At 74.9% G+C, this 51,095-nt stretch carries 45 protein-coding genes and 1 pseudogene (1 of these 46 cut by a window edge); 24 read left to right on the forward strand and 22 right to left on the reverse strand.

Going from position 1 to position 51,095, the window contains the following annotated elements:
• The 3 genes in view from hydA to ACYVPE_RS00825 are tightly spaced (at most 52 nt apart) and all read left to right on the forward strand, a layout consistent with a single transcriptional unit that may run on beyond the window.
• Positions 1–140, forward strand: the 3' portion of a protein-coding gene (gene hydA, locus ACYVPE_RS00815) for a dihydropyrimidinase (RefSeq protein WP_461031347.1). 1,264 nt of this gene lie to the left of the window's left edge; the window shows 140 of its 1,404 coding nt (coding positions 1,265–1,404); the start codon falls outside the window, past its left edge; its stop codon occupies positions 138–140.
• Positions 141–181: 41 nt separating this feature from the next.
• Complete coding sequence (locus ACYVPE_RS00820; protein ID WP_461031348.1) at positions 182–1,201, forward strand: TIGR03842 family LLM class F420-dependent oxidoreductase; 1,020 nt, start codon at positions 182–184, stop codon at positions 1,199–1,201.
• 52 nt (positions 1,202–1,253) lie between these two features.
• Positions 1,254–2,309, forward strand: coding sequence for a hypothetical protein (locus tag ACYVPE_RS00825; protein WP_461031349.1), 1,056 nt, complete (start codon positions 1,254–1,256; stop codon positions 2,307–2,309).
• Here the strand turns inward: ACYVPE_RS00825 and ACYVPE_RS00830 are convergent.
• The 3 genes from ACYVPE_RS00830 to ACYVPE_RS00840 are packed head-to-tail and all read right to left on the reverse strand — an operon-like array spanning position 2,293 to position 5,616.
• Positions 2,293–2,994, reverse strand: coding sequence for a hypothetical protein (locus ACYVPE_RS00830; RefSeq protein WP_461031350.1), 702 nt, complete (start codon positions 2,992–2,994; stop codon positions 2,293–2,295). The two genes, ACYVPE_RS00825 and ACYVPE_RS00830, sit on opposite strands and share 17 nt — an antisense overlap.
• A complete protein-coding gene (locus ACYVPE_RS00835) occupies positions 2,994–3,770 on the reverse strand; it encodes a hypothetical protein (RefSeq protein WP_461031351.1) in 777 nt (258 codons plus the stop codon). Before ACYVPE_RS00835 ends, ACYVPE_RS00830 begins: the two co-directional genes overlap by 1 nt.
• Positions 3,771–3,801: 31 nt before the next feature.
• Positions 3,802–5,616 carry a vWA domain-containing protein gene (locus ACYVPE_RS00840; protein WP_461031352.1) on the reverse strand — a complete coding sequence of 605 codons (1,815 nt, stop codon included), beginning with the start codon at positions 5,614–5,616 and terminating at the stop codon, positions 3,802–3,804.
• A 180-nt stretch (positions 5,617–5,796) separates the two neighbouring features.
• On the opposite strand from ACYVPE_RS00840, the gene ACYVPE_RS00845 reads away from it, so the two are divergent.
• Together ACYVPE_RS00845 and ACYVPE_RS00850 are read left to right on the forward strand one after the other, a co-directional pair.
• Positions 5,797–6,072 carry a heavy-metal-associated domain-containing protein gene (locus ACYVPE_RS00845; RefSeq protein ID WP_461031353.1) on the forward strand — a complete coding sequence of 92 codons (276 nt, stop codon included), beginning with the start codon at positions 5,797–5,799 and terminating at the stop codon, positions 6,070–6,072.
• A 74-nt stretch (positions 6,073–6,146) separates the two neighbouring features.
• Positions 6,147–7,115, forward strand: coding sequence for a hypothetical protein (locus tag ACYVPE_RS00850; protein WP_461031354.1), 969 nt, complete (start codon positions 6,147–6,149; stop codon positions 7,113–7,115).
• A gap of 294 nt (positions 7,116–7,409) precedes the next feature.
• On the opposite strand, the gene ACYVPE_RS00855 is transcribed toward ACYVPE_RS00850, so the two are convergent.
• A complete protein-coding gene (locus ACYVPE_RS00855) occupies positions 7,410–8,225 on the reverse strand; it encodes an MHYT domain-containing protein (RefSeq protein ID WP_461031355.1) in 816 nt (271 codons plus the stop codon).
• 172 nt (positions 8,226–8,397) lie between these two features.
• Here ACYVPE_RS00855 and ACYVPE_RS00860 point away from each other — a divergent pair, with 172 nt between their 5' ends.
• On the forward strand, positions 8,398–8,955 hold the full coding sequence (locus ACYVPE_RS00860; protein ID WP_461031356.1) for a TetR/AcrR family transcriptional regulator: 558 nt from the start codon (positions 8,398–8,400) through the stop codon (positions 8,953–8,955).
• An 86-nt stretch (positions 8,956–9,041) separates the two neighbouring features.
• Positions 9,042–10,760, forward strand: a complete 1,719-nt coding sequence (locus ACYVPE_RS00865; protein ID WP_461031357.1) for an alpha/beta fold hydrolase — start codon at positions 9,042–9,044, stop codon at positions 10,758–10,760.
• A gap of 3 nt (positions 10,761–10,763) precedes the next feature.
• On the opposite strand, the gene ACYVPE_RS00870 is transcribed toward ACYVPE_RS00865, so the two are convergent.
• A complete protein-coding gene (locus ACYVPE_RS00870) occupies positions 10,764–11,516 on the reverse strand; it encodes an SIR2 family NAD-dependent protein deacylase (protein WP_461031358.1) in 753 nt (250 codons plus the stop codon).
• Positions 11,517–11,539: 23 nt separating this feature from the next.
• Here ACYVPE_RS00870 and ACYVPE_RS00875 point away from each other — a divergent pair, with 23 nt between their 5' ends.
• From ACYVPE_RS00875 to ACYVPE_RS00900, 6 genes are all read left to right on the forward strand, one after another.
• Positions 11,540–13,339 carry a gamma-glutamyltransferase family protein gene (locus tag ACYVPE_RS00875; RefSeq protein WP_461031359.1) on the forward strand — a complete coding sequence of 600 codons (1,800 nt, stop codon included), beginning with the start codon at positions 11,540–11,542 and terminating at the stop codon, positions 13,337–13,339.
• Between the two features lie 142 nt (positions 13,340–13,481).
• Positions 13,482–14,861, forward strand: a complete 1,380-nt coding sequence (locus tag ACYVPE_RS00880) for a hypothetical protein (RefSeq protein WP_461031360.1) — start codon at positions 13,482–13,484, stop codon at positions 14,859–14,861.
• A 76-nt stretch (positions 14,862–14,937) separates the two neighbouring features.
• A complete protein-coding gene (locus ACYVPE_RS00885; protein WP_461031361.1) occupies positions 14,938–15,771 on the forward strand; it encodes an inositol monophosphatase family protein in 834 nt (277 codons plus the stop codon).
• An 89-nt stretch (positions 15,772–15,860) separates the two neighbouring features.
• The gene (locus ACYVPE_RS00890) at positions 15,861–16,424 is read left to right on the forward strand and encodes a GNAT family N-acetyltransferase (RefSeq protein ID WP_461031362.1); all 564 of its coding nucleotides are present in this window, start codon (positions 15,861–15,863) and stop codon (positions 16,422–16,424) included.
• 174 nt (positions 16,425–16,598) lie between these two features.
• Positions 16,599–18,017 (forward strand): phytoene desaturase family protein, encoded by a 1,419-nt coding sequence (locus tag ACYVPE_RS00895; protein WP_461031396.1) that lies wholly within the window; start codon positions 16,599–16,601, stop codon positions 18,015–18,017.
• Between the two features lie 153 nt (positions 18,018–18,170).
• A complete protein-coding gene (locus tag ACYVPE_RS00900) occupies positions 18,171–19,325 on the forward strand; it encodes a glycerate kinase (RefSeq protein ID WP_461031363.1) in 1,155 nt (384 codons plus the stop codon).
• A gap of 125 nt (positions 19,326–19,450) precedes the next feature.
• On the opposite strand, the gene ACYVPE_RS00905 is transcribed toward ACYVPE_RS00900, so the two are convergent.
• The 6 genes from ACYVPE_RS00905 to ACYVPE_RS00930 all read right to left on the reverse strand — a co-directional run bounded on the left by ACYVPE_RS00905 (position 19,451) and on the right by ACYVPE_RS00930 (position 28,839).
• Positions 19,451–20,635 (reverse strand): MalY/PatB family protein, encoded by a 1,185-nt coding sequence (locus ACYVPE_RS00905; protein ID WP_461031364.1) that lies wholly within the window; start codon positions 20,633–20,635, stop codon positions 19,451–19,453.
• Between the two features lie 44 nt (positions 20,636–20,679).
• A complete protein-coding gene (locus tag ACYVPE_RS00910) occupies positions 20,680–21,099 on the reverse strand; it encodes a DUF7919 family protein (RefSeq protein WP_461031365.1) in 420 nt (139 codons plus the stop codon).
• 21 nt (positions 21,100–21,120) lie between these two features.
• Positions 21,121–25,665, reverse strand: coding sequence for a putative adhesin (locus ACYVPE_RS00915; RefSeq protein WP_461031366.1), 4,545 nt, complete (start codon positions 25,663–25,665; stop codon positions 21,121–21,123).
• Positions 25,666–26,110: 445 nt separating this feature from the next.
• Positions 26,111–26,740, reverse strand: a complete 630-nt coding sequence (locus ACYVPE_RS00920) for a hypothetical protein (protein ID WP_461031367.1) — start codon at positions 26,738–26,740, stop codon at positions 26,111–26,113.
• Positions 26,737–27,894, reverse strand: coding sequence for an ROK family glucokinase (locus ACYVPE_RS00925; protein ID WP_461031368.1), 1,158 nt, complete (start codon positions 27,892–27,894; stop codon positions 26,737–26,739). The genes ACYVPE_RS00920 and ACYVPE_RS00925 overlap by 4 nt, the downstream gene beginning before the upstream one ends.
• 15 nt (positions 27,895–27,909) lie before the next feature.
• Positions 27,910–28,839 (reverse strand): ABC transporter ATP-binding protein, encoded by a 930-nt coding sequence (locus ACYVPE_RS00930; RefSeq protein ID WP_461031369.1) that lies wholly within the window; start codon positions 28,837–28,839, stop codon positions 27,910–27,912.
• Between the two features lie 299 nt (positions 28,840–29,138).
• Here ACYVPE_RS00930 and ACYVPE_RS00935 point away from each other — a divergent pair, with 299 nt between their 5' ends.
• The 5 genes from ACYVPE_RS00935 to ACYVPE_RS00955 all read left to right on the forward strand — a co-directional run bounded on the left by ACYVPE_RS00935 (position 29,139) and on the right by ACYVPE_RS00955 (position 33,991).
• Positions 29,139–30,179: a LacI family DNA-binding transcriptional regulator gene (locus ACYVPE_RS00935; RefSeq protein ID WP_461031370.1), complete on the forward strand. Its 1,041-nt coding sequence runs from the start codon at positions 29,139–29,141 to the stop codon at positions 30,177–30,179.
• 29 nt (positions 30,180–30,208) lie between these two features.
• On the forward strand, positions 30,209–31,384 hold the full coding sequence (locus tag ACYVPE_RS00940) for an amidase (RefSeq protein ID WP_461031371.1): 1,176 nt from the start codon (positions 30,209–30,211) through the stop codon (positions 31,382–31,384).
• Positions 31,385–31,465: 81 nt separating this feature from the next.
• Complete coding sequence (locus tag ACYVPE_RS00945) at positions 31,466–31,618, forward strand: hypothetical protein (RefSeq protein ID WP_461031372.1); 153 nt, start codon at positions 31,466–31,468, stop codon at positions 31,616–31,618.
• Positions 31,619–32,734, forward strand: coding sequence for a methyltransferase domain-containing protein (locus ACYVPE_RS00950; RefSeq protein WP_461031373.1), 1,116 nt, complete (start codon positions 31,619–31,621; stop codon positions 32,732–32,734). It abuts the gene before it with no gap.
• A gap of 87 nt (positions 32,735–32,821) precedes the next feature.
• Positions 32,822–33,991, forward strand: a complete 1,170-nt coding sequence (locus tag ACYVPE_RS00955) for a serine hydrolase domain-containing protein (RefSeq protein ID WP_461031374.1) — start codon at positions 32,822–32,824, stop codon at positions 33,989–33,991.
• Here ACYVPE_RS00955 and ACYVPE_RS00960 read toward each other — a convergent pair.
• From ACYVPE_RS00960 to allB, 4 genes are all read right to left on the reverse strand, one after another.
• The gene (locus tag ACYVPE_RS00960) at positions 33,954–35,138 is read right to left on the reverse strand and encodes a cytochrome P450 family protein (protein WP_461031375.1); all 1,185 of its coding nucleotides are present in this window, start codon (positions 35,136–35,138) and stop codon (positions 33,954–33,956) included. The two genes, ACYVPE_RS00955 and ACYVPE_RS00960, sit on opposite strands and share 38 nt — an antisense overlap.
• Before the next feature lie 171 nt (positions 35,139–35,309).
• A complete protein-coding gene (locus ACYVPE_RS00965) occupies positions 35,310–35,738 on the reverse strand; it encodes a ribonuclease domain-containing protein (RefSeq protein WP_461031397.1) in 429 nt (142 codons plus the stop codon).
• A 137-nt stretch (positions 35,739–35,875) separates the two neighbouring features.
• Positions 35,876–36,994 carry an allantoicase gene (alc, locus tag ACYVPE_RS00970; RefSeq protein WP_461031376.1) on the reverse strand — a complete coding sequence of 373 codons (1,119 nt, stop codon included), beginning with the start codon at positions 36,992–36,994 and terminating at the stop codon, positions 35,876–35,878.
• On the reverse strand, positions 36,991–38,337 hold the full coding sequence (gene allB, locus ACYVPE_RS00975) for an allantoinase AllB (protein ID WP_461031377.1): 1,347 nt from the start codon (positions 38,335–38,337) through the stop codon (positions 36,991–36,993). Before allB ends, alc begins: the two co-directional genes overlap by 4 nt.
• 132 nt (positions 38,338–38,469) lie before the next feature.
• Between allB and ACYVPE_RS00980 the strand changes: the two genes are divergently transcribed.
• Genes ACYVPE_RS00980 through aceB form a run of 3 tightly spaced genes read left to right on the forward strand, consistent with a single transcriptional unit; the run spans position 38,470 to position 41,509 of the window.
• Positions 38,470–39,267 (forward strand): IclR family transcriptional regulator, encoded by a 798-nt coding sequence (locus ACYVPE_RS00980; RefSeq protein ID WP_461031378.1) that lies wholly within the window; start codon positions 38,470–38,472, stop codon positions 39,265–39,267.
• A gap of 4 nt (positions 39,268–39,271) precedes the next feature.
• Positions 39,272–39,871 carry a nucleotidyltransferase family protein gene (locus ACYVPE_RS00985; RefSeq protein ID WP_461031379.1) on the forward strand — a complete coding sequence of 200 codons (600 nt, stop codon included), beginning with the start codon at positions 39,272–39,274 and terminating at the stop codon, positions 39,869–39,871.
• A 45-nt stretch (positions 39,872–39,916) separates the two neighbouring features.
• Positions 39,917–41,509 carry a malate synthase A gene (gene aceB, locus ACYVPE_RS00990; protein ID WP_461031380.1) on the forward strand — a complete coding sequence of 531 codons (1,593 nt, stop codon included), beginning with the start codon at positions 39,917–39,919 and terminating at the stop codon, positions 41,507–41,509.
• On the opposite strand, the gene ACYVPE_RS00995 is transcribed toward aceB, so the two are convergent.
• From ACYVPE_RS00995 to ACYVPE_RS01025, 7 genes are all read right to left on the reverse strand, one after another.
• Positions 41,506–42,777, reverse strand: a complete 1,272-nt coding sequence (locus ACYVPE_RS00995; protein WP_461031381.1) for a sulfite oxidase — start codon at positions 42,775–42,777, stop codon at positions 41,506–41,508. The genes aceB and ACYVPE_RS00995 overlap by 4 nt on opposite strands.
• Before the next feature lie 68 nt (positions 42,778–42,845).
• Complete coding sequence (locus tag ACYVPE_RS01000; protein ID WP_461031382.1) at positions 42,846–44,231, reverse strand: 8-oxoguanine deaminase; 1,386 nt, start codon at positions 44,229–44,231, stop codon at positions 42,846–42,848.
• Positions 44,228–45,163, reverse strand: a complete 936-nt coding sequence (gene pucL, locus ACYVPE_RS01005; protein ID WP_461031383.1) for a factor-independent urate hydroxylase — start codon at positions 45,161–45,163, stop codon at positions 44,228–44,230. The genes ACYVPE_RS01000 and pucL overlap by 4 nt, the downstream gene beginning before the upstream one ends.
• Before the next feature lie 14 nt (positions 45,164–45,177).
• On the reverse strand, positions 45,178–46,032 hold the full coding sequence (uraD, locus tag ACYVPE_RS01010) for a 2-oxo-4-hydroxy-4-carboxy-5-ureidoimidazoline decarboxylase (RefSeq protein ID WP_461031384.1): 855 nt from the start codon (positions 46,030–46,032) through the stop codon (positions 45,178–45,180).
• A gap of 32 nt (positions 46,033–46,064) precedes the next feature.
• On the reverse strand, positions 46,065–46,454 hold the full coding sequence (locus ACYVPE_RS01015) for a helix-turn-helix domain-containing protein (protein ID WP_461031385.1): 390 nt from the start codon (positions 46,452–46,454) through the stop codon (positions 46,065–46,067).
• Positions 46,451–46,729 (reverse strand): hypothetical protein, encoded by a 279-nt coding sequence (locus ACYVPE_RS01020; protein WP_461031386.1) that lies wholly within the window; start codon positions 46,727–46,729, stop codon positions 46,451–46,453. The genes ACYVPE_RS01015 and ACYVPE_RS01020 overlap by 4 nt, the downstream gene beginning before the upstream one ends.
• 60 nt (positions 46,730–46,789) lie before the next feature.
• Positions 46,790–47,233 (reverse strand): DUF5955 family protein, encoded by a 444-nt coding sequence (locus tag ACYVPE_RS01025; protein WP_461031387.1) that lies wholly within the window; start codon positions 47,231–47,233, stop codon positions 46,790–46,792.
• 271 nt (positions 47,234–47,504) lie between these two features.
• On the opposite strand from ACYVPE_RS01025, the gene ACYVPE_RS01030 reads away from it, so the two are divergent.
• The 3 genes and pseudogenes from ACYVPE_RS01030 to ACYVPE_RS01040 form a co-directional block, all read left to right on the forward strand.
• A complete protein-coding gene (locus ACYVPE_RS01030; protein WP_461031388.1) occupies positions 47,505–48,206 on the forward strand; it encodes a hypothetical protein in 702 nt (233 codons plus the stop codon).
• Between the two features lie 149 nt (positions 48,207–48,355).
• Positions 48,356–49,666, forward strand: coding sequence for a hypothetical protein (locus ACYVPE_RS01035; RefSeq protein ID WP_461031389.1), 1,311 nt, complete (start codon positions 48,356–48,358; stop codon positions 49,664–49,666).
• A gap of 140 nt (positions 49,667–49,806) precedes the next feature.
• A pseudogene (locus ACYVPE_RS01040) lies at positions 49,807–51,095 on the forward strand (hypothetical protein); the annotation flags it as partial.

The raw sequence follows: 51,095 nt of genomic DNA on the forward strand, positions 1-51,095 counted from the left end.
CCTACGAGGGGCGGCGGGTCACCGGCCGGGTGGAGACGGTGCTGTCGCGGGGGCGCGTGGTGCTCGACGGGCGCAGGTACGTCGGCCGCCCCGGGCACGGCAGGTTCCTGCCGCGGGCCACCTGCCAGTACGTCAGCTGAGCCGGCGAGGCATCGGGAGAGGGAGAGAGAGGAGCGACGCGATGGAGTTCGGGCTCGTCCTGCAGACCGACCCGCCGGCCGCCGGGGTGGTGGCGCTGATGCGCCGCGCCGAGCGGGTCGGCTTCAGCCACGGCTGGACGTTCGACTCGGTGGTGCTGTGGCAGGAGCCGTTCGTGATCCACAGCCGGATCCTGGCCGCCACCGAGCGGTTGGTCGTCGGCCCGATGGTCACCAACCCCGGCACCCGCGCCTGGGAGGTGACGGCCTCGACCTTCGCCACGCTCAACGAGATGTACGGCAACCGCACGATCTGCGGGATCGGCCGCGGCGACTCGGCGCAGCGGGTGGCCGGCCGGCGTCCGCACCGCCTGGCCAGCCTGGAGCGGGCGATCGACGCCATCCGCGACCTGGCCGAAGGCCGGGAGGCCGTGGTGGACGGCGCCCCGCTCCGCCTCGCCTGGGTGCGGGACGGCCGGCTGCCCGTGTGGATGGCGGCCTACGGCCCGAAGGCGCTGGCGCTCGCCGGGCGGTCGGCGGACGGCTTCATCCTGCAACTCGCGGACGTCGACGTGACGGAGTGGATGGTGCGCGCCGTACGGGCGGCGGCGGCCGACGCCGGCCGGGATCCGGCCGGGATCACCGTGTGCGTGGCCGCGCCCGGCTATGTGACGGCGGACGACTCCCCCGCCGCGCTGGCGCACGCCAGGGAGCAGTGCCGCTGGTTCGGCGGCATGGTGGGCAACCACGTGGCGGACCTGGTGGCCCGCTACGGCACGGATCCGGCGCTGGTGCCCGCGGAGTTGACGGCCTATCTCGCGGGCCGGCCCGGCTACGACTACGCGCACCACGGCCGGGCGGGCAATCCGGGGGCGGAGTTCGTGCCGGACGAGATCGTGGACCGGTTCTGCCTGATCGGCCCGCCGGCGGCACACGTGGCGAAGCTGCGGCGACTGCGGGCGGCCGGCGTCGACCAGTTCGCGCTCTACGCCATGCACGACGCGCGGGAGTCGGTCGTGGAGGCGTACGGGGCGCACGTGATCCCGGCGTTCGCCCGCCCGTGACGTTCGAGAACCGTTCACATCCCGGTCGATTTCGCCGTTTACCGTGCGCCGCATGATCGATGGTGGAATCTCACGCCGCGCCCTGCTGGGCGGGCTGCTGGGCACGACGGCGGGGATCGCCATCGCGGGACCGGCGGCCGCCGCCCCGGCCCGGCACCGCGCGCCGCGGGTGCTCGTCGCGACCAACGAGCCCTGGGGCACCTACCACGTCAAGCCGTTGCTCGCCGAGGCGGAGCGGCGCGGCTGGCGCCTCACCCAACTCGTCCCCGACTACGCCGGGATCACCCCGGGCGACCCCGTTCCGGTGGCGACCCCGGCGGACGCGCCGCGCGCCGACCTGCTGGTGGTCACCGGCGCCGGCGACTGGCCGGCCGACTGCGCGGCCCGGTTCCGGCACCTGCCGCTGGCCGCCTCGGCGTTGGCGTACCAGCGGCCGGTCGAGGCGCCGCGGGCCCGCGAGCTGCGGACGCGGATCAGGCTGCTCACGGCCTCGTCGGCCGCCGAGGGCCGGGCGTTCGGGCAGTACCTCGGCACCCACAAGCGGGTGCGGGTGGTCGGCTCCCCGCAGACCGACGCGCTGCCGGTGCGCCGCCCCGAGCCAGGCCTGGTGCTGGTCCTGACCAGCGTCACCCACCCGGACGCCACGGGCGAGGCGGCGCCGGGCACCGAGCTGCTGCTGGCGAGCGCCGAGCGGCTGGCCGCCGCGGGCCGGCGGATCCTGGTGGGCCTGCACCCGCGCGAGGACCGCTCGCTGTGGGACCGGTACGAGATCAGCGCCGACGCCTCCGTGATCGCGTCGGCCCGCGCCGAGGCCGCGATCGGCATCCCCGGCACGGTCTTCCCGCTGGTCGCGGCGGTCGGCACCCCGCTGGTCGGCTGCACCGACCCCGAACTGACCGTCCCCGACTACCTGTTGTCGGTCTGTTCGAGCACGATCGACTCGGCGGACGACGCCGTGGCGGCGGTCGGCTCGGCCCGCCTCCCGGACCGCACCACGCTCACCGACGCGGTCGGCCCGGTCGGCGGCTCGGCCGCCCGGCTGCTCTCCGCGTGGTCCACGGTGGCCCACCCGGCGAACCGGCGGGATCCGGTCACCGTCGGGAGCTGAGCCGCCCGCGGCTCCAGCGCGCCGCGTCGCGGGTGGCCGCCGCGACGGCGGCCACGGTGGCCAGGGCGACGGCGCCGAAGCCGCCGGCCAGGATCCCCTTCGGGACCGTGGTCCAACCGAGCCGGTCGACGGCGACGGGGTCGAGCCTGCCGCGCGGGTCGAGGGAGACCTCGATCCGCTCCCCGGCGTCGGCCCGCTCCCTCGGGCCGCGTTCCAGCCATCCGAGGTCCTCCTCGGTGTGGTGGTCCACGATCCGGTAGCGCGTGCCGGTGCGATTGCGGTCGTCGTTGAGGATCGGCTGGGCCTCCGTGATGATCGCGTCCACACGTTCCCCGTAGCGCTCGTGGTACAGCTGGTGGCCGACGATGGCGGAGGTCAACCCGGCCACCACCATGGCGGCGAGGGTGACGCCGCCGAGTACCGCCCCGGCCACCCGCGCGGGGCGGGAGGGCACCACCCGGAGCCACCAGTCGTCCAGGACCTGCGCGAGGAGCCACATCGCGGTGAGGCCGACCAGCATGAACAGGGCCAGGTACAGCAGGACGGCCAGGAAGGTCCACCAGCCACCTGCCGGCAGCAGGACCAGGGCGAACGGCGCCACCACCACGGTCCAACCGGCGAGCAGGGCGACCGCGCCGAGGCAGAGCAGGCCGAAGAACAGGCAGAACCGGCCAAGCGCCCGCATCACGCGCCGCCCTGTTCGATGGCCAACCGCCGGCTGATCTCGCCGAGTTCGTCCAGGCCCTCGGTGACCGCCGCCAACTCCTCGGTGAGCGGGGCCAGATCCACCTCGACGCCGGCGCTGGCGTCGGTGGCGACCTCCAGGGAGGCGAGGACGGCGGCCCGTTCGGCGGCGGCCTCCAGGCCGAGGACGGTGGACTCCAGGGTGGCCATGAGGAGTTCGCGCACCTCCTCGAGGCGTTGGCGGGAGGCGGCACGTTCGGCCGCCGCGCGGGCCGACGCCTCCTTGGCCCGGCGCAGCGGTCCTGGTGCGAGCGCGGCGGCCTCGCGCCGCAGGCGCCCGGCGTCGGCGAGCAGTCGCCGGGCGTCGGGGCCCGTGGTGACGGCGTCGATCCGGCTGATCGTCCCGGCGCGCTGGCGCAGTTGCTCGGCCGCGTCGCCGACCACGTCCGCCGCGTCGTCGAGTGTCCTGGCCAGCGGGGACTCGTCGTCGCTTGCCCGCCGGTGCGCGGCGAGCAGTTCGGCGGCGGCCGTGGCGCGGCGCAGCCAGCCTCCGGTGTCGGCGGGCGTGGCGGGGGCGAAAGCCGGCCGCGCCTCGCGGTGGGGCGCGGGGGCCGCCGCGCCGGGTCCGGCGGCGCGGGCGTACGCGACGTAGGCCAGGACGGCGGTGCCGGCGCCCGTCGCCGCGGCGAACGGCGGCGCCGCGCCGGCCAGGGCGGTCACCGTGGTCCCGGCCGCGCCCAGCAGGGCGGCGACGACGATGCCCACCGGGTGTGCCATCTTCCGTTCCTCTCCCCCGCGTCGACGCGGCTCAGAAGTTGCTGAACACGGAGCGCATGACCTCGTCGATGGTGTCCGGTTCACGCGCGTCGTAGGCGGCGCCCCGGGAGGCGGCGGCGATCTCGTCGAGGGTGTCGAGGTCGGCGTCCTCGCCGAAGGCGATGCCGAAGACGCGGACCACGCGTTCGAGCCGCGAGGCGTCCAGGTCTCGCAGCAGGGCGTCCAGGTCGTTGTCGGCCGGGTACTCGTTCCGGCCGTCGCTGAGCACCACGATGGCGTTGATCCTGGCGGGGTCGTAGTCGGCGAGCATCGCCTGTTGCGCCGCCCTGGTCGTGGTGTAGAGGGCGGTGCCGCCCTCGGCGTGCAGGCCGTTGATGGCGTCGGTCAGCCGCTGGGTGCCGCCGTCGCCGATCCGGGTGGCTGGCAGGACCTCGCGGTAGGGGGTGTCGGGGTAGTCGGCGGTCTCGGTGGAGAACGCCCACAGCGCGACCTCGTCGTCCGGGTGGTAGAGCTCCAGCGCCGCCAGGGCCGCGTCCTGGGCGGCCCGCAGCCGACTGCGGCCGTCGCCCGCCGGCTGGTTCATGGATCCGGAGACGTCCATCACGAGGGTGACGCGGGCGTTTCTGCGCACCTCGTCCCAGGCGTCGAGGATCGCGGTGAGCACCTGGGGCGCCGGCGGGGAGATCAGGGAGAGCTCACGGCCGGTGTCGCCCTCGGCGTTGACCGACTCGGCCAACTCGGGGCTGAGGCTGCCCTCGTGGTCGCGGAAGCCGATCTCGGCGAAGCGCCGTTGTTGGTCCGGTTCGAGCAGGAAGGCCAACAGGTCGTCGGCGGCGGCGCGTTGGGCCTCGTTCGCGGAGGGCAGCGTGACGAGCGGGTGGTCGAGCATCAGGGTGCCGTCATCGGGATAGATCGCCACCAGCGGCACCTCGGGGCGCCGTCCCTCGCCGATCCGTTCCGGATCCCCGTCCGGGGCGCCCTGGTTGTAGAGGTGGATGAGCTGCTCCTGGACGAGCACGGCGCTGGTGTAGGTCATGGCCTGCCCCGAGGCATCGGCCTCGGCGAGGTTCTCCATGTAGGTGACCGCGTCGTCCGCGTAGTGCAGCACGCCGTCCTCGACGCCGGCGACGAAGTCCCTGGCGGCCGGGTCGGCGACCTGTTCCCTGGTCAGGTCGCTGGAGACGCCGGTGGCGGCGTAGAACGCGGCGACGGTGGCGGCGAGTCCCGAGGTCGAGGTGTTGGGATTGTCCTTGCCGAGGGAGAACGAGCCCCACTCGGGATGCCCGAACGCGCCCCACCCTTCCGGGTTCCGGGTGAGGGAGAGCACGTCGGCCCAGCCCAGCTCGGCGTCGGGCCAGCCGAGCGCCTCGGCCATCGGGCGGGGCATGGCGATGGTGAGGGGGCTCTGGGCGAGGCTGGGGTTCTCGTCCGGCACCTCGACCGAGCGGTCGCCGGCGGCGGCCCGCTCGGCGAGCAGGTCGAGCCAGAGGCCGGAGCTCGGCGTCCACACCTGGGGTTCCGGGGCCTCCTCGGTCGCCTGGTCCCAGCCGCGGGCCAGCGCCTCCATGGCCAGGCCCGAGGTCAGCTGGGAGACGGCCACCTCGGCGCAGGTGTCCTCGCCGGCGACCCGGAACTCGCGGCCGGCGTCGTTGTACTCCTCGGCGAGTGCGGCGAGCAGCCCGCCCTTCTCGGTGGAGGAGCTCACCTCGAGCGGTACGCAGTCGCCGCGCCCGTCGTCCCTGGTGAGCACCACGGCGCCGAGGCCGACCAGGATGGCGCAGAACCCGACCACGACGGCGCTCAGCAGCGGCCGCCGCCCGCCCCCGGCCCTTGAGTGCCCGTCCATGTCCCCGATTCCCCTCCCCCAACTGACATGTCCGCATTCAGCGTAGGGAAGACGCCGGCCGGGCGGCGAGGGTTCCCGTCGGGACATCCTCGACGGCCGGAGCGGCCCCCACTTGACTTGATACCCCCCTGGGGTATTCACTGTCCTTGTCGAGATGGCCAGGACACAGGAGGCACCGCCATGACCGCACCCACCGCGCAGACCGTTTCCCGCTACACCGTCAGCGGCATGACCTGCGGGCACTGCGTCGGCTCGGTCAGCGCCGAGGTCGGCAGCATCCCGGGGGTGACCGGCGTGGAGGTCGCGCTGGAGACCGGCCAGGTGACCGTCACCAGCGAGGGTGCGGTCGACAGCGCGGCCGTCACCGCCGCCGTGGCGGAGGCCGGCTACGAGGTCGTCGCCGGGCCCGAGGGCGAGGCCCCCGCCGCCAGCTGCTGCGGCGGCGGCTGCCACTGATCGCGACCGCAGGTGCCCGGTCGCCACGCGGCGACCGGGCACCGCCACTCCGGAACTCCAGGACGGGCAACACGATGAAGACCATCACCAGGGTCGGCGCCTTCGGGGCCGGCCTCGCGCTGACCTTCGGCGTGGCCTTCGGCATAGGCAACGCCGTGGGCCCGGTCGACACGGAACCGACGGCCGCACACGACGACGAGCACGGGGAACCGCCGGCCGACGGCGGCGACGACACGACGGCCGCGCCGGCGGCAGAGCGCCCCGGCGGGCTGCAGATCTCCGAGCGCGGCTACACCCTCGTGCCGCCCGCCGAGCCGCCGCGCGCCGGCGAGCCCACCGACCTCAGGTTCCGGATCCTCGGCCCTGACGGGGAGCCGCTGACCGAGTACGAGACCAGCCACGAGAAGGACCTGCACCTGATCGTGGTCAGCCGCGACCTCTCCGGCTTCCAGCACGTGCACCCGGAGCTCGGCGCCGACGGCGTCTGGAGCGTGCCGCTGACCTTCGAGGCCGCGGGCGACCACCGGATCTTCGCCGACTTCGCACCCGCCGGCGACCCGGACGGCGGGCTGACGCTGGGCGCCGACCTCGCCGTCACCGGCGAGTTCACCCCCCGCGAGCTGCCCGAGCCGGCGCGGACCGCGACCGTCGACGGCTACACGGTCACGTTGGAGGGCGACCTCGCCGCCGGCGCCGAGAGCGACCTCACGCTCTCCGTCAGCCGGGACGGCGAGCCGGTCACCGACCTGGATCCCTACCTCGGCGCCTACGGCCACCTGGTCGCCCTGCGCGCGGGTGACCTGGCCTATCTCCACGTCCACCCGCAGGGCACCCCGGGCGACGGCGAGACGGAACCCGGCCCGGAGATCGCGTTCGGCACCACCGCGCCGAGCGCCGGCGACTACCGGCTCTACCTGGACTTCCAGCACGAGGGCGAGGTCCACACCGCCGAGTTCACGGTGCCCGCGGGCGCGGGCGACGCCACGGCGCCCGAAACGGGCGACGGCAGCGACGACGGCGCCGCCGACCACGGCGGCCACTGAGGCGGCCGGCCGGGCCTGTCTTTTGGATCTTCGTGGATCAGGCCTTGGCTCCCCCAGGCCTGGCGGCCTGGGTGGGGGTGCCCCCTGCACGGAGTGCTTGGGGGAGTACCCCCACTCGCTTCGCTCAGGCGCCCCACGCGGCGGAGCCGCACATCGACCGCAGCGCAGCTCATACCTGTCCGTATTCGCGCGCGGCGCCTGACATGCCGCTCCGCGGCGTGGGGTAACGCAGCGAGGTGCCGTAGCTGGCGTCGCGGCCCCACGAAGATCCGGAAGACAGGCCCGACCCCTCGCTCAGCGCCGCCCCGCGGCGACGGGCGAGGGGTCGCCGTCGTTCCTCCCGCCATCCCCTTTCTCGTTGTCGTTCCACTCGCCGTCGCCCAGCACGAGCAGCGGGTCGAGGGTGACCACCACGGCCGCGAGGACCAGGAAGACCGCCGGCCCCACCAGCATGGGCAGCAGCAGCGACACCGGCGAGTCGCCCCTGTTCGACAGGTGGCCGGCGCCGTGGAGTTCGGCGCTGACGGCCGCCATGCCGGTGTAGTGCATGCCCGTGACGGCCACGCCCATGACCAGGCTGGCGGCGATGGAGTACGGCACACCCCGCACCGAGACGGCCGCCCAGAGGGCGGCGGTGGCGGCGACGACGGCGATGAGCACCGAGAGGACGACCGTGAACGCGTCGTAGCGGATCTCGCCGTTGAAGCGGATCGCCGCCATGCCGAGGTAGTGCATCGCCGCCACGCCGAGGCCCGTGAAGGTGCCGGCCACCGCCAGGACGGGGCCGCTCGCGCCGCGGTAGCCGACGACGAACACGCCGACGCCGACCACCAGGATCGCCACCACCAGGCTCCACACCGTGAGCGTGACGTCGTACCCGACGCGCGCCCCCTGGATCCCGAAGCCGACCATGGCGATGAAGTGCATCGACCAGATCCCGCAGCCCATGGCCGCCGCCCCCATGGCCAACCAGCCCGGCTTCCACCCCTCGTCGTGGTGGACGGACCTGGCCACGCACCGCAGGCCCAACGCGCCGCCGAGGCAGGCCATGAAAAAGGCGACCACCGGAGTGATCGCGCCGTAACCGAAGTCGCTGACGTCGCCGTGCATCTGTCCCCTGCCCTCGCCCCCACGCACTCGGGGGCCCACCGCCCCCTGGGTGGAGACTAGACCGCCAGAACATCACGTACAGCCCACTAGCCTCACAAATCCATCACAACACCATCGCGCGCCGACGAGCGGGCGGTTGCGGGAATATGTAGACCGGTCTAGTCTCGCGGCCATGGGACGGAAGGGCGCCGACACGCGCAACCGACTGCTGGACACGGCACGGGAGTTGGTCGAGGCCAAGGGGTACTCGGGGACCGGACTCAACGAGGTCATCGCGGTCAGCGGCGCGCCGCGCGGCTCGCTCTACTTCCACTTCCCCGGCGGCAAGGACCACCTGGTAGGCGAGTCCGTCCGCCGGGCCGGCCAGGCGATCGGCGCCGACCTGGCGGAGCTGGCCGAAGCCGCCCCGTCGGCGGCGGAGTTCGCGGTGAGCGTGCTGCACCACCTGGGCGACCGGCTCGAACGCTCCGGGTGGCGCAGCGGCTGCCCGGTGGCGACCGTGGCGCTGGAGACGGCCGCCACCAACGACCCGCTACAGGAGGCGTGTTCCGAGGTCTACACGTCGTGGGAGGCGGCCCTCGGCGCGATGCTCGGCGGCCGCCGGGACGCCGACGACCTCGCCGTCACGATCCTCGCGCTCGTCGAGGGCGCGCTCCTGCTGGCCAGGGCGCACCGCAGCCGGGAGCCGCTGAACCGGGTCGCCCGGCAGATCACCGTCCTGCTGGGCTGACGCCGGCCCGCCGCGGCCCGACCACGGCGGGCCCCTTCTTCGTCCGAAAAATATGTAGACCGTTCTATTAAATTTAGGAGGCTCCCTTGGACGCCATCGTCTTCGGCGCGACCGGTTTCATCGGCCGTTCCCTCGTCGCGGAGCTGCTCCGCCGGGGGCAACGGGTGGCGGCGGCCGTGCGGAACGACACCCTCACCCCGTGGCTGACCGACCAGGGCGTCGGCACCGACCGGTTGGACGTCGTCACCGCCGACATCACCGGCCCGCTCGCGGGCCTGCCAGAGGCGCGCGTCGTCTACAACGCCGCCGCGCGGTACGCCTTCGGGCTCGGCCCGGCGGAGGCGCGGGCGGCCAACGTGACCGGCGCGCTCAACGTCCTCGCCTGGGCCGCCACCCTGCCAGAGCCGCGGCGTCTCGTACACCTCGGCGGATACCGGGTCGGCGCGACCGACGACGCCCCGGCCGCCCCCGACCACGCCAGGCTGGGAGCGTACGAGGCGTCGAAGCGGGAGGCCGACGTGGCGGTTCGCGCCAGGGCCCGCGAGCTGGGGGTTCCGCTGAACATCGTCAACCCCAGCACGGTGATCGGCCCCGGCCAGTACGTCGGCCTTGCCACCCTCGTCGAGCGGTTGTGGCACGGGCGGCTGCCCGCGCTGCCCGGCGGTCCCGACACCTTTCTCCCCGTCGTCACGGTCGACCACCTGGCGCGCTTCCTGGCGGAGCTCCCCCGCGCGCCCGCCGGCGAGCACCACTGGGTGCTGGACGACGCCACTCCCCCGCTCCCCGAGCTGATCCGCACGATCGCCGACCACGTCGGCGTGCGGGCACCGCGCCGAACCGTCCCGGTGGGCCTGCTGCGACGCCTGCCGCGCGCGCTGACCGGGGCCCACCCCGAGACGCTGCCCTTCCTCTCCACCGACCGCTATCCGACGGCCTCGGCCGACGCCGTCGCCGCGGGCGTCGGCGTCGGTCTCCGGCAGCCTCCGGTCGTGGACGCGCTGCGCGCCTGGGCCGACGACCTGGTGGCCGCCCGCTTCGGCGCCGGCTCGCCCTGGTCGGCCCCGAACGGCTTCCACGCCGTGGCCGGCAGCCGCACCTGGCTGACGGGCGACCGGCACCGCCCCGAGCACGTGCTGCTGCACGGCCTGCCGATGAACGCCGACCTCTGGGCGCCGCTGGCCGCGCGCCTCACGGGACCGGTCCTCGCCCCCGACCTGCCGGGGTTCGGGCGCTCCTCCCCCACCGGCCGGCCGACGCACGCGTGGCTGGCCGAGCTGCTGGGCGAGGTGCGGACCCGGCCCAGGCTGGTCGCGCACTCGCTGGCCTGCGGCCCGGCGCTGCGCCTCGCCGTCGAGCAGCCGGGGCTGGTCGGTGAACTCGTGCTGGTGGCACCGGCGTTCCTCCAGGCCCCGAGCCCGCGGCCGCTGCGCTCGTGGCCGGCCGCGGTGCCACTGCGCCGGATCTCGGCCGGTCGGCTGGCCGGCGCGCTCGGCCTGCCGGCCGGCCCCGCGGTGGCGAGCGCCGCGGCCGACCTGCGCCGCCCGGGCGTGGCCCGCCGGGTGGTCGCGGCGCTGCGCGCCGCGCACGGCCGGCGCGCGGAGTTCCGGGCCCTGCTCGACCGGGTCACCGTCCCGGTCCGGATCGTGGTGGGGACGGCCGACCCGCTCGTCGTCCCCGTTCGGCACGAGGTGCTCGAGGTCGCCGGGGCCGGGCACTACCCGCAGCTCACCCACCCGGCCGAGGCGGCCGGGCTCGTGGCCGGCGCGCCCGCGGAATCGCGCCAGCGGGGCCGGGCCGCGTCCTGACCGTCAACGGGGCGGTGGGGCCAGGGCGTCGAGCAGCGGTGGCAGCGCGTCGCCGATCGGTTCGCGGACCACCTCGGCGGCGAGGTCGTCGTAGGGGGTCGGCTCGGCGTTGACGATGATCAGGCGGGCGCCGTGCTCGGCCGCCAGGCCGGCGAGCGAGGCGGCGGGCCGCACCTGGAGGCTGCTGCCCACCGCGACGAAGACGTCGCTCGCACGGGCGACGGCCATCGCCTGGGCCAGCACCTCGGGATCGAGGCTCTGGCCGAACATCACGGTCGCGGTCTTGAGGATCCCGCCGCACTCCCGGCACGCCGGATCGGGCTCCCCGGCCGCCACCCTCGCCAGGGCCTCCTCGGTGGTGGAGCGGGCGTCGCACCGGGTGCAGAGCACCGACCGCGCCGAGCCGTGGAGTTCGAGCACCTTGCGGTCCGGCAGCCCGGCCGCCTGGTGCAGGCCGTCGACGTTCTGGGTGAGCACCCTGACCGGCGCCCCCGACCTTTCGAGGCGCACCACCGCCTCGTGGGCCCGGTTGGGCCGGGCGGTGAGGGCGGAGCTGTCCCGCCGCATCAGCCACGAACGCCGGCGGATCTCCGGGTCGTTCATGTAGAAGTCGTAGGTCACCAGCTTCTCGGCGTCGGGGTCGCGTCGCCACAGGCCGGCGGGGCCGCGGTAGTCCGGGATCCCGGAGTCGGTGGAGATCCCGGCGCCGCTCAGGATCGCGATCAGGGGGCGCTTGACGCCCTCGTCACTGCTCATGCGAAAAGCGTATGCTCCGCCGCATGTTCACCACGCGCCCCACGTTGCAGGGCACCTTCGGGATGGTCTCCAGCACCCACTGGCTCGCCTCGCAGTCGGCGATGGCGGTGCTGGAGAACGGCGGCAACGCCTTCGACGCGGCGGTGACGGCGGGCTTCGTGCTGCACGTGGTGGAGCCGCACCTCAACGGCCCGGCGGGGGACGTGCCGATCATCCTGGCGCCGGCCGGCGGCGAGGTGCGGGTGCTGTGCGGGCAGGGCCCGGCGCCGGCCGGGGCGACCATCGGCCACTACACCGGGCTCGGCCTCGAACTCGTACCGGGCACGGGGCCGTTGGCCGCCGTGGTGCCTGGCGCGTTCGACGCCTGGCTGACGCTGCTGCGCGACCACGGCACGTTCGAGCTCTCCGAGGTGCTGGCGTACGCCATCGGCTACGCGGAGCGCGGTCACCCGGCGGTGGAGCGGATCGGGGCCACCGTGGAGAGCGTGCGGGAGCTCTTCGAGACCGAGTGGACGTCCTCGGCCGAGGTCTATCTGCCCGGGGGGCGCTCGCCGGCCCCCGGCGCGCTGTTGCGCAATCCGGCGCTCGCGGCCACCTGGCGCCGGGTGTTGAAGGAGGCGGGCGCGGCGACCGGCGACCGGGAGGCCAGGATCGACGCGGCCCGGCGGGTCTGGCGCGAGGGCTTCATCGGCGAGGCGATCGCCGAGCACGCGGCCACCCCGGCCATGGACTCCTCCGGCGAGCGGCACGCCGGCGTGCTCACCGGCGACGACCTGGCGGGCTGGTCGGCCGGTTACGAGGAGCCGGTGCGCCACGAGTGGCGCGGCTGGACGGTCTGCAAGGCCGGGCCGTGGAGCCAGGGACCGGTGCTGCCGCAGCAACTCGCCCTGCTGGACGACGGGATCGACGCCGACTCCTACGGGACGCCCGAGTATCTGCACACCCTGATCGAGGGCAGCAAGCTCGCCATGGCGGACCGGGAGGCGTGGTACGGCGACGCCGCCCCGGTGCCGCTGGCCGAGCTGCTTTCGCCCGAGTACAACGCGGAGCGCCGGGCGTTGATCGGCGCGACCGCCTCCCACGAGCTGCGGCCAGGCAGCCCTGGCGGACGCGCGCCCCGGATCAGCGCCCGCGCCGGGCGGGAAGCGGGCGAGCGGCCGGCGGCGCCCGGCCTCGTCTCCGGGATCGGCGAGCCGACGGTGGCGCGGACCGGGGAGACCAGGGGCGACACCTGCCACCTGGACGTCGTGGACCGCTGGGGCAACATGGTCAGCGCGACGCCGAGCGGCGGCTGGCTCCAGTCGAGCCCGGTGGTCCCCGGGCTCGGTTTCCCGCTCGGCACCCGGCTGCAGATGACCTGGCTGGAGGAGGGGCTGCCGTCCTCGCTCACCCCGGGGCGGCGGCCGCGCACCACGCTCAGCCCTTCGATGGCGCTGCGCGACGGGGAGCCGGTGCTGGCCTTCGGCACCCCGGGCGGCGACCAACAGGACCAGTGGCAGCTGCACTTCTTCCTGGCGGCCGCGCTGCGCCCCGGGGTGCGCGGCGGTCTCGACCTGCAGGGCGCGATCGACGCCCCCGGCTGGCACCAGGACAGCTTCCCCAGCTCCTTCTACCCGCGCGGCACCCAGCCGGGGAGCGTGACCGTGGAGCCCGGGTTCGACGCGGCGACCGTCGAGGAACTGCGCCGCCGCGGGCACCGGGTGACGGTGGCCGAGCCGTGGTCGGTCGGGCGGCTCTGCGCGGTGGCCAGGGACCCGGAGACCGTGGTGCTGGCGGCGGCGGCCAACCCGAGGGGCATGCAGGGGTACGCCGTCGGGCGGTGATCCCGGAGGTCTGCCGCTGGTTCGAAGCCGAATCGACGGCGGGTAAAGGCCGAAAAGAGAAGGTTGAAAACTCCCCGTAGCCGTATGGAAACAGAAGTCGTAACATGGCTTGGCTTCAGTTACCGGCATGGCAGGTGTCCCCATGGCTCAGCGGGAACTGACCGCTCGGCTTGCCGAGTTCACGGCGGCACTGCGGACGGTCACGGACGCTCTCGATCCGGAGTCCGGTTGGTATGCCGCGTTCGCGCGGCGCAGCGGGCCCGAGTTGACGGAGTGGTTGGCGGGGCGCGAGCTGCCGCCGTGGGACGCGGTGGCGGACCTGCTCCAGGATCTCGCCACCCGCCACGGCGCGGAGGCGGCGGAGAGCGCGGCCCGCCGGCTGCGCGGCTCCTACGAGGCGGCGGCGCGCGCGCAGGACTCGCTGTCCGGTGCCCGCGAGTCGTTGACGGGGCGGCTGGCGGAGCTGGATCGGTCGGAGCGTCATCTCAGGTCGAGCCAGCGGAAGTTGGTCGTCTCGGAGGACGACGCCCGGCGGGCCGGGCAGGTCCAGGAGGCGGACCGGATCGGCGCACTGCGGATGTGGGCGCAGGACGACGAGGAACGGGTGGTGGCGCGGCGGTCCGAGCTGCGGGCCAGGCTCGCGGCGCTGATGGACCGGGCGGCCGCCGCGGCCCCTCCGCCGGCCCCCGCCCCTTCGCCGGTCTCGGATGGGCAGGCGCGGCACGCGGAGCGCAGGGCGGATCGCAAGCCGGCGCGCAGGGCGCGGAGCGCGCGGTTCGCCGGCGTGGAGGAGCAGGCCCTGGCGCCCCCGCGGCCGCAGACGCCGCCGTCGGCCGGGCCGGCGGCCCAGCCGGGGGGCGCCCCTGGCCCCGCGCCGGCCGCCGCACCGCTGCCCAGCGGCTCGCGCTTCGCCGGCGCCATGCGCGAGAGCAGGCGCGAGGCCCGTCAGGAGGCCAGGCAGGAGACCGAGCAGGAGCGCCGGGAGCGGATGACCGCAGAGGAGCACCGGGCCGCGCTCGACGCCGTCGAGCGGGTGCGGAAGCTGCGGGCCGACGGGCAGAGCGGCGCCGCGCACGTGCTGCTCTCCGAGGCGGCCGGCGGGCCGGCGACCCGGCTGCCGTTACTGGTGGCGGAGCTGGAGCGGACCGGGATGTCGTCCGACGTGGCGACGCTGCTGTGGGAGGCGGCCTCGCTGCCGCCCGGGCCGCTCGCGGCCGTGGCCGACGCGCTGGCTGGCGCGGGCCGGCAGCGCGACTGCGACCAGCTGTTGCGGCAGGGCGCGGCCCGACCGGCGCCGGAGCCCGGCGGCATCGCGGCCGAGCTGTGGCGGGCCGGCAGGGGCGCGGAGGCGGTGACGCTGCTGACCGCGCTGGTGCGGGCCAGGACCGCGGAGGAGGCGGCGCGGGCGGCCACCCACGACCCGCGCGTGGTGGCGCCGCTGCTGCTGGACGCCGCCCGCCAGGTCTCCCCCAGCCACCACTACGCGGTCACCAGCGAGCTGCGCCGCGCGGGCGTCGCCTGACCCCCGGCGCGCGGGCGTCGCCTGCGCGCCGGCGCCCGGCCGCCCGGCGTTCCCGCCAGCGTGTTTAGCTGGGGACATGATGGACGAGCAGCTGGTGGCGAGGGTGGAGAAGGCCGTTCGGGCGGCCGCCGACGACGAGGTCATGCCGCGGTGGCGGCGGCTCGCCGAGCACGAGGTGTCGGTGAAGACCGGGCCGCACGACCTGGTGACCGTCGCCGACCGGGCCGCCGAGCGCCGCCTCACCGAGGAGCTGGCCCGGCTGCTGCCCGGCTCCGTGGTGGTGGGCGAGGAGGCGGTGCACGAGGACCCCTCGATCTACGCGGCGCTGCGCGGCGACGTCCCGGTCTGGATCGTCGACCCGATCGACGGCACCCGGCAGTTCGTGCGCGGCGAGCCCGGCTTCTGCACGCTGGTGGCCCTGATGCACCGCGGCGAGCCGGTGGCCTCCTGGACCTACGCGCCGGCGCGCGAGCAGCTGGCGCACGCCCGCCGGGGCGCCGGCGCCACGCTCAACGGTCAGCGGCTGCGCTCCGGGGCGCCCGCCCCCGGCAAGGTCCTCGAGGTGGCGGCCTCGCACCCGGACTACACCACGGACGACCAGAAGCGCGCCCTGTCGGGACTCTGGTCCGACGGGGTGGCGCCGCGCGCCTGCGGCTCCGCTGGCCTGGAGTACCTGGCGATCGCCCGCGGCCTGCTGGACGCGGTGGCCTTCTCCTGGGAGGCCGCCTGGGACCACGCCGCCGGGCTGCTGCTGGTCACCGAGGCGGGCGGCACCCATCGCACGCTGGCCGGCGAGCCGTTCGCCGTCGCCGGCGGCAACGCGCTGCCCTTCACCGCCGCCCGCGACGAGGCCACGGCCCGCCGGGTCCTCGCGCTGCTCACCGGGCAGGAGTCGAACACGGCGGCCTGAGGCGCGCCCGGCCCCCAGCCCCCAGCGCCCGGCGCCCGGCCCGAGGAACGGGTTCGCACCGGGCGCCCCCGGGCCTGTTGAATCGGTCCGTGACCATCGAGGACACCGGCACGCCGGCACCCGGGACGACGCACCTCCGGCGGTTCCAGGAGGGCGACTCCGTCGAGGAGTTGACGCGCCTGCTGCACCGGGCGTACGCGGACCACGCCGCGGCCGGCCGGGTCTTCTTCGCCTCCTACCAGTCCCCCGACGACACCCGCCACCGGCTGGGCAAGGGCGAGTGCTGGGTGGCGCGGGACGCGGACGACCGACTGGTCGGGACGGTCACCGTCGCCGCGCCCTTCGCCGCGCCCGACGGCTATCCGCTCGCCGGGGCGGCGGGCTCGTTCTGGCAGTTGGCGGTGGATCCGGCGTGGCGGGGCGCCGGGCTCGGCCGGCGGCTGCTGACGCTGGCGGAGACCAGGATCGCCGCCCTCGGCCTCGCGCGGGTGGTGATCGACACCTCGGTCGAGGCCGAGGAGTTGGTGGCCTGGTACCGAAGGCGCGACTACGCGCCGGCCGGCAGCTGGCGGTGGACGGTCACCAACTACGACAGCGTCGTGCTGGCCAAACGGCTGCCGACCGGTCCGGCCGACGCCCCGGCCGGGCGCTGAGGCCGCGCCGCCGCGCCACCGCACCGCCGCGCCGCCGCGCCGAACTCGATGGCCGGCGAAGGCGCGGCGTGACCGGCCGCGTATCCTCGGTCCCCCGGACGCCGGCCCGGCCAGGCGGCCGGCCCATCGGGCAAGTGTGCAGGCTCAACGGTGAGGGGAGCCGTAGTGGCGTCGTTGCGTGACGTGGTCGTGGTGGGGGCCGGGCCCAACGGGTTGACCGCGGCGGTGGAGTTGGCCCGTCGTGGCATGTCGGTCGCGGTCTTCGAGGCGAAGGGGACGGTGGGCGGCGGGGCGCGCACCGAGGAGTTGACCCTTCCCGGTTTCCGGCACGACCCGTGCTCCGCCGCACACCCGATGGGCGTCGGCTCGCCGGCGTTCTCGGCCATGCCGCTCGCCAGGTACGGCCTCGAATGGCTGCACGCGGAGCTGGCGCTCGCCCACCCGTTCCCCGACGGCACGGCAGCGGTGCTGGCACGATCCGTCGGCGAGACCGCGGCCTCGTTCGGGGAGCGGGACGCGGGAACCTACCGGCGCCTGATCGCGCCCTACCTCGGCCGCTGGGACTCGCTGGTCGGCGACTTCCTCAAGGTGCCGTGGGACGGGCTGCCGCGCGATCCGCTGACGCTGGGGCGGTTCGGCCTCACCGGGCTCCAGCCGATCTCCTGGGTGACCAAGCGGTTCAGGGACGACCGGGCGCGGGCGCTGCTCACCGGCCTGGCCGCGCACGTGATCTCCCCGACCACCACCCCGGCCACCGCGGCCATCGCGCTGGTCTTCGCGCTGGCGGCGCACGAGCGCGGCTGGCCGGTGGCCAAGGGCGGCTCGCAGTCCATCTCGGACGCGCTCGCCGCCTACCTGCGCGACCTCGGCGGCGAGATCCACACCGACGTGGAGGTGCGGCGGCTCGACGAGCTGCCGCCGGCCCGTGCCTACGTGTTCGACACCTCGCCCTCGGCGCTGGCCAGGATCGCCGGCCTGGGGCGGGCGTTCCAGGGCTTCAGGTACGGCGCGGCCGCGTTCAAGATCGACTACGCGCTCGACGGCCCCATGCCGTGGACGGCGTCCGAGGCGTGGCGGGCCGGCACGGTGCACATCGGCCCGTCGAGCCGCGAGATCGCCACCGCGCTGCGGTCGGCCTCGGTACGCGACCAGGCACCGGATCGACCGTTCCTGATCACCTCGCAGCCGACGCTGATCGATCCGAGCCGGGCGCCGGAGGGCAAGCACGTGCTGTGGGCCTACGGCCACGTGCCGGCCGGCTGGGACGGCGACCTGACCGAGGCGATCGAGCGGCAACTCGACCGGTTCGCGCCGGGGTTCCGCGATCTGGTACTGGCCCGGGCGGTGGCCGGGCCGAGGGAGTTGGCGCGGCGGAACGCCAACTACGTCGGCGGCGACATCAACTGCGGCGCGTTCCGCGGCCTCCAGACGATGTTCAGGCCCCGCCCGGCCTGGTCCCCCTACACCACCCCGCACCCGGCGGTCTTCCTCTGCTCCCAGGCCACCTGGCCGGGCCCCGGCGTGCACGGCATGTCGGGCCACAACGCGGCCAGGGCGGTGTGGCGTCACCTCGGCATGAACACCCCGGTCTGAGGCGGAAAGAGCGCGTTGAGCGTGGCATATGCGGAGGCAGGGTGGCGTTCCTCGCACCCGATGACCATGGATCAGGGCGGCGTGGCCGGATAGGGTCGGCCCCACTTGGGCTGTTCCTTCGCAACGCAATCGCAACGACCACAGGGGCCGGAGATGACGGACACGGGGACCGGGCGCGTGCTGATCGCCGCTGACAAGTTCAAGGGGTCGCTGACGGCGGCCGAGGTGGCCGAGCACGTGGCGGCGGGTATCCGCGAGGCGCGGCCGGGGGTGGTGGTCGAGGCGCTGCCGGTGGCCGACGGCGGCGACGGCACGGTCGACGCGGCGGTGGCCGGCGGTTTCACGCCACACGAGGTGACGGTGACGGGGCCGCTCGGGCTGCCGGTCACCGCGTCGTTCGCGCTGCGGGACGGCACCGCCGTCATCGAGATGGCGCAGGCGTCCGGGCTGCGGCTGTTGCCGCCGTTCACCTTCGCACCGCTCACCGCCACCACGTACGGCACCGGCGAGCTGATCGCCGCCGCGCTCGACGCGGGCGCCCGCACCATCGTGCTCGGCGTGGGCGGCTCGGCGACCACCGACGGCGGCTCAGGCATGCTGGCCGCGCTCGGCGCCCGGCTGCTCGACGTCGACGGCGACCCGCTGCCGGGCGGCGGCGGGCCGCTGCGGGAGCTGACCTCCGCCGATCTGACCCGGCTCGACCCGCGGCTCAAGGACACGGAGTTCGTGCTGGCCAGCGACGTCGACAACCCGCTGACCGGCCCGCAGGGCGCCGCCGCGGTCTACGGCCCGCAGAAGGGCGCCGACCCGATGGACGTGGAGGCGCTGGACGCGGCGCTCGGCCACTTCGTGCGGGTGCTCGGCGAGACGGAGGGCGCGCGGGCCGCCGAGTGCGCGGCCGCGCCCGGCGCCGGCGCGGCGGGTGGCGTCGGCGGCGGCGCGCTGATCGGCCTCGGCGCCGCGTTCCGGCCCGGCATCGAGGTGCTGCTCGACGAGCTGGGCTTCGAGAAGGCGCTGGCGCAGGCCGAGTTGGTGATCACCGGCGAGGGCTCGCTCGACGAGCAGACGCTGCGCGGCAAGGCGCCGGCCGGCGTCGCGGCGGCCGCCAGGGCCGCCGGCCGGCGGGTGGTGGCGGTCTGCGGCCGACTGGCCATCGACGAGGCGTCGCTGCGCGCCGCCGGCATCGACGCCGCCTACCCCCTGACCGACCTGGAGCCCGACCCGTACCGCTGCATGGCGGAGGCCGGGCCGCTCCTGGAGCGGGTCGCGCGGCGCCTCGCGGAGGAACGGCTCGGCCCAGCGGCGTAGCCGGTGCGATGCGCGGCGCGTTCTGCGGCGAAGCCGCCACCGGGACAGTGCCCCCGCCGAGGGCCCCGGCCCTTCCCGCGCCGCGCGCGGGTGTGAGCGGTGCGGGCGGCTGCCGGCGCCGGGGCCTACTCCACGGCCTTGGCCATGCGGTCCACGGCCTCGGTGAGGATCTCGGGGGAGGTGGCCAGGTTGAGGCGGGCGTGGCCCGTGCCGACGGTGCCGAAGGGGAGGCCGGGGGTGAGGGCCACCCGGCCGCGGGCCAGGAAGGCGGCGGCCGGGTCGTCGCCGAGGCCGAGGGCCCGGCAGTCGAGCCAGGCCAGGTAGGTGGCCCGCGACGGCCGGTAGCGAACCGCCGGCAGCCGGTCGGCCAGCAGCCTGGCGAGCAGCCGGCGGTTCTCGTCGAGCCCGGCGAGCAGCGCGTCGAGCCAGTCGACGCCCTCCCGCAGGGCGGTGGTGTGGGCGATCACGCACAGGTGGCTCGGGCCGTCCACGACCTCCCCCGGCAGCCGGGCCAGGTCGGCGGCGGCCGCCGGGCCCGCGATGACGAGCGCGGCTCTGAGGCCGGCGAGGTTCCAGCCCTTGGAGGCGGACATCAGCGAGAAGCCGTTCTCGCCGCCCGGCACGCTCAGGTACGGCACGAACGTCGCGTCCGGCGCTACGAGCGGGGCGTGGATCTCGTCAGCCACCACCCGCACCCCGTAGCGGTCGGCCAGCGCGGCCACGGCCGCCAGCTCATCCGCCGTGTGCACGGTGCCGGTCGGGTTCTGCGGGTTGCAGAGCAGCAGCACGGCCCGCCGCCCGCCCGCCGTCTCCCGCCGGAACGCGTCCTCTGTCGCGTGGAGGTCGAGCCGCCCCTCGGGGCCGAGCGGGGCCTCAACCACCCGGCGGCCGACGCCGCGGACGAACTGGTGGAACGGCGGATACACCGGGGAGTTGACCACCACCGCCTCTCCCGGCTCGGTGAGCAGCCGCACCGACTCCACGACGCCGGTCATCACGTCGGGCACGACCTTGGTACGCGCCACGGCGAGACCGTCCCAGCCCCAGCGCCGGTGCGCGAATCCGGCCAGCGCCTCGGCGTATCCGGTGCCGAACGGATAGCCGGTGTCGCCCAGCGCCAGCGCGTCCGTGAGCGCCCGGACGACGGGCTCCGCGAGCGGCACGTCCATCTCCGCCACCCACAGCGGCAACACGTCCTCCGGGTACTGACGCCACTTGATGCTCGTACGACGCCGTAGCTGGTCGAGGGTGAGCTGGCGGAGCGGGTCGGGGTGCGTTGGTCTGCCTATGCCGTCCTGGGAGCCGTTCATGCGGGCAGCATAGGCACAGCCATCCGAACCTTCGAGCGATTGCCTCACACCTCGCCGGCTGCCCGTCCCGCCAGCACGGCCTCGACGAACTCCGGGGGTGGCAGATAGCGGTGCCGGGTGACGTAGTGGTGTACCAGGGTCGGCGCGATCAGCCAATCGCCGGTCGCGGCGACCACCCGCACCTCCGCCGTGCCCAGCAGCACCTGCCGGCCGCCGACCTCGATCCGGACGGGCCTGCGGGGTTCCCCCGGGCGGTGCGGCAGGCCGCAGGCGTGCGTGCCGCGCGTGCCGGCGCTGGTCCGGTTCCGGCAGAGCTCCGCCAGCGCCTCGGCGAACCCGGCCGGCGCCTCCCCTCTGGGATGGCGGCGCAGGCCGGAGAGCCAACCGACGGCGCGTGCCCGCACGCCGGGTGGCACGGTCTCCGGCAGGTAGGCGTAGGGCGAGAGGTCCCGGTAGTAGGTCATGCGCCGCTCCGTCGGTCGCGATCAGATGATCCGGTTGCGGCACGCCGCCCAGTGGACCTGCCCGAGGTTGGGCTGGAGCAGGTCCCCGAGCCGCGTCGGCGAGGAGACGGTATGGGGGTCGCCCCTGACTCTGAGCTCCTCGGGTGGGTAGAGCGTGTAGTTCGGAATCCGGTCTCCTGGGCCGAACACCTCGACCGGGGCGGCGTTCTCCACCCCGACGACGTTACCCGCTGGGTCCCGGAGCTCTATCGGTCGGCCGCGCTCGACCGAGAAGGCCCTGGCGTTCGTGAGCGGCCGGCCGTGCGGGCTGTAGAAGGCGATGCTGGTGCCCTCGGGCACCACGACGCGGCGCCGGAAGAGGGTGAGGATCTGGAAGCCGCCGTGGCCGCTGAACACCAGCTGCCCGTCCGGACGCCCCGTGGGCAGGCGGGGGCGGTAGGGCGTGACGTTGTACGGCGCGAGACCCGTGGGGTCGCTCATGGTCAGCGGGTTGGGCACGTACGCCACGGGGTTGCGGGCTGGCGTCAGGCCGAGCGGGTCGGGCGAGGTGTAGCGGGCGGTGGCCGGGTCGTAGTGGCGGTGGAGGTTGTAGTGCCAGCCGGTCTCCTGGTCCGCGTACTGGCCGGGAAAGCGCAGCGGCGTGTCCGTCGTCGCTTCGGGGTCGGCGCCGTGGGCGCCCCAGAGGGTCGCTCTGGCGCGCCACACGGTGGCCCCGGTCTCGTCGACGAGTTCCGCTGGCGCCCCGCCCAGGCCGGTGACGATGGCGTGGAACCGGGCGTCGATCTCGCCCTGGGGGGCGGTGACACGCTCGGTCTGCGCCAACGGGCGCAGGTCGGGGTGGTAGTCCCAGGTGCGGGTCCTGCGCCGGGGGTTACCGCGTTCCGTGGTGGTCTCCTCGGCGACCAGCGAGCCGGACCAGGCGTAGTCCGTGCGCTCGACGACCGTGCCTTCGCCGTCGAGGCGTTCCTTCGAGACGCGTCGGCCGAAGGGGTCGTGACGGTATCGCCATGGGGTGCCGTCCGGGGTGACGACGCCGGTCAGGCGGTCTTCCGCGTCCCAGACGTAGTGCCAGGTGTCGGTCCGGCCGTCGCGGAGCCCGAGGCTGCGCGACACGACCCGGCCCGCGGCGTCGTAGGCATAGCGCATGCGGCCGGCGCGGGTGAGCCGGGTCCCGGTGTACTGGCGGTCGCCGGCCGCCGAGTCGTCGTGAACGGCCGCCGGCCACCTGGCCTCGATCTGGTTGCCGGCCGCGTCGTAGCGGTAGGTCTCGGGCCCGTGTGGCGCGTCGACGGCGGTGACGCGTCCCTCGGCGTCGAGGGTGAAGGTGGTGTCCCCGTCCCGCGAGTCGCTGACGCCGTGCGGCAGGCGGTTGGGGTGGAAACGGTGCGAGCGGCGCCGCTCGGGGCCGGTGCCGGAGGCGATGGCCTGACGGTTCGGCAGTCCTGCGGTGTTCCACTCCTTGCTGAGGGTGATCTCGGGGCCGAGTTCGTGGTGGATCTCCCGGCCGACCGCGTCCCGTCGGAAGTGGATGGTCGACCCCGCGGCGTCCACCTCGCTGAGGCCGCCTGCCGCGTCGTAGGTGTAGCGGGTGCGGTGGCCCGAGGGCATGACGCGGCCGGTGGGCCGGCCGAGCGAGTCGTGGGCGTGGTGGACGGTGGCGCCGTTGACGGTCTCGCTGAGCACCCGGCCGAGGGCGTCGCGCCGGTAGCCGACCTCGACGTCAGGTCCCACGGCGCCGGTCACCCGCCCGAGCGGGTCGAAGGTGAAGGTGGTGCGCTCACCGTCGACGCTCTTCTCCGCCAGCAGCCCGCTCGCGTCGTAGCCGAAGGTCACGACCTGGCCGGCGGCGTTGGTGCGGGACACCAGCCGTCCGGCCGCGTCGTGGGCGTAGCGGGTGGTGCGGCCGTCGAAGTCGGTCTCCGCTGTCGGTCGTCCCACCGGGTCGTGCGTGTAGTCCCACGTCAGCCCGTCGGGATCGGTGACCCGGACGACACGGAGCTCGGTGTCGTGGGTGAACGTGTAACAGGCGCCTGTGGGGCCGACCTCGGTGGCGGGAAGGTCGAACGCGCCGTAGGTGTAGCTGGTGGTGTGCCCGTTCTCGTCGGTGCGGGTGAGGCAGTTCCCCTCTGCGTCCCAGGTCCAGTGGCGGGTGCCGCCCAGGGGGTCGGACGAACGGAGCGGCGAGCCCTCGATCGTCCAGGCCATCCGGTGGGTGGCGCCGGTGGGATCGGTGACCTCGACCGGCCGGCCGAAGGCGTCGCGCCGGTAGGTGAGGGACCCGCCGAGCGGGTCGATCTCCGTGACGGGCAACCCGGCCGCGTCGGGCTCGAACCGGGTGGTGGCGCCAAGCGGGTCGGTCTCCGAGCGCAGCCGTCCGCGCGCGTCGTACGTGTAGCAGGTGGCCGCGCCCGACGGATCCATGACACGTGTCAGGTTCCCGCGCTCGTCGAACTCCTGCCGCCACCGCGAGCCGTCTGCCTCCACGACCTCGGTCTGCTGGCCGAACTCGTTGTGGGTGACCCGGATCTCCCGCCCGTCGGGCCTGACGACGAGCGTCAGGTCGCCGTGTTCGTCGTACCCGAAGGTGGTGGTGTGGCCGAGGGGGTCGGTGACGGTGAGCGGACGGTCGTAGCGGTCGAAGGTGCGGTGGATGAGATGGCCGAGCGGGTCGGTCTCGGTGACGGGCTGGAAGGCGTCGTTGAACTCGTAGACGGTGGTGTGGCCGAGCGAGTCGGTGAAGAGGGTGCGGCGAGTTCCGGTGTCGTAGCCGATGGTGCTGGCGAGCAGTCCGGCGGTGCCCTCGGTGCCGACGCAGCGGCCGAGGTCGTCGTAGGCGTAGCGGTACCAGGTGCCGTTGCGGTCGGTCCAGCCGGTGACGTGGCGCCGGTCGTCGTAGTCGAACCGCTGGGGCAGCCCGGATGAGTTGTAGATCTCGGTGAGGTTGCCGCCGTCGTAGCCGAACCGACGCAACACGGGCCGGTCGGGGTCGTTGAGCAGTCTCAGCTCGGTGACGCGGCCCTCGTGGGTGGTGACGCCGACGTGGTAGCCGCCTTCGTGCAGGACGTCGGTCGGGGCACCGCTCGCGTCGTACTCGACGCGGATCCGGTTCCCGTTGCGGTCCGCTATCGCGACCAGGGGCAACTCGCCGCCGCGCCGGCCGGGAACGTGCCGGAACGCCAGGGTGCGGCCGGTCTCCCGCTGGTGGACGGTGAGCGTGCCGCCGGGTTCGGCCTCCCAGGCCAGGGCCCAACGGGGGCCCTCGACGGGCAGCACGGGCGCGTCCATGAGCGGCCTGGGGTAGTGGAGGAGCATCCCGTCCTCGGCGCAGAGCCGGACGCCGTCGGGATCGAGGACGAGTCGCTGATCGAGCGTCGAGGACCAGGACGGGCCGAACCAGGTGCCGGACCGCACCGATGAGCGGTGGTGGCGTTGCAGCACGAGTGGAAGCACCCCCGGCAGGTCCACGTCGGTCGCCGACATGACGACCTCGCCTGTGGCCATGTCGATCGGGTCGGCGCGGGTGAAGAGACCGTGGAGGGAGCGGCCGCCGCTGCGCACGCCCTGCCCGAGCCCCCGCGCGCCGAGGGCCATGCCGCGCAGCCCTGTCGATCCGAGCGACCGTATGCCGTGGGCAAGGCCGCCGAGGGTGGTGAGGCCCTTCATGCCGGGGACGCAGTCAAGGGCCGCGAACCCGACGTCCCACAACGACGCCCGGCCGTTGGCGTATTCGGCCAGGGTGTCGGCCAACACCATGAGGGCGGCGGCGAGGACGACCCAGGCCAGCGGCCCACCGGTGATCATAACGACGATACCAAGGACGGCGACGACGACCTTGCAGACGGCGACAACGGTGTCCCAGTTCTCGGACACCCAGTGGACCGCGTCCTCCCACCAACGGCGGTTCCGGATGCCGGCGTCGGACGCCTCGTCGAGGTCGTCCGCACAGACGCGGGCCGCGTCTTCCCGCATCTCCTTCGCCTGTCTCGCCAGTTCCTGAGCGGCGGACAGCGCATCCTGGGCGGCGTCGACCCGGCCCTGGGCCGAACTCGCGGCCTGGTCGGCGGCGTTACGGTCGCGCGTCGCGGCGCGGACCTCGGCCTCGGAGGGGGGTGCTATGTTCTCGCGTTCGTTCGAATCCTCCAAGCGTTCCGCTTCGCGACCCGCCCGGGAGACCCAGTCCTGGGCGTCGCCCAACGCCGCCTGGGCGGTGGACAGATCGGCCTGCGCCGCGATCGCCCGGTCCAACGCCCGATCAGCCATACCCTGCGCGGTCTCCAGCTTCGGCCAGTAGGCCGCCAGCGCGCGTGCCGCCAGGTCGTACGAGGTCTGGAGCTTCTCCAGGTTGCCCGGCACACCGTCGAACTCGCCACGGAACGCCTCGGCGGATAGCCCTGCCCAGTCCATCACCGCCCGGTCCTCGGACATCCCCCCCACCCGGCCCAACGCCTCGCCGACATCGTCCGCGAAGGTCTGCAACTCGTCTGCCAGCGACCGGACTTCGTCCGGTTCCCCCGGAGTCGGATCCGAGTCCAGGCTGACAGGACTCCAGTCGGCAGGCCGATCCATCCGGGTTACCCACTTTGCACATACGAACACATGACCACTTGGCGGCTCGCAGTATAAACAACAACCTCACCGGCCCGACGTGTTCACCTGCTGGGCGCCTGATACACAACTCCCGTTAGCATGCTCAAACATTGCACCCACGTCACACGCACATCTACGGTTCCGGAGAAGATCACGCACGTTCGTTCAGGAATCTGTAAGGAGTGTGCACGTGAAGCGAGTTACCGCCCGACTGACCAAGGTGGCGGCGATGATCGCCGTCGTCATCGGCCTCATGCTTCCGCCCCGCGTGGGGCGAAGAGGTCAGACTCCGGGTCTGCAAGCTGCTGCCTGACGGCACCTGGAAGGACCACGGGGACGCCACACGACCAACCGGTGACGCCGTAGCGCGTCACTCACCGGCATGCGGCCGGGAGGCGAACCGCCTCCCGGCCGTATGCCGTGTCTACGGCTCCGTCGTCGAGACCACGAAGAGCCGCGGGCGTTCCTCGCGGGTGAGGTCGACGGTGACGGAGACCTCCGGCTCGGCGCGCGACTGGCGGACGACGGTGCCGGCGTACTCGCGGGACGGGTCGTCGAAGTTCCAGCCCACCGTGTCGGCGTTCGCCCGGTCGATGGTGGTGCCCGGTTCGAGGTCGCCGTACTCGGCACCCAACTCCTCGAGGAAGCCGCTCAGTTGTCGGGGCGAGCAGCGGAACTCCACATACATGGTGCTCCGGTCCCAGGAGTTGGTCTCGTAGTAGCCCACATAGGCCGCGCCGTCCGGGATCGGGATGTCGTAGATGCGGCGCTGCACCTTGCTCGGCCACTCGTAGATCAGTGCCCTGGCCGAGGCCAACCGCGCCTTGTCCTCGCCGCTGTCCCGGCTCTGGTAGGCGGAGAGCCCCAGATAGCCGGCCGGGATGGCGATCAGCAGGAAGACGGTGACGAACGCCAGCCAACGGTGCCGAGGCCGGTGCGGGGGCCGCTGGGGGGCGGCGGTCCCTGGCGTCTCGGGCTTGGCCGCGGCTCCCGAGGAGGAAGAGGAAGAAGAGGCGGTGGAAGAGGACGAGGGTGGGGGTGAGGTGGAGGTCATGGCCTGGCGGTCCGTCCCCTCGGGGCGAGCAGGTCGAAGGCCGTGCGGTGCTGCACCCGCTCCGCGCGCGCCGCGCGACGGCGGTTGGCGCGCCGGAAGCGGCGGGCCACCAGGCGCGCCAGGTCGGCGGCGCCGACCATGCCGGCCTCGGCGCCCAGCTCGGCCCGGACGATGGTGGCCTCCGGGCGGTAGCCGCGGCCGGTCAGCTGGCGCCTGAACGCCTCGCGCGCCGGGCGGATCAGCAGGTCGTCGGCGTCGCTCACGCCGCCGCCGATCACGAAGCAGGCCGGGTCGAGGGCGGCGGCCAGGTTGGCGATGCCGATGCCGAGCCAGCGGCCGACGTCCTCCAGCAACTCGACGCACATCGCGTCGCCCTCGCGGGCGAGATCGCTGATCAGCGGCCCGGTGATGTCGCCGATCTCGCCGGAGACCCGCTCCAGGGTGCGCTGGGCGACCGGCGAGTCGGCCGCGGCCAGCTCGCGGGCCTCGCGCACCAGCGCGTTGCCCGAGCTGTACTGCTCCCAGCAGCCGCGGTTGCCGCACGGGCAGCGGTGGCCGCCGGGCACCACCTGCATGTGGCCGAACTCGCCGGCCACCCCGTACGCGCCGCGCTTGACCCGGCCGCCCTCCAGTATCGCGCCGCCGATCCCGGTACCCAGGGTGATCATGACCAGGTGGTCGGCGCCCCGGCCGGCGCCGAAGCGCCACTCGCCCCAGGCGGCGGCGTTGGCGTCGTTGTCCACCAGGATCGGCACCGCGAGCCGGGCCGCCAGCGCGTCGCGCAGCGGCTCGTTGCGCCAGGCGAGGTGCGGGGCGAAGAGCACCCGGGAGCGGTCCGCGTCCACCCAGCCGGCGGCCCCGATCCCGACGGCGTGCACGTCGTGCCGGTCGGAGAGGTCGAGCACCAGCTCGGCGATGGTGTCCTCCACCACCTTGGGGCTCTTGGACTTGTCCGGGGTCTCGGTGCGCAGCCGTTCGAGCACCGTGCCCTCGGCGTCCACCACCCCCGCCATCACCTTGGTGCCGCCGATGTCGATGCCGACGGTCGGCACCCGGGGGGCCGACTGGGGCGAGCGGCGCTCACGCGTGGCGATGGCGCGCTGCACGGTCGTCCGCGCCGTCCGGCGGTTCACTCGCTCACGGTAGGTACTCATCGGCTCGATTGTGCCTCACGCCGAGGTCGGGCCGCCCTCCGGCGCCGGTGACGGGGTCCGGGCCAGGTCAGGGGCGCCCGCGGGGGTCCGCGGCGGCTGGTCGGGGCCGCCGCGCGGGTCGGGAAGGGAGCGTGGCAGCCCCCTCGTACCGGGGTGGGCGGCACTGCCGGCGACGGGGGCGGCCGGGGCCCGTTCGACGACGCGGCCCGCCTCCAGCACGGCGAGCCGGTCGCAGAGCCTGAGCAGCGGCGGAAGGTCGTGGGTGACGAGGACGAGGCTGAGGTCGAACCGGTCGCGGAGTCGGACGACCTCGTCCAGGATCTCGCGCCGCGCGACGACGTCGAGGGCGGAGGTCGGCTCGTCCACGATGAGGACCTCGGGGTCGGGGGCGAGGGCCATGGCGATGACGACGCGCTGCCGCACGCCGCCGGAGAGATCGTGCGGGTGGGCGCGGGCCAGGTCGGGCGCGACGCCGACGCCGCTCAGCAACTCCCGGGTGCGGTCGCGGCGTTCGGCGGCGCCCAGCCGGGGGCGGTGGGCGCGGAAGACGTCGTCGAACTGGCGGCCCACGGTGGTGACCGGGTTGAGGGCGTTCATGGCGCTCTGGAAGACCGTGGAGAGCCGGCTCCGGTGGAAGGCGCGCGGCTCGTCGCCGGCCGGGGCGGTGAGGTCGGTCTCGGCGGCGTCGTCCCGGCCGAGGAAGGTGACCCGGCCCCCGGTGAGCCTGGCCGGCGGGCGCAGCCGCTGGCCGAGGGCGTGGGCGAGGGTGGACTTGCCGCAGCCCGACGCGCCGGCGATACCGAGGACCTCGCCGCGCCGCAGTTCGAGGCTGACGTCGCGGACGGCGTGCCGCGGGCGCCGCCCCTCGTAGACGACGTCGAGGTGCTCGGCGCGCAGCACCACGTCGCGGCGGGTTTCGGGGCGGGGCGCGGTCGGCTGGCTCATCGGGCACGCTCCTCACTGCGGTTCGTACGGCCGGCCCCGTGGTTCCCCGCCCGGTGGATCGGGGGAGCGGTGGATCTGGTGTGATGGCACCGGATCTGACGACCGATCAGCTGACGGGATCTGTTGACCGGATCTGTTGACGGCGCGGCGATCACCCGGAACGGTCCACTCCTGTCGAGGCGTTGTCGCAGGAAAATTAGGGCCGTGAATTATCGGGTGTCAATGCCGCGTCGTCGCCCTCGCGGGGTTGTCCCCGCCCGATGCTGAACCGGATTAGCCAGGGGTAGGGGTTCGAGATCGTGAAACGTCCCACGATGCAGGACATCGCGCGGCGGGCCGGCGTCACCAAGGCCGCCGTGTCCTTCGCGCTCAACGGGAGACCCGGCGTGTCGGAGCCGACCAGGCGGCGGATCCTGGCCATCGCCGACGAGCTCGGCTGGCAGCCGAGCAGCGCCGCCCGGGCGCTGTCCGACGGCCGGGCCGGCAGCTTCGGCCTGGTGATCGACCGGCCGGCGCGCACGCTCGGGCTCGAACCGTTCTTCATGCAGCTGGTCTCCGGCATACAGGCCGAACTCGCCCGCGACACCACGCCGTTGCTGCTCGCCATGGCCGAGGACCAGGCGGCCGAGACGGCGCTCTACCGTGGCTGGTGGGCGCGGCGCCTGGTGGACGGTGTCTTCGTCGTGGACCTCCAGGTGACGGACGCCAGGGTGCCGGTGCTCGAGGACCTCGGCATGCCGGCCGTGGTGCTCGGCGCCCCGCTCGGCACCGGCTCGCTGCCCGCGGTCTGGAGCGACGACGCGGCGGCCGTCGCCACCGTGGTGCGCCATCTGGTCGACCTCGGCCACCGCCGGATCGCCCGGGTGGCCGGCCCGGGACATCTGCGGCACAGCCTGATCCGCGGCACGGCGTTCGAGCGGATCACCGGCGGCCGCGGGCTCGCCGGCCGCACCCTGGAGGCCGACTACAGCGGCGAGCGCGGCGCGGCGGCCACCGTCGAGCTGCTGTCGGTGGAACCGGCCGACCGCCCCACCGCGATCCTCTACGACAACGACGTGATGGCGCTCTCCGGGCTCACCGCGGCCCGGGGTCTGGGGCTCGCGGTGCCGGCCGACCTGTCGATCGTGGCCTGGGACGACTCGGCGCTCTGCGAGCTGGTCGCCCCTTCGATCACGGCGTTGAGCCGGGACATCTGCGGCTACGGCGCCCGGGCGGCGCGCCGGCTGCGGGAGGCGGCCGGCGGGGCGGCGGTGTCCGACCTGGAGGACCCCCCCTACTCGCTTACGCTGCGCGGCTCGACCGGGCCGGCGCCCGGCGCCGGCGGGCGGACATTCCGGTAAACCGGTTTAGACCCAGGGTGGGAGACCCCGTGGACGACCTCGACTTTCTCCGGCTCGGCGCGGTCGACATCGCGGCCGCGGTGCTGGCCGGCCAGCTCTCGGCGACCGAGGTGACGGCCGCCGCGCTGCGGCGGATCGACGAACTCGACGACGAGGTGCGGGCGTTCGCCGAGGTCTGGCGGGACGCCGCGCAGGCGGAGGCGCGGCGGGTCGACGCCGCGGTCCGGCGCGGCGAACGGCCGCCGCTGGCCGGGGTGCCGATCGGGGTGAAGGCGACGGAGGGCAGGTCTTCCGAGCAGAGCCGGCGACTGTTGGCCGCCGGCTGTGTGCCGGTGGGCGCCACCGCGACGCCCGGCCCCGGCACGCCCTGGCGCACCTGGGGGCTGACCGACCGCGGCCCGACCCGCAACCCGTGGCTGCCGGACCGGGCACCCGGCGGCTCGTCGGCCGGCTCGGCCGTGGCGGTGGCCACCGGCATGGTCCCGCTGGCCACCGGCAACGACGGCGCCGGCTCGGTGCGGATCCCGGCCGCCTGGTGCGGCGTCATCGGGCTCAAGCCGACCAACGGCCGGCTGCCGGCCAGGGACCGCGCGGGGCTCAACGTCGGCGGGCCGCTGGTGCGGCACGCCGCCGACGCGGCCGCCTGGCTGGCCGCCGTCGCAGGACCGCCCGGGCCGGAGACGGCCCCGCCGGGGACGCGGATCACCTGGTCGGCGACGCTCGGCTTCGCCACGCCAGAACCCGCGGTGGCCGCCGTCGCCAAGGCGGCGGCGCGGGCCGTCGCGGAGCGTCTCGGGCTGGCGCCGGTCGACCAGCCGGTGCGGCTCCGGGACCCGGCCCCCGCCTGGACCGCCCTCCGCTCCCCCGCCACCGGGGCCCGCCCGCCGGGCCCACCGCGGACCGTCAACGACCCGGCGCTCGCCGAACTGTTCGCCACCACGGACCTGTTGGCCACCCCCACCACCCCGAACCCGCCGCACGGCCACGCGGGTCCAGGCGAGACCGTCTCGGCCGCGCTCACCTGGGCCTTCAACCTCAGCGGCCACCCGGCCCTCACCCTGCCCGCCGGCCACACGCCGGATGGTGCGCCGGTGGGCCTCCAACTGGTCGCGAGGCACGGCGAGGAGTCCCTGCTGCTCGCGGTGGCACGAGCGGCCGGAACCCGCCCCGTTCCGCCTCCACACGCCCTGCCGCGCGCCCCCTGACAGTCGTTACGTTGTCGTCGTTCTACGCGTGTTCGCGCGGGGCACGCACGACGCGGGGCACGCACGACCGGGGAGGGAGATATGCGAGGCAAGCACGACGACGGCAAGGGCGGCATCGGCGACGACCACCTGCCGGGGCAGCCGTGGAGCCCGACCAGCGAGCCGACCACGGACAGCAGCGCGCCGTCCGGGGGCGGTCAGCACCGGGACGACGAGGACGAGGACGGGAAGTAGATGTCGGGCGGCGACCCGGCCGGCGTCGCGGTGCCGGCGGAGTGGCGGGCGGCCTTCGCCGCGCTGCCACGCGCCGGCTTCCTCCCGGATCTGGCGTGGCCGCACGATCTGGCCGCCGACACCTTCTCGGTCGTCGACCGGGCCGCCGATCCGGCCGCCTGGCAGCGGGCGGCCGCCGCCGACACGCCGATCGTCACCCAGTGGGACGACGGCCGGCACACCGGGCCGGAGCCCGGTCTCGACGCGACGAGTTCGGTGTCCAGGCCGGCGCTCGTGGCGTCCATGCTGGGCTCGCTCGGCGCCGAGCCCGGCATGCGGGTGCTGGAGATCGGCACCGGCACCGGGTGGAACGCGGCGCTGCTCGCCCACCGGCTGGGCGACGAGAACGTGACGACGGTCGAGGTCGATCCGGCCGTCGCCGCGGCCGCCGAGCGGGCCCTGGCGCGGGCCGGCAGGTCGCCGCGCGTGGTCACGGGCGACGGCGCCCTCGGCGTGCCGGACGGCGCGCCGTTCGACCGGATCATCGCCACCTGCGGGCTGCGGCGGATCCCGCCGGCCTGGCTGGCGCAGGTGCGCCCCGGCGGGGTGATCCTCGCCCCCTGGGGCACGGACTTCAGCACCCGCGACGCGCTGGCCAGGCTGACGGTCCGGTCGGACGGCACGGCGTCGGGCCCGTTCCTGGAGCTGGTCGCCTTCATGAAGCTCCGCGCCCAGCGGCGGGCCATACCGTCCTATCCCGGCGGCCTCGGCCACGCCGACAGCACCACGGACGCCTGGCCGCCGCACGCCCCCTGGCACCCCTTCCCGTTCCTCGCCGGCCTGCGGATCGGCGGGGCCGCCCACGCCGTCCAGCCCCACCGGGACGGCCACACCCAGTGGCTCTACAGCCTGCGCGACGACAGCTGGACGGCCGCCGTGCGCCGCGCCGCCGCCGGCCCCCGCACCCTGGTCAGGCAGGCCGGCCCGCGCCGCCTGTGGGACGAGCTGGCGGCGGCCCACGCCTGGTGGACCGAGCTCGGCGAACCCCCCATCGACCACTTCGGCCTCACGGTCGCCCCCGACGGCACCGCGCACACCTGGCTCGCGGGAGCCCCACCCGAATCCGGCGCCGGCTGACGGCACCTCCGCCCCGACCGATGAGTTCGGGGGGCCGCCCCGGTCTCTGCTCCCGACCGGTAGGGCGAGGAAGGGTGGAGGCGCGCGATGGCGAGTCTGCGGGAGGTGCTGGCACGGCGGGTGGCGGACGGGTCGGTGCCGGGGGCGGTGGGGCTGGTGGCCGCCGGGGGCCGGATCGAGGTCGCCGCGGTGGGCTCGGTGGACGTGGCGGGGTCGGCGCCGATGGACCGGGGCACGATCTTCCGGATCGCCTCGCTCACCAAGCCCGTCACCGCGGCGGCCGTCTCGCTGCTGCTGGACGAGGGGCGGATCGGCCTCGACGAGCCGGTCGGGCGGTGGCTGCCCGAGCTGGCGGAGCCGGTGGTGGTGCGGGATCCGGCCGGGCCGGCCGAGGACGTGGTGCCGGCCGAACGGCCCATCACCGTGGCGGATCTGCTCAGCTCGCGGGCGGGCCACGGCTTCCCCGACGACTTCTCGCTGCCCGCGGTCCGGCCGCTGTTCGAGACGGTGCAGAGCCATCCGCTGGAACCGCAGCCGCGCGCCGCGCCCGACGAGTGGCTGGCGGCGCTGGCCCGCGTCCCGCTGCTGCACCAGCCCGGCGAGCGCTGGCTGTACAACACCAGCTCGGACGTCCAGGGCGTGCTGGTCTCGCGGGTCACCGGCCGTCCGCTGCCCGAGTTCCTGGCCGAGCGGATCTTCGAGCCGCTGGGGATGGCGGACACCGGCTTCGCGGTGCCGGCCGCCGGTCTCGGGCGGTTCACCAGCCTGTACCGGCCGACCGCGGCGGGCGGGCTCGAACTGCTCGACGAGCCGGCCGGGCAGTGGAGCCGGCCGCCGGCGTTCCCTTCAGGGGCCGGCGGGTTGGTGTCGACCGTGGACGACCTGCTGGCGTTCGCCAGGATGCTGCTGGCCGACGGCGGCGACCTGCTGTCGGCCGAGTCGGTGCGGCGGATGACGACGGACCAGCTGACCCCGGCGCAGCGCGAGGCCGGGCGGCTGTTCCTCGAAGGGCAGGGCTGGGGCTACGGCGGCTCGGTGGACGTGGCGGCCGTCGACCCGTGGAACGTGCCGGGGCGTTACGGCTGGGTCGGCGGCAGCGGCACGGCGGCGCATCTGGTGCCGGCCACCGGCGCGGTGGCGGTCCTGCTCACCCAGGTGGCGATGACGGGGCCGACGCCGCCCGAGCCGATGCGGGAGTTCTGGCGGTACGCGGCCGGCGTCACCAGCGGATCGGGAGGTGCAGCGGGCCGCGAATGAGCACCCCTGGGTGCCACGAGAGGGCGGCCGGGTGGGCGTCGAGGGCCAGTTCGGGGGCGCGTTCCAGCAGGGCGCGCAGCGCGACGCGGCCTTCGAGGCGGGCCAGCGGGGCGCCGAGGCAGTAGTGGATGCCGTGGCCGAACGCGAGGTGGCCGCGGGTCTCGCGGCGGATGTCGAAGCGGGTGGGCTCGGGGAAGCGGGCCGGGTCGCGGTCGGCGTCGCCGAGCACGGGCAGCACCATGTCCCGGCGCGGGATGACGGTGCCGCCGATCTCGACGGGCTCGGCGGCGAAGCGGACGGTGGGCGCCGGCACCGGGCCGTCGTAGCGCAGGATCTCCTCGACGGCGTTGTCGAGCAGCGACCAGTCGGCGCGCAGCGCCGCCAGCTGCTCGGGGTGGCGCAGCAGGGCGAGCACCCCGTTGCTGATCAGGCCGACGGTGGTCTCGTGGCCGGCGATCAGCAACAGCCAGCACATGGCGAGGAGTTCGTCCTGGGAGAGCCGGTCGCCCGCGGTGTCCGCGGTGTGCAGCAGGGCGCTCAGCAGGTCGTCGCCAGGACGCTCCCGCTTGGCGGCGAGCAGCCCGGTGAGGTACTCCGTCATCGCGACCAGGGTGGCGGTCGCGGTGTCGGCGTCCGGGGCGCCGGTGACCACCTGGGACCATGCGCGGAACCGGTCGCGGTCCAGGTAGGGCACGCCGAGGAGTTCGCAGATCACGGTGATCGGGAGTGGGAAGGAGAAGGCCGAGACCAGGTCGCCGTGCCGCTCGGGGGCGGCGAGCAGCTCGTCGAGCAGCGTGTCGGTGATCTGCTGGACGCGGGGGGCGAGTGCCTCGATCCGGCCGGGGGTGAACTCGCGGGACACCAGCCGGCGGAGCCGGGTGTGGTCGGGCGGGTCGGTGATCAGCAGGTGCGGCCCGGGCGCGAACCGGTCGGGTTCCTCCTCGCCCGGATCGGTCGGGAACGCCTTGACCAGCCGGGGGTCGCCGAGCGCGGCGCGCGCCTCGGCGTAGCCGACGACCAGCCAGGCCTCGTAGTCGCCAGGCAGGTGGGCGCGGTGCACGGGCCCGCGCTGGCGCAGCTCGGCGAAGTACCGGTAGGGGTCGTGCGCGAAGTCCTCGCCGGCGGCCGCCAGATCCACCACGTCCATGCCCCACCTCGTCCACTGGTCGTGTCGGCGTGCTGTCCCCCCGTTGATCTTGGCCGCGCGGTCGGCGGCCGGTCAACACCGGTTTCGGCCAGACGGCGGCGCCGGGACCGCGTGGGGTACGGGCCCGGCGCCGCCGGTGGGGGGACGCGGACAGAAGGTCCGTGGGGGTGGCTAGCAGCCGTGGTCGACCAGGTCGAACGAGGCGTAGTGGTCGGCGGTGTAGTAGTCCTCCTGGAAGGAGTCACCGGTGACGATGCGGCGGGCGCCGCGGGTGGGGCTGCCCGGGGTCTCGACCGTGTACTCGTGGTAGTAGCCGGTGGCCCTGGACGGCAGCAGGCCCTCGCGGTTGTAGAAGGTGCCGCCGTCCTGCGGGTACGGGAAGGGGCCGCCCCGCTCGATGAGGTCGAGGGTGTCGTGGGCCTGGGACGGCAGGTCGCTGTAGCAGATGTCGCCGTAGGCGAGCGCGACGACGGAGGAGGTGGGGGTGGCGGTGGTGGGGGTGCTGGCAGTGGCCGGGGCGCCGACGAGGACGGTCAGCAGCAGGGCGCCGAAGGCGCCGGCGCGGACGGACCGGGCGCGGAGCCCGGCACCAAGGTTCATGCCCATGCCAACAGTGTGACGCGCGTAGCGATCCGACCGTCAACCACGCCTCACCGATATTTCCCAGGAGTTCACATGGCCGGACCACGCTTCACGCCTTCCCCGCAGGCAGGCGTCAGCATCCCCGCAGGCGGAGTTCAACCCCCCAGTTCCCGGTGACGGGCGGCGAGCCGGCGGAACCCGGCCTCGGTCAGCGAGCCGTGCAGCCGGAGCCTGGCGATCCCGCCGTCGGGGTGGACGTCGAGCCTGGCGTGGGTGGCAGGACCGGCGTCGGGGAGCAACAGCCGGTGCACGGCGTCGGGTCGGAGCGGGGTGTGGGTCAGCGCCGGGCGCCACTCGGCGCCCGGCGTCTCGGCGTCCAGCAGCCAGAGGGACGCCCAACCCGGCGCGTTGCCCTTGTAGTTGCCGGTGTCGATCTCCACGGCGCGGATCACGCCCTGGCCGGCGAGGCGCAGCCGCAGCCAGTCGTGCCCCGGGTCGCGGCGCCTTCGGGTCTCCCAGCCCTCGTGCATCTCCCGGGAGCGGCCCGGGTGGATGACATGTGCGGGCGGCGAGTAGAAGCGGTCGGAGGCGTCCTCGGCGAGGCCGCCGTGCTCCAGGGCGGCCAGGTCGAAGGTGCCGAGCGCGGCCAGCCAGGCCGGGTCGGCCACCGGCTCGCCGTGCGCCCGCAGCCTGGCCACCCCGCCGTCCGGATACTGGCTGAGCCGCAGGTGAGTGACGCGCCGTTCGACGCCGTCGACGGCGAAGCAGTTGGCGGCGTGGCCGCCGACCTGGGTGCGCGGCAGCAGCTCGACCCAGCCGGTCGCGCCTGCCCCCTCCGCGTTCTCGGCCGCGGTGGCCTCGACGCGGACCGCCGCCGGGTGGTTGCCGCGGAAGTGGGCGGTGTCCACCACCAGTCCGCGCACCACGCCGGGGACGCCGAGCCGGACGACGGCCCAGTCGTGGTCGTCGGCGGCCGGGAGCGCGGCCTCGGGCCCCGGGCCGCGCCGCCTGCGGGTCTCCCAGCCGTCCATGACCTTGCCCTTGTGGCCGTACGCGGCGGGGTCGAAGTGGGCGCGCTCCGGCCTGACCAGGTTCTCGCGCTCGGCGAAGAACGCGTCGCTGGCGGCGGTGACCGAGCCGCCGAGGCGCCGGTCGGCGAGGTCGGGGAGCTGGGCGAAGGACGGCTCGCCCGCCTCGGGGGCGCGGTAGTCGGCGTAGGGGTCGCCGCCGGCGTAGGGGCGGGCGGGGCCGGCGAACGAGGTGGCGAAGCTCATGTCGTGCGTCCTCTCGTGAGCAGCCGGCCGGTGGGCTCGGCGACCCGGCCGTCCTCGGCGACTGGCCGGCCGCGCAGCCAGGTGGCGCGCACCACGCCGTGCAGGGTGCGGCCGGCGTAGGCCGTGACGGGGTTGCGGTGGTGGAGGGCGGCCGGGTCGACGGTGAACGCGGCCTCCGGGTCGAGGACGACGAGGTCGGCGTCCCGGCCGGGCTCGATCGCGCCCTTGCGGTCGAGGCCGGCGAGCGCGGCGGGCCCGGTGGCCATCCAGCGGGCGACGTCGGCGAGCCGGTGGCCGCGGGCGCGGGCGGCCGTCCAGACGGCGGGCAGCCCGAGTTGGAGCGAGGAGATGCCGCCCCAGGCGGCGCCGAAGTCGGGGACCTTGAGGTCGGCGGTGCAGGGCGAGTGGTCGGAGACGACGCAGTCGAGGGTGCCGGCGGCGAGCCCGGCCCAGAGCGCGTCCTGGTTGGCGGCCTCCCTGATCGGCGGGCAGCACTTGAACTCGGTGGCCCCGTCCGGGACTTCCTCGGCGGTCAGGGTGAGGAAGTGCGGGCAGGTCTCGGCGCTGATCCGGACGCCGGCGGCCCTGGCCTCGGCGATCAGCGGCAGCGCGGTGGCGGCGGAGAGGTGCAGCACGTGGACGCGCGCCCCGAGCCGCCCGGCCAGCGCGATCAGCCGGCGGACGGCGTCGTGTTCGGCGGCCGGCGGCCTGGAGGCCAGGAAGTCGGCGTAGGCGCGGCTGCCGTCGGGCGCGGGCGCCTCGGCGAGCCGCGCCGGGTCCTCGGCGTGCACGATCAGCAGCCCGTCGAAGGCGGCGATCTCGGCCATGGCGGCGGCCAGCCGGTCGGGGTCGAGTTCGGGGAACTCGTCGACCCCGGAGGGCGAGAGGAAGCACTTGAAGCCGAAGACCCCGGCCTCGTGGAGCGGGCGCAGCTCGGCGGTGTTGTCGGGCACGGCGCCGCCCCAGAAGCCGAGGTCGACGTGGCTCGCGGCGCGGGCGGCGGCGCGCTTGACGGCGAGGTGTTCCGGGGTGGTGGTGGGCGGCACGCTGTTGAGCGGCATGTCGAGCAGGGTGGTGACGCCGCCGGCCGCGGCGGCCCGGGTGGCGGTGGCGAAGCCCTCCCACTCGGCGCGGCCCGGGTCGTTGATGTGGACGTGGGTGTCGACGAGCCCGGGGAGCAGGGCGTCGGTGCCGAGCTCCACCAGACGGGCGCCGGCCGGCGGCGCCGCGTCGTGCGGGAGGACGGCGGCGATCCGGCCGGCCGCGACGGCGACCGCGGCGGGGCGCTCGCCCTCCGGAGTGACCACCCGGGTGGAACGCAACAACAGCTCGGTGCCGGACAACGGGCGCCCCCTCACAGGCTTCAACAAGGTGTTGAAGGCCGATCCTCGACGGCGGCGGTCGGCACGTCAAGGACGGGTAGGCTTCAAGGACGACTCGCGACAACGCATCAGACAACGAATGAGGAACGCGACGTGCCGCCGTCCGACGTGCGCAAGTCCTCCGCCAGCGGCGGGGTTCAGTCTCTCGAGCGTGCCTTCGGCCTCCTCGAGCACATGGCGGACGCCGGGGGCGAGACGGGGCTGAGCGAGTTGGCCGCCAGCAGCGGGCTGCCGCTGCCGACCATCCATCGGCTGATGCGCACCCTGGTGGCGTGCGGCTACGTCCGCCAGCAGCCCAACCGCCGCTACGCGCTCGGGCCGCGGCTGATCAGGCTCGGCGAGAGCGCGGCCCGGCCGCTGGCCACCTGGGCGCGGCCGCATCTGGCGCGGCTGGTCGAGGAGACCGGCGAGACGGCCAACATGGCGCTGCTCGACGGCGACGAGGTGGTCTACGTGGCGCAGGTGCCCTCGCGGCACTCGATGCGGATGTTCACCGAGGTCGGCCGCCGGGTGCCGCCGCACTGCACCGGGGTCGGCAAGGCGCTGCTCTCCGGGCTGCCGGACGCCGAGGTGCGGGCGCTGCTCGGCCGCTCCGGGATGCCGCCGGCCACGGAGCGCACCCTCACCACGCCCGAGGCGTTCCTCGCCGCGCTCGGCACGGTGCGGGAGAACGGCTTCGCGGTGGACGACAGCGAGCAGGAGATAGGCGTCCGCTGCGTCGCGGTGCTGGTGCCCGACTCGTCGACGGCGGCGGCGATCTCGGTGTCGGGCCCGGCCGGCCGGGTCACGGACGCGGCGATGGAGAAGATGGTGCCGCTGCTCCAGGAGGTGGCCAGGGACCTGTCGTCGGCGCTGGCCACGCCGCCGGGGAAGACCGGCGCTCTACGCTGACGGCATGACCGAGACCGCGCCCGTCGCCGGACTGCTGCTCGCCGCGGGCGGCGGGCGGCGGCTCGGGGGGCGGCCCAAGGCGCTGCTGAGCTGGCGCGGGCGGCTGTTCGTGGACCTGGCGGCCGACGCGCTGCGGGCCGCCGGCTGCGATCCCGTGGTGGTGGTGCTCGGCGCGGCGGCCGAGACGGTGCGGGAGCGGGCCGAGCTGACGGGCTGCCAGCCGGTGGAGAACCGGGACTGGGCCTCGGGGATGGGCTCCTCGCTCCGGGTCGGCCTCGACGCGGTGGCGGCGGCCGGCGCTGCCGGGGCGCTGGTGGCGCTGGTCGACCAGCCGCGGGTGGGGGCGGCGGCGATGGCGCGGGTGCTCGGCGCGTACCACTCCCCCGACTCGTTGGCCGCGGCCGGCTACGGCGGGCGGCGCGGGCATCCGGTGCTGATCGGCGCGGCGCACTTCGCCGGGGTGGCGGCCGAGGCCCGGGGCGACGCCGGGGCGCGCGGGTATCTGCGGGCGCGGGAGCGCCTGATCACGCTGGTGGAGTGCGGGGACGTGGCCACGCCTGACGACGTCGACGAGCCGGGAGATCTCATTGATCTTCCATCATGAGGAAACTAACATCCGTTACCAGCCTCGCCAAAGGAGTGACCGCCCATGTCCGCCGTCACCGTCGCAGCCCCGGCCGTCCTGCCCCGGCAGGAGGAGGTGCTGACCGAGGAGGCGCTCGACTTTCTCGCCGAGTTGCACCGGCGGTTCACCCCGCGCCGGGACGAGTTGCTCGAACGGCGCGCCCACCGCCGCGCCGAGATCGCCAGGACCGGCGCGCTCGACTTCCTGCCCACCGCCGCCGTCCGCGAGGAGGACTGGCAGGTGGCGCCCGCGCCACCGTCCCTGCTCGACCGCCGGGTGGAGATCACCGGTCCTACCGACCGCAAGATGACCGTCAACGCGCTCAACTCGGGCGCGAGGATCTGGCTCGCCGACTTCGAGGACGCCTCGTCGCCCACCTGGGCCAACGTCGTCGGCGGCCAGCTGAGCCTGGCGGACGCCTTCCGCCGCCGCATCGACTTCACCGACGAGCGCGGCAAGCGGTACGCGCTGCGGCCTGACGAGGAGCTGGCCACCGTCGTGATGCGGCCGCGCGGCTGGCACCTGGACGAGCGGCACCTCACGGTGGACGGCCGCCCGATCCCCGGCGCGCTGGTCGACTTCGGGCTCTACTTCCTGCACAACGCGGCCCGGCTGATCGAGCTGGGCAAGGGCCCCTACTTCTACCTCCCCAAGCTGGAGTCGCACCTGGAGGCGCGGCTGTGGAACGACGTGTTCACGCACGCCCAGGAGGCGCTCGGCATCCCGCAGGGCACGGTGCGGGCCACGGTGCTGATCGAGACCATCACGGCCGCCTTCGAGATGGAGGAGATCCTCTACGAGCTGCGTGAGCACGCCTCCGGGCTCAACGCGGGCCGCTGGGACTACCTGTTCTCCATCGTCAAGAACTTCCGTGACGCCGGCCCCGGTTACGTGCTCCCCGACCGCAACGCCGTGACGATGACGGCCCCGTTCATGCGCGCCTACACCGAGCTCCTGGTCCGCACCTGCCACCGGCGGGGCGCGCACGCCATCGGCGGCATGGCGGCGTTCATCCCCTCCAGGGACGAGGTGGCCAACGCCGACGCGTTCGAGCGGGTCAGGGCCGACAAGGACCGCGAGGCCGGGGACGGCTTCGACGGCTCCTGGGTCGCGCACCCCGGCCTGGTCGAGGTGGCTCGGGCGTCCTTCGACGCGGTGCTCGGCGACCGGCCGCACCAGAAGGACCGGCTGCGCGAGGACGTCAAGGTCACCGCGGCCGACCTGCTGGCCATCGACTCGCTGACCGCCCGCCCCACCAACGACGGCCTGTGCAACGCCGTCCAGGTCGGCACCCGCTACCTCCAGTCCTGGCTGGCCGGCCGGGGCGCGGTCGCCGTGTTCAACCTGATGGAGGACGTGGCGACCGCCGAGATCTCCCGCTCGCAGATCTGGCAGTGGATCAACGCCGGCGTGGTGCTGGACAACGGCGAGACGGTCACCCACGACTACGTGTGCCAGGTGGCCGCCGACCAGCTGGTGGCGATCCGCGACGAGGTCGGCGAGGACGAGTTCGTCGCGGGCCGCTGGGAGCGGGCCTACGACCTGCTGCTGCGGATCGCCCTCGACGAGACCTACGTCGACTTCCTGACGCTGCCGGCCTACGAGTTGTTGGACTAGGACACCGCCACCGGGTGCCTGACGACCGCGTCGAACAGGTAGCCCTGCTGGTTGGGGACCGAGCGGTCCGGCTGGCTCGCGCCCGTCACGTCCGTGGCGCGGGCCAGCAGCTCCACCCGCCCGGCGGCCGCCGGCGTCCACTCCGTCGACCAGCGCACCCAGCCGTCCCGGCGCGGGGCGTCGTGCAGCCTGGCCGGGCGCCAGGTGGCGCCGCCGTCCGTGGAGACGTCGACGGCCCGCACCCCGCCGGCGCCCGACCAGGAGCGGCCGGTCAGTCGGTGTGGCACGCCGGTGGTCAGCGGAGCGTCCCACGGCAGCTCGAAGGCGCTCTTGAGGGTCTGCCTGGTGAGCGGCGCGCTGCCCTCCGGCGGATGGGCGGGCCCGAACAGCCGGTAGAGATCGGTGTTCCAGGGGCTGTAGAGCGGCTCCGCGCTGACCTCGATGTCGCCGACCCACTTGATCGAGGAGATCCCCACCCAGGACGGCACGAGCACCCGCACCGGGTGGCCGTGGTCGGGCGGCAGCGGCTCGCCGTTCATCTCGTAGGCCAGCAGCACGTCGTCGAGCGCCTTGGCCAGCGGCAGCGGGCGCCGCACATGGCCCATGCCGCTGCCGTCGGCGGCGAACACCTCGTCGTCCAGGCCGCGCGGCTGGACGTCCACCGCGCGCCGGGAGAGGCCGGCCAGCCGCAGCACGTCGCGGAGCCTGGCGCCGCGCCAGCGGGCCACGCCGACGGCGCCCAGCGTCCAGGCGGTGCCGCTGACGGTCTCGCCCTGCTGACTGGCGTAGAAGCTGCGGCCGTTGCCGGCGCACTCGACGAACGCGGAGTGCTCGACGGCGGGCAGCGCCCGCAGCGCCGCCAGGTCGAACTCGGCCCCGCCGCCCGCCAGGCCGCTCCCCCACACCCGCAACCGCCAGGCGTCGGCGTCGAGTCGGGGCGTGGTGGTGTGGTTGCGGACGAAGAACAGCGCGTTGGGGGTGTGGTAGCCGGCGCCGCGCAGCGCCGCGAAGCGGGTCTCGGCGTTGGTGCCGCGCACCGTGAAGTGCTCATCGGGCAGCGGCTTGACGATGCCGGCCGCCGTGGGTCCGGCGTCGGTGCGGGCGGCCGCGAGGGCGGTGCGCGGGAGCGCCGCCGCCGCGCCAGCGGCGGCCAGCAGCCCGAGCAGCTGCCGGCGGCCGTCGCCCTGGGCGCGGGCCAGGCCGGCGAGCCACTGGCGCAACCGGCGGCGGTCGTACGTCGTCTCGTCCGTCGTCTCGTCGGTGGTCATGCCACCCGATCCTGCTGGGCGGGGCCCGGGGACTCCATTGCGGCACATTGCCGCTCGATGAACTTCTCTCAGCCGGCGGCGATCCTCGCGAGTCGGCGGGCCTGGACTGCGGCCTCGTCGGCGATGTCCTGCTCGTCGACGGTGGTCAGGCGGCCCCGCTCGACGACCGGGACGCCGTTCACCAAGGCCAGGGTGACGGGCGCCGGCGGGCCGAGGACCAGGGCGGCGACCGGGTCGGCGATGGTCGAGTGACCGAGGCCGTCCAGCTTCCACAGCACCAGGTCGGCCAGCCTGCCCGGGGTCAGCGCGCCGAGCTCCGCGTCCCGGCCCAGGACCCGGGCGCCGCCGAAGGTGCCGAGGCGGAGCGCCTGACGGGCGGTGAGGGCCCGCTCCCGGTGCGGGCCGAGCCGGCTGATCAGCAGCGCGTTGCGCAGCTCGGTGTGGAGCTCGCCGCTCTCGTTGGAGGCCGTGCCGTCCACGCCGAGGCCGACCGGCACGCCGGCCGCGATCAGGTCGGGGACCCGGGCGATGCCGGCGGCCAGCCGGGCGTTGGACGACGGGCAGTGGGCGACGCCGGTGCCGGTGCCGGCGAAGGCGGCGACGTCGGCGTCCGTCATGTGGACGCAGTGCGCCATCCACACGTCGGGCCCGAGCCAGCCGGTGGACTCGAAGTACTCGGTGGGCCCGACGCCGAACAGCTCGTGGCAGAACTTCTCCTCCTCGACGGTCTCCGAGCCGTGGGTGTGCAGCCGGACGCCCAACCCGCGGGCCAGCACGGCCGATTCGCGCAGCAGCTCGGTGGAGACGGAGAACGGCGAGCAGGGCGCCACCGCGATCCGCACCATGGCGTCGTCCGCCGGGTCGTGGTGCTCGCGGACGGCGGCCTCGGTGGCGCGCAGCGCGCCCTCGGTCGTCTCGACGGCGAAGTCGGGCGGCAGGCCGCCGGCCGAGGCGCCGCGGTCCATCGAGCCGCGGGCGGCGGTGAACCTGACCCCCAACTCGCGGGCCGCGCCGAGCTCGGCGCCCAGCAGGTCGCCGGCGCCGGCCGGGAAGACGTAGTGGTGGTCCATGGCGGTGGTGACGCCGCCGCGGGCCATCATGGCGAGCGAGGCGCGGGCCGCGGCGCGCACCATGTCCTCGTCGATCCTGGCCCAGACCGGGTAGAGGGCGACGAGCCAGTCGAAGAGGTTGGCGTTCTGGGCCAGGCCCCTGGTGAGCCACTGGTAGAAGTGGTGGTGGGTGTTGACCAGGCCGGGGGTGGCGAGGTGCCCGGTGGCGTCGACCACCCGGACCACGTCGGCCAGGCCGGCGGGCGCGGGGCCCGGGCCCACCGCCTCGATCCGGTTGCCGGCGACGACCAGGTGGCCGCGCTCGTACTCGGTGTCGGCCGCGTCGACGGTGGCGATCGCGCAGTTCTCGATGACGGTCCTGGTGACGGGCGTGGTGAGGGTCATGCCGGGCCTCCCGGCCAGGGGGCGGTCAGGTCGGCCGGCACCCGCTGCTCGGCGCCGTCCCTGAGCACGGTGGCCTCGATCAGGCCGTAGGGGCGGTCGGCGGCCAGGTAGACGGCGCCGTCCGGGCCCTCGTTGGTCATGCCGAACGGTTCGAGGTCGGCCAGGAAGTGGTGCTTGTTGGGCAGCGACAGCCGGATCTCCTCGACGCCCGGCAGCCCTTCGAGCACCCGGGAGCCCATCGCGAACAGCGTCTGCTGGAGCGAGTGGGAGTAGGTGGTGGCGAAGGCGTCGAGGAGGTGGCCGCGGGCGGCGGCGTAGGCGGCGTCCCAGTCGGGGTCCCGGCCGGCCGCCGGGGTGCCGTCGTGGGCGTGGCGCCAGAGGGCGGTGACGTCGGTGGCCAGCACCCGGTCCTTGGTCTCCGGCAGGGTGGTGTAGCGGTCCCTGAGGTAGCCCCAGAACTCGGAGTCCGTGGTGTTGAGCACGGTGACGCCGGTGAGGCCGCTCAGGAACTCGGCGCGCTCGCCGTCGAAGGTGACCTGGGCGGTGCGGGTGCCGGCGCCGGCCCTGACGAACGAGTGCGCGGCCTCACCCGGGGTGGCGATGCGCTCCCAGCCGTACTCCTCGATCCTGATCCTGGCCCGGTGGATGGTCGGCTGCCCGGTCACGAAGTGTCGGGCGAGCAGCAGCCCGAACGCCTCGGGCGAGGCGATGCCGTGCTCGCGGGCGAGGGCGAGGACCGTGTTCTTGGTGGTGTCCGTGGTGAGGACGGCGGCGTTGTCTCCGGAGCGGTGCACGGCCTCCATGTCGCCTTCGAGCGCCACCGAGACGTTGAGGTCCCTGAGGTGGTGGGTGGCGCCTTCCCTGGTGACCCGGACCACCCGGGTCTCGGCCTTGCCGTACTGGTTCTGGCCGAGCCTGAACGCAGGGGTCACGACGGGGGTCTCCTTCAGCTTCCTCGGTAGACGGAGTAGCCGAACGGGCTGAGCAGCAGCGGCACGTGGTAGTGCTCTCCCGGCTCGACGGTGAACGCGGTGGCGACCTCCGGGAAGAAGGCGGCCTCGGGCTCGCGGTGGGCGGCGACGGCGAAGGTGAGCCTGGCCTGGAGGGCGCCGCCCGGCAGCGGCGGCAGGCCGGCACAGCGCCCGTCGGCGTCGGTGGTGGCGGCGGCGTGCGCCGTCCAGGGGGCGGCGGGCGCGGTGCGGACCGCGAGTTCGACGGGGACGCCGGCGGCCGGCCGGCCGGCGGCGGTGTCCAGCACGTGGGTGGAGACGGTGGCGGTGGCCTGGACGAACCGGCGCAGCCGCAGCGCGTTGATCTTGCCGAGCTCGGCGCGGGCGATCCCGGCCTCCGTCTCGGGGGGGTTGTGCAGCCGGGCGCGGAGCGCGGAGCGCAGCCGCTCGCCGTCGAGGCCGGTGGCGCAGATCAGGAAGACGTGCCCGAAGCGCTCCTGGTAGGCGATGTTGAGCTCCGCCATCTCGGCCCTGAGCTCGGTGGAGGCGTCGGACATCCCGCGCTGCTCCCTGGCCGACGCGTCGCCGGGCGCGGGGCGGCCGATGGGCGGGTGGCCGGCCATGGCCTCGGCCAGGTCGGCGGCGGAGAGCGCGGCGACCGCCGCGTCGTTGGTGGCGAGCAGCGCGGACTGGCCGGCGAAGGGGCGGGCGGCGAGCAGCGCCTCGCCCCAGGCGCGGGAGGCGCACAGCCGGCGCAGGAGCCGGCGCGTGGCGCGGTCGTCCGCGCCGTTCAGCCAGGCGAGCCCCGGGTCCTGGCCCAGGTCCTGGCCTGGCGCCGGTGGTGACGTCATGGGGGACAGCTAAGCCGCCGGGCGACCCATCGTCAACAGTTTGTTGAACGGTTGAGGTAGTTGTAGACGGTGAAGCGCGAGACCCCCAGCGCGCCGGCCACCGTCTCGACGCCGTGCCGCAGGGCGAAGGCGCCGCGCGACTCCAGGTTGCGGACCACCTGCTGCTTGGTGGTGCGGTCGAGCTCGGCGAGCGGCCGGCCGTGGCGGCGTTCCAGGTCGCCGAGCAGGTGGTCGAGCGAGGCGGACAGCTGGGGCAGCCGGACGGCGGCCGCCGGGGCGCCGGCCCAGGAGAGCAGCACGTCGTCCTCGCCGGCGTGCTCCGGCGGGACCAACTCGCCGCCGATGGCGTCCACCAGCGGCCGGACGGCGGCGAGGAAGTCCCCGTCGTCGGGGGCGGGGTCGGGGTCGGTCGGGGCGCTCATATGGAATCCCCGCCGGCCGCCGCGCCACCCGGCTCGCCGGGCACGGCGTTGACCTGGAGCGAGATCCGGGTGGCACCCACCGCGAGCGCCCGGCGCAGCACGGCGTCCACGGCGCCGAGCACGGCCTCCGCCGAGCCCTCCGCGGTGTTGCCGAACGGGCCCACGTCGACGCTGTCGAGCCCGGCGCCCGACAGCACCTCGCGGGCGGCGAGGGCGTGCGGGGGCGGCTCGTCCAGGTCGAACGGCTCCGTCGTGAACTCGAGTCTCAGTCGCACGCCGCCAACCTAACGCTCCACCGAACGGCGGTGGCTCCGCCGGGCCCCGGCGCGGACGGATCAGCGGCCGGCCGGCCAGTCGGCCGCACGCGGCAGCGGAACGTCGCGGCCGACGTCGACCTGGACGGGCGGCGGCGGGCCGAACAGCTCGACGGCCTGGCGCAGTTGCACGACGGCGGGGGCCAGCGCGCTGACCGAGCCCACGGCCCCGGCGATCATCAGCAGCGCGTTGCGGAGTGCGGCGGCCTCCGGCGCGGCGGTGCCGGCGGCGGCGCTCAACAGCGCCAGGTGGCGCTCGGCGATCTCCCGGTCGTCCAACGGCGCGGGGTAGCCGTTGAGATCGCGGCGGAGCCGCTCGATGGCCACCCGCAGCGCGCCCACCCGCGGATCGGCCGCGCCGGGCGGCGCGGTGTCCCAGCCTCCGGGGCCCGGGACGAAGCCCGGGACGGTCTCGGTGGGGCGTCTGCGCGCCCCACTGGCAGCCTCGGTCTCTCCTGCCGCCACTCGGCCCCTCCCTGCCCGTCGTCCACGACGCCGCCCGTGCCCGCCTGGCGACGGACCGGACAGGGCAAGTAAATATCACTGTCCGCGCATCGCGCCATACGGAGTGCGAGATTCCGTGTCTCATTCCGGTGACCAAAGCGCCGCGAACGCGCCGGATCCGGTCAACCTCGCGATGACGGGAGGTCATCTGGCGTGCGAAGGCTGCCGGATCACCATCGCATCCGGGACACTGAGAGAATTGTGCCGAGAAGTTCCGCCCCGGGAGCGAAAGATGGCGAAATCCGTGCCAGTGCGCTGCCCGGCGTGCCGCCGTGAGCACGCCTATGTGCCGCCCGAGTTCCCCTGCGCCTGCGGCGCGCCGGTCGCCGTGGTGTCCGCGCGCGCCGGGGCGGCCTCGGCCGTGCCGGTGCGCCACCGCTCCTGGGCGGGCTCGTGGGCCGAGGTCGACTGCCTCGCCTGCGGCCGTCCTGGCCAGTGGCCGCAGCCGCAGTTCGACTGCCCCTGTGGGGTGACGGTCCGGCTCGCCCAGGTTGACGAGATCCCCGTGACGCCGCGTCGGGACCGCGCCGACCGGGCGCCGTTCGAGCCGTTGACCATCAGGACCGCCTACGACGCGGCGGCCGGCGCCGCCCACTTCCTGCGCTGGCTCGGCTTCCCCGAGGTGCGGGCCACGGTGCCGCGGGCGGCCGCCGGCGTGGACCTGCGGGGCATCGGGGTGGTGGGCCTGGTCGACCCGACCACCAGGCCCACCGGCACCCGTCCGGTGGAGACGCTCTGGCTGCACGGCCTCGCCGAGTCGGCCGTCCCGGTGGCGTTCTCGCTCGCCGGCTACCAGCGGGCGGCCAGGGAGCGCGCCGACGAGTTGCGGCTGCCGCTGTTCGTGCTCGATCTGACGGGCACCCCGCAGCCGGTGAACGACCCGGCGGAGGAGCTGCTGCGGATGGGCGCCTGGCCGCTCGGCCGGGGGCACTGACGGCCGCCGGGTCCGGACCTCAGAAGTCCCTCAAGTCCTGGCCGTCCCACCGTTCCCACTTGCTACCGTGAGCCGCCGCGCGCGGCGCGGCCACCGGCCGTGCCGCCACCGACGGCCTGCGACTTCCCGGGACGACACGCGGAGCGGCGATGCGTTACGAGGGCTTCACGATCGAGGACGTCCGGCGAGCCCTCGACGAGGAGGCGGGGCCCAACCCCTGGGACAGCGGCGAGTCCTTCCTGCGCGAGATCGACCCCGAGGACATGGGCGAGACCGCCGTCGTCTACGCCAGGGCCGCGGGCGAGGCCGCCGGCGCCGGGGAACTCGCCGATCTGAGCGACCGGTTGGCCGCCGAGTCGGGCGCGTCCGACGGCGTGTCGTTCGCCGACGCCGAGCAGCGGCTCGCCGAGACCGGGCGCGACCTCTCCGGCCGGGGCGGCGAGGGCCTCCACGAGGTGGTCGACAGCCTGCGGCTCTCGATGGCCGACGCGGTGGACACCCGGTCCGCGGTGCGGGGTTGGCTCCACGACGAGGACGGGCTCTACGCCACGACGCGGCGTCACATCGAGGACGCCAGACGGCAGTGGGAGCGGTCGCGGGGCGCCGAGCTGTGCGTGCCGGACGATCTCCCGGAACGGATCGTGGAGTTCCACCGGGGCGCGGCGGTGTCCGACGCGCGGGCCATCGGTGAGCGGCTGTCCGACGCGATCGGCTCCTACCGGCTGCGGATGTTCGAGCGGGCCGGCGACCTCCTGGAACAGGGCTACGACGTGACGGACGGCGCGCTCGACCTGTGGCTCACCCCGCAGAACGCGCGCTTCGTCGCCCAGGGGATCAGGGCCGAGCTGGCGCTGGCCGGGGACCGGCCCGAGGACCTGGACCCGGAGTTCATGCTGCGGAACCTGGAGCAGCTGCGGGCGATCGTCGAGCGGAGCAGGACCTCCTGCGACGGCTTCGGTGTGACCCCCGAGGAGTACGCCTACCTGGACGCGTTCTACGAGGAGGTGGGCGGCGGCGAGGCGTTCGTCCGGCTCGGCGGGCTGCTCCAGGATCGCGACGACCTCGGCCTCGAGCCGGGCGACCAGGGCCGGTTGACGGCTGTCGCCGAGGCGTTCTCGGACGGCATGCTCACCGCCTACGGCCGCGACGCGGTGCGGATGCCGGAGTCGCTCGCCGACCTCTTCCGGGTCTACACCTGGCGCGAGGACGGCTCGGCCTGGCACGACTTCGAGAAGTTCGGCGAGGTGATGGGCCACGCCACCGCCAAGCCCTCGACCCGGATGGTGGAGGACCTGGTGTCGACGGCCGTGGTGGCCATCAGGTCGCAGCACGGGAACACCGGCAGCGACGGCGTGATCCACGCGGCGCTGCTCAACCCCGAGGTGGCGGGCCGGGAGATCTCCGGCTACCAGGAGCCGTGGGCCGACCGGAAGCTGGCGGCGGCACGGGACCGGGAGTAGGCCGCCGCCCGTCGCGGTACCCGCAGGCGATGGACGCGGGATGTGTGGGTAGGAACATGCCCTGCACGACGACGGCACCGACGACGGCACCCCCCACCCCGGCCCACCGCGGCCGGCGGCGAGACCACCGGAGACTGATCGTGGAGACCCCAGAGGAACTGCGCGCGGCGCTGGCCGAGAACAGCCGCCGCCCCTACGGACTGCCGCGCACCACCACGGCCGAGGCCATCGCGGAGGCCGCCGAGCAGTTCGAGGACCCCGCGCTGCTCGCCGACGCCCTGCTCCAGCTGATGAGCGCCTACGAGTTCGCCGGCGAGCAGCGCAAGGCGCCGGTGGCCTTCGCCCGGCTGCTCGAACTCCTCGACCGCGCGCCGGACGCCGTCGACGAGCAGCGGACCCTCGGCATCCTGTGGCAGTTCAAGTGGGTGGTCACCGCCCTGATCCAGGTGCCGGACGTCCCGCTGCCGGCCATCGAGCAGCTGATCGACCGGATGGCCGACCGGTACCGGGCCGCCGGCCACGGCCAGCAGCCGGTCGCCGCCGTCCGCCACCGCCTCGCCGCGCACACCGGCGCCGGGCTGCCGGCCGCCTTCGATCTGTGGGCCACCCGGCCGCGGGAGCGGCTCACGGACTGCGAGGCGTGCGAGACCCGCAGGCTCGCCCTGCACCACCTGGACGCGGGGGACGACGAACTCGCCCTCGCCACGCTGGAACCGGTGCTCACCGGCGACCCGGTCTGCGCCGAGGAGCCCCAGGTCAGCGCCTCGCACGCGCTGCTTCCGCTGCTCCGCGAGGGCCGGATCGAGGAGGCGAGGTCGTACCACCTCACGTCGTACCGGCGGATCCGCGGCGCCGGCGGCACGCTGGCGGAGCTCGGGCAGCACCTCCAGTTCTGCGCGCTGAGCGGCAACGAGCCGCGCGGACTCGAGATCCTCGCCGACAGCCGCCCGCTGTTCGCCGCCGCCGGCGCGCCGCTCGACCGCCTGGACTTCCTCACCGGCGTCGAGGTGTTGCTGCGCCGGCTGGTGGACGGCGGGCACGGCGGGCTCGCCGTGCCGGGCCCCACCGGCACCGAGTGGACGGCGGCCGGCCTGGCGGAGCACGTCGCCGCCGAGGCCGACGAACTGGCCGCCGCCTTCGACGCGCGCAACGGCACCGGCCACGTCGGCGACCGGCGCCGGGCCCGGCTCGCCCAGCGGCCGGCGGCGGCGCCGGTCCCGCTCGGACTGCGGGTCGCCCGTCCGCTCTCCGCGACCGTCCCGGCGGCCGCGCCCGTCGGCGCGCCCGCCGAGGGCGAGGAGCTGGCCGATCTGGTGGCCCGCGGCAGGCGGCTCATGGACCAGGGCCACCCCGAGCAACTCGCCGTCTGGGACCGGGTGGCGGCCGCGGTCGAGGCGGCCGGGCCCGGGGCCGCGGCGCCGGACGACCG

The sequence above is a fragment of the Streptomyces mayteni genome (genome assembly GCF_054783955.1).

Coding starts and splice junctions, on each gene's coding strand:
- ACYVPE_RS00820 (WP_461031348.1), top strand. CDS start 182: ATGGAGTTCGGGCTCGTCCTGCAGACCGACCCGCCGGCCGCCGGGGTG.
- ACYVPE_RS00825 (WP_461031349.1), top strand. CDS start 1,254: ATGATCGATGGTGGAATCTCACGCCGCGCCCTGCTGGGCGGGCTGCTG.
- ACYVPE_RS00830 (WP_461031350.1), bottom strand. CDS start 2,994: ATGCGGGCGCTTGGCCGGTTCTGCCTGTTCTTCGGCCTGCTCTGCCTC.
- ACYVPE_RS00835 (WP_461031351.1), bottom strand. CDS start 3,770: ATGGCACACCCGGTGGGCATCGTCGTCGCCGCCCTGCTGGGCGCGGCC.
- ACYVPE_RS00840 (WP_461031352.1), bottom strand. CDS start 5,616: ATGGACGGGCACTCAAGGGCCGGGGGCGGGCGGCGGCCGCTGCTGAGC.
- ACYVPE_RS00845 (WP_461031353.1), top strand. CDS start 5,797: ATGACCGCACCCACCGCGCAGACCGTTTCCCGCTACACCGTCAGCGGC.
- ACYVPE_RS00850 (WP_461031354.1), top strand. CDS start 6,147: ATGAAGACCATCACCAGGGTCGGCGCCTTCGGGGCCGGCCTCGCGCTG.
- ACYVPE_RS00855 (WP_461031355.1), bottom strand. CDS start 8,225: ATGCACGGCGACGTCAGCGACTTCGGTTACGGCGCGATCACTCCGGTG.
- ACYVPE_RS00860 (WP_461031356.1), top strand. CDS start 8,398: ATGGGACGGAAGGGCGCCGACACGCGCAACCGACTGCTGGACACGGCA.
- ACYVPE_RS00870 (WP_461031358.1), bottom strand. CDS start 11,516: ATGAGCAGTGACGAGGGCGTCAAGCGCCCCCTGATCGCGATCCTGAGC.
- ACYVPE_RS00875 (WP_461031359.1), top strand. CDS start 11,540: ATGTTCACCACGCGCCCCACGTTGCAGGGCACCTTCGGGATGGTCTCC.
- ACYVPE_RS00880 (WP_461031360.1), top strand. CDS start 13,482: ATGGCTCAGCGGGAACTGACCGCTCGGCTTGCCGAGTTCACGGCGGCA.
- ACYVPE_RS00885 (WP_461031361.1), top strand. CDS start 14,938: ATGATGGACGAGCAGCTGGTGGCGAGGGTGGAGAAGGCCGTTCGGGCG.
- ACYVPE_RS00900 (WP_461031363.1), top strand. CDS start 18,171: ATGACGGACACGGGGACCGGGCGCGTGCTGATCGCCGCTGACAAGTTC.
- ACYVPE_RS00905 (WP_461031364.1), bottom strand. CDS start 20,635: ATGAACGGCTCCCAGGACGGCATAGGCAGACCAACGCACCCCGACCCG.
- ACYVPE_RS00910 (WP_461031365.1), bottom strand. CDS start 21,099: ATGACCTACTACCGGGACCTCTCGCCCTACGCCTACCTGCCGGAGACC.
- ACYVPE_RS00915 (WP_461031366.1), bottom strand. CDS start 25,665: ATGGATCGGCCTGCCGACTGGAGTCCTGTCAGCCTGGACTCGGATCCG.
- ACYVPE_RS00920 (WP_461031367.1), bottom strand. CDS start 26,740: ATGACCTCCACCTCACCCCCACCCTCGTCCTCTTCCACCGCCTCTTCT.
- ACYVPE_RS00925 (WP_461031368.1), bottom strand. CDS start 27,894: ATGAGTACCTACCGTGAGCGAGTGAACCGCCGGACGGCGCGGACGACC.
- ACYVPE_RS00930 (WP_461031369.1), bottom strand. CDS start 28,839: ATGAGCCAGCCGACCGCGCCCCGCCCCGAAACCCGCCGCGACGTGGTG.
- ACYVPE_RS00945 (WP_461031372.1), top strand. CDS start 31,466: ATGCGAGGCAAGCACGACGACGGCAAGGGCGGCATCGGCGACGACCAC.
- ACYVPE_RS00950 (WP_461031373.1), top strand. CDS start 31,619: ATGTCGGGCGGCGACCCGGCCGGCGTCGCGGTGCCGGCGGAGTGGCGG.
- ACYVPE_RS00955 (WP_461031374.1), top strand. CDS start 32,822: ATGGCGAGTCTGCGGGAGGTGCTGGCACGGCGGGTGGCGGACGGGTCG.
- ACYVPE_RS00960 (WP_461031375.1), bottom strand. CDS start 35,138: ATGGACGTGGTGGATCTGGCGGCCGCCGGCGAGGACTTCGCGCACGAC.
- ACYVPE_RS00965 (WP_461031397.1), bottom strand. CDS start 35,738: ATGAACCTTGGTGCCGGGCTCCGCGCCCGGTCCGTCCGCGCCGGCGCC.
- alc (WP_461031376.1), bottom strand. CDS start 36,994: ATGAGCTTCGCCACCTCGTTCGCCGGCCCCGCCCGCCCCTACGCCGGC.
- ACYVPE_RS00985 (WP_461031379.1), top strand. CDS start 39,272: ATGACCGAGACCGCGCCCGTCGCCGGACTGCTGCTCGCCGCGGGCGGC.
- aceB (WP_461031380.1), top strand. CDS start 39,917: ATGTCCGCCGTCACCGTCGCAGCCCCGGCCGTCCTGCCCCGGCAGGAG.
- ACYVPE_RS00995 (WP_461031381.1), bottom strand. CDS start 42,777: ATGACCACCGACGAGACGACGGACGAGACGACGTACGACCGCCGCCGG.
- ACYVPE_RS01000 (WP_461031382.1), bottom strand. CDS start 44,231: ATGACCCTCACCACGCCCGTCACCAGGACCGTCATCGAGAACTGCGCG.
- uraD (WP_461031384.1), bottom strand. CDS start 46,032: ATGACGTCACCACCGGCGCCAGGCCAGGACCTGGGCCAGGACCCGGGG.
- ACYVPE_RS01015 (WP_461031385.1), bottom strand. CDS start 46,454: ATGAGCGCCCCGACCGACCCCGACCCCGCCCCCGACGACGGGGACTTC.
- ACYVPE_RS01030 (WP_461031388.1), top strand. CDS start 47,505: ATGGCGAAATCCGTGCCAGTGCGCTGCCCGGCGTGCCGCCGTGAGCAC.
- ACYVPE_RS01035 (WP_461031389.1), top strand. CDS start 48,356: ATGCGTTACGAGGGCTTCACGATCGAGGACGTCCGGCGAGCCCTCGAC.